Source organism: Metabacillus sediminilitoris (assembly GCF_009720625.1).
GTDB lineage: Bacteria > Bacillota > Bacilli > Bacillales > Bacillaceae > Metabacillus > Metabacillus sediminilitoris.
This window is the reverse complement of sequence record NZ_CP046266.1, coordinates 1-57671: the sequence shown is the minus strand read 5'-3', so window position 1 is coordinate 57671 and position 57671 is coordinate 1. Positions and strand designations below refer to the sequence as shown.

The window sequence follows — 57671 nt, the reverse complement described above, 5'->3', positions numbered from 1 at the left end:
CAACACGGTCGGCTAAATCAATTGTTGTCATAATCATCTTTACTTCATGAAAACCGTCCTCACGTTTATGAAGGACATCAAGAGATAAATTTATTTTGGCTGGTGCCTTTTCTAGTACACGCATGTAATCACCTACTAAACGATCTGAAATTGTATCAACATTGTACCACAAAGCAGGTAAAGTTAATAGAAAAGCAGAAGAAGCTTGATTTTGTTATAAATTAACCAATGTTATATCTATAGAAATAAAGGGCTGACAATAAGGTCAGCTCCTCAAGAAATTGAGTCACCTGAGCTTACTTGTCAACCCTGCCGCTCTTTTTATTTATTATCACTGTTTTGCCCGGCAAGCTGTGATTCTGCTATTTCAATTGCACGCTTAACCATATTCCCAGCGTCACGTGCTCGAATCGCTCCCCAGCCTTCTTCTTTTACTGTATCGTAAAAACCTAAGTCTTTAGCTAATTCATACTTAAAGCTCTCAGACATTATTCCACGACGTTTACCCATTCTTAACACACACCCTTTCAAAGGATAAGTTTGGATATAAAGAGACTTTTCGGGGTACTTTAACCAGTTTACCTGCGATAATTACACGCGGCATTTTATATTCTTTGTCTTTATCTAATATTTATGTGAATTGCTCTTTGTTAAATAATTCAGATTGTACAAATTTTTACACAAAAAAAAACAGTAAACAAATGGCTGTTTACTGTCCACTAACTGCAAATGAACCTGTAGCATCTTCAAAAAATGTTAATTGTACTGTTTCAGTAAGTACATCAGCATAGCTGTAAGACACACGTTCAAATGAATTTTCATCTTGATCAAGTTCAATCACAAAGACAGATGGATAGGTTTCTGCTAGCACACCACAGCGTTCTATCGTTTTTCTACGACCACCGTTTGCTTTAAGAGTTAGTCGTCTGCCAAGATTACCATCCAAGGACTTTTTAATATCCGTTAGAGTTTTTCCCATTGCATCCACCTCACTAGTATTATTATACATCCTAAAGCCTATGTAAGTCAAATAAAATTAACATTATATCAATGTTTTTTCCCAACTGTCAATCATTTATTTTCAACAAAATTTTCACTCTTTCTACAGTAGTTTAATCAAACTTGAACACTTTTATGTAATAAAAATGAATGTTTTTTTTATTACACAAGTAATTGTTCATTTTTTCGCTAAAAAAAGCTGTAAATATTCGATTTTTTTGGTCTATTATAAGAATTAGACAAAGGATATCTAAGTCAGATAAGGAGAAAAAACGTGATTTTTATCAAAAATTAGAGAAAAAAATCATACATATTGAAACACTTTGAACAAAGAGATCAAGAAAAAGCCACTTTCATTCAAAATGATAAGCGGCACTTTATTATTGATTATGATGTTTTCTATATGGCATTCCTGTTCGAAGGACGCCCTTTGTTTCAACACCGCCAAGGCCCTTTTCCCTTGTTAATGTATTTCGAAGGACATCCCATACATTAATTCTTTCAACAAACGGCGTAAAGCTAATTTTAGCAACAATATAAACAGGATCCAATGCATGAATATTTACTCTTGAAGGCGAACTTGCAAAGTTAGCACCCGCTCGGATTAACGATTCGAAATGGGATTGGCATGCACCAGCGAATATCACTAACTGATCTAAGTTAGGTACTTTATTCCGCGCATTCAGCACCGTTTGAACAAAATGTTTCGAATGCCTGTAAGCATTTAAATCATCGATGTTCCCCTTTTGTTTAGAATAGGCATCATGACCTGTAACGACTAAAATATCTGGTCGGTATTTATCAAGCAGCTCGATTATTTTTTGTGGCATTTCTGTCTCGCTTACATGAACCCCATTTACCGGTACTCCGATTTTTTCGTATAAAGACAAACACTTTTGTAAATAGAGCGGGTCACCATCAACATGCAAAACCCTTCCAGGTATATGAAAAAATTCCTCGTTATGACTATAACTTGAAGTTGCATAATACTCTTGTTTTTCTCGTAATAGTTGATAATCCTGTCTAAATAAATAATACGATTGATCAATGATTTCTTTTTCTTTTTGCTTCCGACTATTTTTTTCATTTTCATCAACAACGACTAGATCATCGCATATCGCATCTGCTATTAACCTAAATTCATTCCCATATAAAATGGCTATCTGCTCACCACTTGCAGTAGTCTTTAAATCAATAACTCTAAATAGCAGATCTAATTGATAGGATTTTCTTGCTACCACATCTCCAATTTTAACATGCATATATATCACTCCAATGAATGATTGCCTTAAAAGCACAAACGCCCTGATCACCCCGACATGTATAAGCCTCGGAGCAAAAACACTTTAGCTAGACAGCAAAACTAAGTAAAAAGGAACGGCTAGACCTTTCTTTTATAAAAAGCATCCTTTTCTAGCCTATGTTCATTTCTTAGAATGGTGATATCTCAACGTAAAAAACATGAGTAGTGATAACTGCGTTTAAATGACAAAAAAAGATACAGTCTATTTAGACTGTACCTCATTATTTACCCTTTTATCCTATTTTTAGGGTGAATCCTTTATGCTTTGTTTATAACCATATCTAATGCATCACTTAATTTAGCAAATTCCTCAATCGACAACGATTCTCCTCTTCGTTTACCGTCAATTTCAACTTGAGCTAAAGTCTCTTCAATAACAGGCTTTAATTCTTTACCATTTGTTAAAAAATGAACTAAATTATTTAACAGCGTTTTTCTTCTTTGTGCAAAACTAGCTCGGACAATTTGAAAAAAGAATGCCTCATTCTTCAGTTCTACACCAGGCTTATCTCTCACTAATAAGCGGATAATGGCTGAATCAACATTAGGCTGTGGAACAAAAACTGTTTTAGGAACTGTCATCACTGTTTTTGCTTCCGTATAATACTGAACAGCAATTGATAAAGAACCATATTCTTTTGTAGATGGCTTTGCAGAAATTCGATCAGCAACTTCTTTTTGCAGCATCACCACAATCCCTTTAAGAGGCAATTGATCTTCTAGCAATTTCATAATAATTGGCGTTGTTACATAATAAGGCAGGTTTGCAACAACCATAATTTCTTCGCAATCATGAAAATGTTCTTGAATCGCTTCCTTTAGGTTTGCTTCTAATACATCTTGATGAATAATTGTTACATTAGGGTATGGGGCGAGTGTTTCATTTAAGATAGGAAGCAATCGCTGATCTATTTCAAAGGCTACTACCTTTTTTGCTCTTCGTGCAAGTTGTTCAGTTAATGCACCTATCCCAGGTCCAATTTCAATAACACCCGTTTTATCTGTTACATTCGCATGATCAACAATTCTTGATAATACATTTGGTTCAATAAGAAAGTTTTGACCTAAACTTTTTTTGAAAGAAAAGCCATACTTTTCTAATATTGCTTTTGTTCTGATTGGAGTTGCAATATCCTTTAACATTACTTGTTCTCCTCCTGTAGGATCTTGTTTATCGCTTGTATGTATTCTTCTCTACTTATTTGAAACATTTGCAGCCTTTTATGTAATTGTTTTCCGTTAGTATAGCCGATCTTTAAGAGTAAACCTAATTTTTCACGTCTCGCCTTTGCTTCGTTTCCACCTATTAATCCTGCTTCTAGTAGATCATCTAGTGTAATATCACTAATAAACTCATCCATTTCTTCTTTTACTGCCTGTAAAGCATTGCGAATTGCTTCTACTGATGCATGTTCAACCCCAATCCCCTTTCCCCTTTTCGGTCTCGCTTCTTCCTTTGGTAAAAAGGCATGTTTACATCCGGGAACTTTTTCGGAGATTGTTTTTCTTATTTTTTCCCCAGGGAAATCCGGATCAGTAAAGAGGATGACACCTCTTGTTTTTTGAGCCAGTTTTACTTGTTCTATCACTTCTTCACCAATAGATGAACCGTTCGTTTCAATTGTATCTGCATCAACAGCCCTTTTAATAGCTGTCGTGTCATCTTTCCCTTCAACCACAATAATTTCTTTTATCTTCATTTTTTCCTCCAAATACTGAAACTTTTTACAAAGTTAATTCGTCTAATATAGTAAATGCGATAAGGTGTTTTATAAAACAGATGAAGCGTACTTCCTAAAGGGCATGTTTTTCATCTCTTCATACAGAGCTCAGCTTTTATTCATTATAACGTAAAAAAACAGAGGGATAAAAACCCTCTGCAAGCTATTGTAAAATTTTTATTTTTACTCTTTTCGAACCCCATCGATAGGCAGCTGATTTGGATGGTAAAAACACGTCGATTTTATTTCCCTTTATTGCAGAACCTGTGTCTGCAGCAACTGCATATCCATAGCCCTCGACATATACTTTTGTACCAAGTGGGATAACACCCGGGTCGACCGCAATCACCTTAGCATTAGGATTGGCTCGCAAGTTAACACCTGTTGCTGTCGTTCCTGAACAGCCGTTACAATGTGCCGTATAGGCTGTTGAATTTACATAAAATTCGTTTGCAACTGAGTCGTTACCACGAGAGACTGTAGCTGTACTAGTAGGCTGTGCCGCTCTTGTTCCTAAAGCTACAACACGATCTTCACTTTCTGCAACAGTTACTGTTTTAAGTAGTTTCCTAGATTTCTCTTTGCCATTTTCGATGATTACTTCAAAGTGCTTCTCTTGTTTTCCTTCTTTTCCAGAATCTATAACCTTTTGTTCACCTTTTTCTATGTTTTTATCATTTTTAGTGACAACATCAAAGGCGATTGGTTCTTCCACTACATCGGTGACTTTTTCTATTCGGGTAACCGTAATTGCTCTCTTATCATCAATTTTGTCAGTAAGAGCCGGTTCAACTTTATCTAATTCGTTTAATTTAACGTTTTGTTCTTTTAAAAAGTCAGCGACAGTAGTCGAAGTGGTCCAAACTTGTTGTTTTTCTTCGCCAACATGTAAAGTAAGCTGAATTGCTTTATCAATCGTTAATGATAAGTCTTTTTCAATCTTTGTACCTAATGCTGGTTCGATCACATCATGCTCTGTTACATCAAGGTTCTCTTGTTCTATTAAATCTTTAACTGTATCCGCTGTTGTCCAGATTGTCCTTCGCTCATCACCAATTGCAACTTTTACTGGTTTAGATGCTTCATAAACAATATCCATGTTTTCTTTGATTTTTTGAGTTGCTGCAGGAGAAATAGAATCCTCTTTTCTAAGATCTATATCTAAATCCTTAAGTAATTCACTTACTGTATCAGCACTCGTACGGATCTTATCTTCTTTACCATTGACAGTTAATGAGACAGAATCCTTCGTTAACTCATATGTACCATACGCGGTACCTGATCCTAATACTAGTAAACTAGTAGTGGATAGGACAATTTTGTTCTTTATAACTTTTTCGGAAAACAGCCTTTTCATGTTTTGAATGAAAATGAAAAACGCCTCCTTCTTCCTCGTGGATTATATAGAGTATATGCCATCTTGTCAACCTCTTCACCGTTGTCTCATTTTTCCAATGTAGTTCTAATTATGCGTAAAAACAAGGCAAAAGTGAAGAAAGAGTTATCGACAAAGTTATACTATGAGGGAGAGGAGACATGTAGAACTTATTAGTTTATATGATGATCTGGACAAGCTCTTCCATATCTCGACACCGTTTGCTATCGAGTTATGCCGAAAAGCTTCTTTGCATTGTCGGAAGTTATCTTTGCGATTTCATCCACACTTATTCCCTTTAACTCCGCAATTTGTTCTGCTACATATTTTACATAGCTTGGCTCATTACGTTTTCCTCTAAAAGGATGTGGAGTAAGATAGGGACAATCTGTTTCTATCAAAAGGCGTTCCAATGGTATTTCCGTAGCAACCTCTTTTGGCTTTTTGGCATTCTTAAATGTAACTGGACCACCAAAAGAAATATAAAAATTCATATCCATACACTGCTTGGCTACTTCAAGGCTTCCTGTAAAGCAATGCATAATGCCTCCTACTTCGCTAGCATTCTCTTCTTTAAGAATATTGACAACATCCTCTGTAGCATCCCGATTATGAATAATAATTGGAAGCTGAACTTCTTTTGCTAAACGAATTTGTCTACGGAAAACATCTTTTTGAATCTCTTTCGGAGATTTGTCCCAATAATAGTCAAGTCCCATTTCACCGATTGCAACAACCTTTGGATGCAAAGCTAATTCTTTAATCCATTCCAAATCTCCTTCTTTCATGTCAATAGCATCTACTGGATGCCATCCTACCGCAGCATAGATCATGTCATATTGATCTGTTAATTCCATCGCTTTTTTTATTGTATCTTTGTCAAAACCTACAACAACAATATGTGTAACATTTTCAGCTTGAGCACGCTGAATAACCTCTACTATATCTTCTTCGTATTGAATAGCATTTAAATGAGCGTGGGTATCAAATAACATTTTTCCAATTCCTTCCTCTGTTTTTGACAATACAAAAGGGTGTTCTACAAAATGTTACACGTGGAACACCCCAATTCAGAAAAGCGGAAGCGCCTTGTTCAGACCCGACAAGCATAAGACAAGCCATAATAGAAGCTGCACTTTGCTTCAATTATGGATTGGCTTATGACTCGAGGGGCTAGGCGCTGGAGCTAGACACTATGAAAAACGGAAGCGCCTTGTTCAGCCCCCAAAAGCATAAGACAAGCCATAATAGAAGGCGTTTCTTTCCTTCTATTTATGAGTTTTTATACCCCCGAGCGGCTAGGCGCTGAAGCTGGACATCAAAACTTAGTATGAAATTTCATTTTATTTTACTCTTGATCCATTTGGAAGACTTGCATCAACCGTTGCTACCGAAAGGACATCATCTTGTGAACCTGCTAATATCATTCCTTGCGAAAGTTCACCACGAAGTTTCACAGGTTTAAGATTTACGACACAAATGACTTTCTTGCCAATTAACTCTTCAGGCTTGTAATATTTCGCTATCCCAGAAACTACTTGTCTTTTTTCATATCCCAGATCTAACTGGATTTTAAGTAAGCGATCTGCTTTTTTTACTGGTTCAGCATGGATAACTTCTGCAACACGAAGATCCACCTTCATAAAATCATCAATGACAATTTCATCTTCAATTGATGGGGCCTGTTCTTTTGCTTCTTCTTTTACAGGTGCAGATCCTTGCATTTGCTCTTTAATATATTGAACCTCATCCTCTACTTCAAGTCGAGGGAAAATAGGTGCTTGTTTATTTACTTGTGCTCCATTGACTTGACCGAAGTTTGCAATACTGTCCCATGTTTGAAGGCTTTCATTTGTTATACCTAATTGACTAAAGATCTTCGATGGTGTTTCAGTTAAAAATGGCTTTAACAACACAGCCGTTAAACGTAATGATTCTGCTAAATGGACCATTACTGAAGCTAATTGTTCTTGATTCACTTCATCTTTTGCCAATACCCACGGCTGTGTTTCATCAATGTACTTATTTGTTCGACTAATAAATTGCCATAAAGATGTAAGGGCAATTGAGAACTCCATTTTATCCATAGCTTCTTCATATTTTTTCACAGTGTTTTGTGAAAACGCTACGAGTTGGCCATCAAATTCCGTTTGTGCACCATCATACGTTGGTATTTTCCCGCCAAAATATTTATCAATCATGGCTACAGTGCGGTTCAATAAATTCCCTAAATCATTTGCTAAATCATAATTCACTCGATCAATGAAACCTTCTGGAGTAAAGACACCATCAGAACCAAATGGTACTTCTCTTAATAAATAATAACGAAGAGCATCCAATCCATATCTATCAATTAATGTTACAGGATCAACAACATTACCTTTTGATTTTGACATTTTGCCATCTTTCATTAATAACCAGCCATGTGCAAATACTTTTTTAGGTAACGGTAAGTCTAAAGCCATTAACATAATTGGCCAGTAGATTGTGTGGAAACGAACAATTTCCTTTCCAACGATATGAACATCCGCAGGCCAGTACTTTTTATAGTTCTCATCATGTTCAGTACCATAGCCAAGCGCAGTAATATAGTTAGAAAGGGCATCAACCCATACATAGATAACATGCTTGGGATCTCCAGGGACTTTTACTCCCCAATCGAATGTTGTACGGGATACAGCTAAATCTTCAAGACCAGGCTTAATGAAGTTATTTACCATTTCATTTTTTCGTGATTCTGGCTGAATAAACTCAGGATTTTCTTCATAATAAGCTAATAGTCTATCGACATATTTCCCCATTTTAAAGAAGTATGATTCTTCTTTTACTAATTCAACAGGGTGTCCGCTATCAGGACTTTTTCCTCCAACAATTTTCCCATTTTCTTTTATTGGGTCTACAAGTTGCAGCTCTGTATAGTAGGTTTCATCAGGAACAGAATACCAACCTTCATACTCATCTAAATAAATATCACCTTGTTCAACTAACTGAGCAAATATTTTTTCAACAACTACCTTATGTCGGTCTTCTGTTGTACGTATAAAATCATCATAAGAAATATCCATCTTTCCCCAAAGTTGTTTAATTCCATCTACAATCTCATCAACATATTGCTGAGGTGTCACATTTGTTTCTTCAGCTTTTCGTTGAATTTTTTGTCCATGTTCATCTGTTCCAGTTAAATACCTGACATCATAGCCACGCATCCTTTTATAACGGGCCATAGCATCTCCAGCCACAGTCGTATAAGCATGTCCAATATGTAGTTTTCCACTTGGATAATAAATTGGAGTGGTAATATAAAATGTTTTTTGTTGATTCTCCATTATGTAACCTCCTATATATAAGAAAAACGCAAGCGCCTTGTTCAGTCCCATGGGGCTGGGCGCTAGTGCTAGATACAAAAACTTTTGCCTTGCCTTACTTTATTAAAAACGCCCTCGCCCCTAAGGACGAGAGCGATATGTAAATACTACTATGTCAATGGACGATTTTCATTCATACATACATCCATCACAAAAATATTCATACTCCCTTTATGATACCATCTTAGCCTCTAATATCAAATAAATATACATTAAGAATTGAGATTTCTATCATTCGACATTAATTTCGACAAACTAATAGGATTTTTGTCGAAATTAATTAAGCTATTGTAAAGGGCTAGACGTGAAATATGGACTTTCAAGGGGACAAGTTGAACATTAATTTTGGAATTTTTATTTCCATATTTAGGTTTAATTTCAATGTTTTAGGGGTAGTTATCCTTAAAAACCTTATTATTTAAAGGTTTAAAATAACTCCCCTATTTTTTTACATGGAAATTTAAATAAAAGGATTGACGATTATTGGAAACACTGTTATGCTAAAAAAGCAAATCAGTTTTTGTCGAATATTGACGAAGTATGAACCTAAACACATAGAGAATGTCAAATTTTGAGAGGAGATTATAAATATATGAAATCTACTGGAATTGTACGTAAAGTTGATGAGCTAGGTCGTGTTGTAATTCCGATCGAACTACGTCGCACATTAGGAATTGCAGAGAAAGATGCTTTAGAAATTTATGTTGATGACGAAAAAATCATCCTTAAAAAATATAAACCAAACATGACATGTCAAGTTACTGGTGAAGTTTCTGATGATAACTTAGCTTTAGCAAACGGCAAATTAGTATTAAGCCGTGAAGGTGCAGAACAAATTTTAGCAGAAATTCAAAACCAACTTGTTCAAAAATAATAAAAAAGGGATCTGACTCCTCCACCTGGGAACCCGAGTCAGATCCCTTTTCTTTAATTTTCATCAATATGATATGCCTGATATACGTCCCTTTTCTGAATATTTCTTTCAATGGATACTTGTTTAATAGCTTCTTTAGAAGATAAATTCTGCTTTATATAATGTTCTACATGATCCTTTATAGACATTTGATCCCACCAGACTTCTACTATTGAATGTTCTTCTTCATTCGACCCTTCAATAATGATACAAAATTCTCCGCGAACTTCATTTTCTTCCGACCACTTTATTACTTCATCGATTGTTCCGCGAATAAATTCTTCAAATTTCTTCGTTAATTCTCTTGATAAGCAGATTGAACGATTCCCAAAATACTCATGCATAAGTTGTAACGTATCCTTTAGTCGATGTGGTGACTCGTACAAGATAATCGTTTCTTTTCGATTCCGCAACATTTCTAATTGGTGTTTTTTTTCCTTTTTTTGTCGATCTAGAAATCCGAAGAAATAAAAAGGCTGGGGAGTTATTCCAGATGCAATTAGTGCCGTTAATGCAGCATTTGCACCTGGTAAAGGAATAACACTGCCCCCTAAGGCAAGTACCTGTTTCACTAATTCACTGCCTGGATCTGAAATCGTAGGCATTCCCGCATCACTTATGAGAGCAATATTTTTTTTCTGCTGCAAATAGTCAAGTACACGATGACCACTTGTTTCCTTATTATGTTCATGGTAACTAAAAATCGGAGTGTCTATTTCAAAGTGATTGCATAGCTTTTTTGACTGTCTAGTATCCTCAGCTGCAATAAGATCAACCTCTTTTAGGATCTTGATTGCACGGAATGTCATATCCTCTAAATTTCCAATTGGTGTTGGAACTAAGAATAAATCACCTAATTCTTTCTCTACATTATGAAAGCTTTTTTGTTGTTTTAACATCCCTTCACCCTTTTTCATGATCTGGATGACCATTTATGTATTGTTCTTTTGCTTTTCTTGATAGCTTTTTAAAAGATATTTCCATTTTTAACGCTTCACTTTTCGTTTCAAATTCTTCAGAATACAATAGTCTAACAGGTGTTCTTCCCCTCGTATATTTTGCCCCTTTACCATCATTATGTTTTTTTAAGCGTTGGTTGATATCAACGGTATAACCTGCATAAAAGCTCCCATCACTACATTCCAAAACATAAAAATAGTGACAAGTCTGTTTCATCATCTTATTCTCCTAGAGTGGTGATTATGTTCCCATTTAGTACTATTTAATTGCTGCACCGGTCCCTTTATCTCCATATAATATCGTCCGAATTTCATTTGTATATTCATTTTCATGATTATAAACAAAGATTGGTGGTAACACCTTTAAATCACTTCCGCCACCTTTAATTCCTTCTACTAATAATGTATTTGCTTCTTTTCCCTGTTTAGGATAAACAAGCTGAATACGCTTTGGCTCAACTCCATATTTTCTCATCAGTTCTACGATATCTACAAGCCTTCCTGGTCTATGAACGAGGGCTATTTTCCCTCCTTGCTTCACAAGTTGACTGCTAGCTTTAATGACATCCTCTAAAGTACAAAGAATTTCATGTCTTGCAATAGCAAAGTGTTCATTTAAATTTTGCTTATGTTTTTGTTGAGAAGTAAAATATGGCGGGTTACATGTTACAACATCAAATTTTCCGAATCCAAGCTCTTTGGGCATATCCTTAAGATCACCATGGATCATTTCCAATTGATGCTCTAGTTTATTATAAGCAATACTTCTAATTGCCATATCATACAATCTCTCTTGGATCTCAACCCCATGTACCTTCCCTTTTGTTCTTGTACTTAAGAGTAAAGGAATAATTCCATTGCCTGAACACAAATCAATGATATTTCCCTTTTGGATCGGCATATAGGCAAATTTAGCAAGTAAAACCGCATCTAAAGAAAACGAAAATACGGTTGGACTTTGAATGATTTTGAGATCTTCTGCTAATAAATAATCTAATCTTTCATCACCAATTAAATTAACCATTCTTAATAACTCCTTTAATTGAAAAGCCAAGGTACCTCACTTCGGGACAAGCATGAGATGAACCTGCCGAAGGTTATACAACATGACTAAAGCTTCTACCGCCCTAGCATTTACTATACCAGATGTCGCTTAGACTAGACAGAAAACGAAAGATAAAACGATAACGATTATAAAAATCTGGTTTAATTTTGCCTTAGCTTCATAAAAAAAACTGACACATAATGTTCCTCTAAGGTATTACTAGAGGGCAACCATCATGAGTCAGCCGTATTACTTCTTAGTTAAAAATGATAAGCAAAATAAACAATCTCCATCTTTTCTGATGCTGCCATAATGTAGATTACAAATATGGAAGCCTTCTTGATACAATCTTGCTAAGTTATCGTACCCTTCACCTATATCAAGTGAATGTTGTTTCGTTTGCTCGGTTTCTTTTGATTTTGGATTCATTATTTTTTCTGTATTTGTATTCGCAAACGTAGAGTCTAGTCTTCGGCGTAAGTTTTCATTTTCAATTTTCAAATGATGATTCTCTTCAATGAGTTCTCCAAGATGCTGCTTTAACTCACCTAATTGAGAGTATAAAGATCCTATTTGTTCTTCCATACTGCTGACAGATTCAAATATCTCTTTTTTATCCACTTGTTCCACCTCATCAATCTGTGGATTGCATTGGAACAACGCCTTCTTTTTGCAATTCATCCCAAGTATATTCTACCACACGATCTTGTCCAACTAGATTCACCTGAATAATTTGCTCTAATATATTAAGACCAATCACTTTTCCTAACCCATCAGGAGTACCGATCATTTCACCTACATCTGGCAATAATTCTTTTGCAGACTCGTACTCATCGTTTTCATATTTTAAACAGCACATTAAACGTCCGCATAAGCCGGAAATTTTCGTTGGGTTTAATGAAAGGTTTTGGTCCTTCGCCATTTTAATAGAAACAGGCTCAAAATCACCTAAGAATGTTGAACAACACAGCATTCGACCACATGGTCCAATTCCACCTAACATCTTAGCTTCATCACGAACACCTATTTGTCTAAGCTCTATTCGCGTTTTAAAAATAGCTGCAAGATCTTTTACTAGCTCTCGAAAGTCGACTCGTCCATCTGCTGTAAAATAAAAGATGACCTTATTTCGGTCAAATGTATATTCTACATCGACTAACTTCATATCTAAACCATGCTCAGAAACTTTCTTTTGACACACATGATAAGCTTCTGCTGCTGCATCTTGATTCTCTTGAACCATTAAACGGTCCTTTTCATCTGCAAGTCGAATGACTTTTTTTAAAGGTAATACAACATCATTCTCCTCGACTTTTTTATTGTTTAAAACGACTTTACCGTATTCAATTCCGCGAATTGTCTCTACAATAACGAAGTCGTCATCCTCTATATGAAAACCATTAGGGTCGAAATAATAAATTTTGCCCGCTTTTTTAAAACGAACACCTACAACATCGTACAAACTTATCCCTCCTGCAATGTTAAAACCAATTGTTCCATCAATAATTGTGGATTTACATTGGCCTGAAGCTTTTTTTTAGCCTCTAAAATAGAAGTCATCTTCTCAGTCACACTTCTTTGTGTCATTTGAAGGGCATGCTGCGTTAATTGTTGGATTAAGTCTTGATAAACGACTTGTTCCTCATTTCCTAATTGTATCGCTAAAACATCTTTATATATATATAATAACAGGTCTAAGCCCGTTTCTTGTTTTTCCTTATCATTAAAGTGACTCATCCACTCTGTATGAATATACAGTGGCGCTTGTCCTGTTCTGTTGATTACAGCCTCATACAATTTTATCACTTTCAATCTTGCCTGTGCAAACCAATCATCATTGGCAATTTCGATTGCAGCTTCTGTATCATTTGTTAGCTGTGAAACTAATGCAGCTATATGCTTAGAAATATTTGCTGCAATAAGTGTTTCTTGAATGGCGATAGGCTGCAATGGTTGAAACGATATTAATTGACACCGGGATAGTATCGTATTTAATATTTTATGATACTGTTCAGTTATCAAAATTGCAATTGTATTCGCATTTGGTTCTTCTAAGAATTTTAATAAACTATTTGCTGCATTTACCGTCATCTTATCAGCATGGATAATCATATAAAGCTTTTTATTTGATTCCACACCTGTTTTGGAAAACTCCTCTTGCAAAGCCTGAATTTGTCCTTTCTTGATCGACAATCCATCAGGCTCAACAATATGAACATCCGGATGATTACCTGAATCTATTCGCTTACAATTTTTACAGCTATTACAAGGTGCATATTCTATTAGATTTTCACAAAAGAAACTTTTCGCTAAAAGAAAGCCGATGTCTCGTTTGCCAGTCCCTTTCTTTCCTTCAAATAAATACGCATGTGCTAAACGATTTCTTTTAATGCTATTTTCTATAAGCTTACTGACACGCGGCTGATATGACGTTACATCTTGCCAATTTTTAACCATTTACACTCATCACTCTCTACGTATATAGGTTAATAAGTAGTCCTTTAATCTCACCTATTTTTGCTAGTACATTTATCATTGAGCTTTCTTTCCTTACAATTTCCTCTGCTAACTCGCTTAGTGACTGATCAACTTGCTCAACAATTTTTAAAGACCGACTATTTCCATAGTGATCCCAGCTTCTTGACTGCTTCATGCTCATTCCATATTCCACAGCCTCATTAATAAATTTCTTAACCAATAACTTATATTTTGAGAGATCGCTAAAATTTCTAGATTTGGCAAGGCGCCTTCCAACATCTTCAATGTTAACAAGTAATTTATTCAATTGATCCAATTGAAGTTTATTCCCCTGTTGAACCATTAAACTCTGGAATCCTTTAGAAGAAATTTGAGCAGCTTTTTGCTCTTGACCTCGTTTATCTAATGTTGAACGTAAATCTTGACTGATTTTCATAAAAACCCCCGTGAAAAAATCGCCACTAACTTCATGCCGGAGAAATTCTATCGTTTTAAAGAAAAACTTCTAAAAATGGTGAAATTGCTCTACAGGGAGGACAAAAACAGTTGCCCCGCCAACCTCAACTTCTACAGGATATGGAATAAAGGAATCGGCATTTCCTCCCATAGGTGAGACAGGTGCAATAAGTTTCTCTCTCGATTTACAATTATCCTTAATGATCTGTAGGGCCTTATCAACTCTTATGTCTTGTGTACCTATCATAAATGTCGTATTACCAGATTTAAGGAATCCACCTGTACTAGATAATTTTGTTACCCGGAAATTATGTTCTGTTAGAGCATTCAATAGTTTATTACTATCTTGGTCCTGTACGACTACAATAATTAATTTCATATTGAGTTGCCTCCCTTTATTGTAACATGTTCATCATAGTGAATCATTGCATGTTTAATGGTAAATTAGTGCCAAAATTCGTTTAAAAGTGGAGATGTTCTTTCAACACATTCTTCACATCCTGTAAAACTTTATCAATTGCTTGATTAGCATTGATAACAACAATTCTTTCCTGGAAGCTACTTATTACTTTCTCATACCCTTCTTGAACCTTGTTATGAAAGGATATGTCTTCTAAATCAAGTCGATTAATCTCTCTTCCTTTATTTTTCGCTATTCTTTTAAGTCCAGTTTTTGGATCAATTTTAAAATATAAGGTCAAGTCAGGCATAAAACCATTAATAGCAAATTCATTTATTGAAAATACCTCATCAATTCCAATTCCTCTTGCATAACCTTGGTATGCCAGGGAACTATCGATAAATCTATCACAAAATACATGTTTACCATTATTAATGGAAGGAATCACTTTCTCAACAAGATGTTGTCTTCTTGCTGCTGCATAAAGAAGTGCTTCTGTTCTAGAATCCATTTCTGTATGCTCTTTATTCAAAATTACTTCGCGAATTTTCTCTGCTATATGAATGCCACCAGGTTCCCTAGTAAAAACTGCATCAATCCCAGACTCATTTATATCCTTCACTAGCATTTCTAATACCGTTGTCTTGCCAGCTCCGTCAGGGCCTTCAAATGTTATAAATTTCCCCTTCAAAATACTCACCTTCATTTCATATAGATTGCTATTTTACCTTGTCGAATATGATCGTCACCTTGAATCTTAATACCAGACTCCATTAATTCCTTTAATTCTTCAATCATAGCAGATGTAATTGTTTCACCAATTACGATAAATGGTATTCCGGGCGGATATGGAATAATTGACTCAGCTGAATAACAATCAATTGCCTCATCAAGTGCTACTAATTTCTTTTCACACGTTTTCAAGTATGAAAAAGATTTTTCTAATGGTTGAATTTTGCTAGTATGACTAGATATTGTATGAACTCGACTGTTTTGAGCAGATCGAGGGAGGGAAGTTACCTTTTTGTTGATTGTTTCCAGTTCATTTATTATTCCCCTTTTATGATCCAATGGCAAGATAAACAACAAGTTCTCTGAGTCAGCCAGTTCAGCATAAATATGTTGAGATTCAAAAAAATCCTGAAGAGCAAACCCAGATAGTCCACTTCTTGAATGGATGGTAACCTTTAACGGATCGGTTTTCACCAACTTATCTTTTGATTCGGTAATCTCTATTTCATTAAAAGAATTTAATTGCTTCTTAAAATCTTCTACTACTTCTAAAATTTCAAACTGCTTGTCTTCCCTCTTAATATTTTCAAGATAAGCTCTTGCTAAATCTAGTGATACCATGATCGGATAAGAAGGACTGCTGCTTTGCAAAACAGATAAATAAAACTCAAGCTTTTCCTTATCAACTAATTTACTATTCATATGTAAATAGGAGCCCATTGTCATAGCTGGTAACGTTTTGTGAGCAGAATGTACAACAATATCTGCACCCGCCTGTATTGCAGAAATAGGAAATTGATTTCCCGCTATAAAATGAGCACCATGTGCTTCATCAACAAGTACAGGAATGTTGTGCTTATGTGCTAATTGAATAATATGACTCAAATCTATCGTTAACCCATAATAATTTGGGTTAGTTAAAATCAAAGCTTTAGCCTGCGGATATCTGCTTATTGCTTCCTTAATCGTTTCCATTTCAACATAGGAAGGAACATGATACTCATTATCTACTTTCGGAGATAAAAAAACAGGAGTAGCCCCAGCTAATTGTATTCCATTAATAATAGATTTATGTGAATTTCGTTGGACTAGTACCACATCATTTTCTTGACAGCATGTGAGGATCATCGCTAGATTTCCGACTGTTGAACCGTTAACTAAAAAGTATGAGTTTTGCACACCATATAAATTGGCTGTTAACTGCTGTGCCTTGGCAATCGCTTCAACAGGATGATGCAAATCATCTAATCCGGTCAGTTCCGTAACATCATAAGGTAAAATACCTTGATAGACTTGAGCAGCTTGTTGCAGAAATACAGTCCCATTTTTATGACCAGGTACATGCAAGGATAGTGGTTTCTTCTTTGTATGTTGCATGATCGCTGTAAAGAGGGGTGTTTCCATAGTAGATCATCGTCCTTTTATTTATATGAATAATTATAACAATACTTAACTTACTGAGTATATACTAGAGTCAATTTAAATTCCCCAATTCTTATCCACATGAAAAAAGACCAACTTTTCAGTTAGCCCTCTTTGAGAAAAAAGTATCTTATTATTCATCAGCACATACACAAGTGCCGATGTCTTATTACTGTATCTGCACGTTAAATCCCACTACTTTTAGACCAGGCGATATATGTGACACCAATTCTCATTATGAATATAATGGCGGATTTTTTACTCTTCTTAATTTTTCTAGATAATATTGATATTTTGGATCAGAAGTTTGTGTGTTCGTCATTTCTTTTTCACAATCTACACAAATAAAACTCGTATAAAGATGAATACCCGTCGACTTTTTCAAATCACATATGATACATATTTCCCCATTTAACTTTTGTAAACTATTAGAATTCATATTCTCCACCTCCATACTTTTTAGTTTGCCCGAATTCGTCTAATGTATACACAATTTAGAATTTATTAACTATTTTTTCATTACCTTATGATACGTTAACGGCTTTTGTGTTTGTCTAGGGAAAATACATAGCAACATATATCTCTATTAGTCTCTTTTTTACCTTGGAAAAGATTCACTCTCATATGGACTTACATTAGATTTGCTGTCTTCTGCGTTTCCTACTGCATTCTTGCTTCTCCCAAGCATCAGGCTAGTAGGTATATCTTATCTTTCGTTTCTTTTTTTAAATTGTATTATTTTTACTCAAATAAAAAAGACCAACATCTCTGTTGATCTTTTTCTTCTTACTTGGCAACGTCCTACTCTCACAAGGGGAAACCCCTAACTACCATCGGCGCTGAAGAGCTTAACTTCCGTGTTCGGCATGGGAACGGGTGTGACCTCTTCGCCATCGTCACCAAATAATATTAAGTTTGAAGGGATATTCCTTCAAAACTAGATAACGATTCACAATTCAATTCACTCAACTGAGTTTATACTCTTACATTGTCCAGCTCCAGAAGCCAAATCCTACGGTCATTTCACACTCTCCTGCGAAGTCAAAGTACGACTTCTTCTCGAGCGCTCCAATGCCCTATGGATTTAAGCGGGCTTCTTCCGCTTTTCTATTTAGGTTAAGTCCTCGATCGATTAGTATCAGTCAGCTCCACACGTCACCGCGCTTCCACCTCTGACCTATCAACCTGATCATCTTTCAGGGATCTTACTAGCTTACGCTATGGGAAATCTCATCTTGAGGGGGGCTTCATGCTTAGATGCTTTCAGCACTTATCCCTTCCGCACATAGCTACCCAGCTATGCCTTTGGCAAGACAACTGGTACACCAGCGGTGCGTCCATCCCGGTCCTCTCGTACTAAGGACAGCTCCTCTCAAATTTCCTACGCCCACGACGGATAGGGACCGAACTGTCTCACGACGTTCTGAACCCAGCTCGCGTACCGCTTTAATGGGCGAACAGCCCAACCCTTGGGACCGACTACAGCCCCAGGATGCGATGAGCCGACATCGAGGTGCCAAACCTCCCCGTCGATGTGGACTCTTGGGGGAGATAAGCCTGTTATCCCCGGGGTAGCTTTTATCCGTTGAGCGATGGCCCTTCCATGCGGAACCACCGGATCACTAAGCCCGACTTTCGTCCCTGCTCGACTTGTAGGTCTCGCAGTCAAGCTCCCTTGTGCCTTTACACTCTACGAATGATTTCCAACCATTCTGAGGGAACCTTTGGGCGCCTCCGTTACATTTTAGGAGGCGACCGCCCCAGTCAAACTGCCCACCTGACACTGTCTCCCAGCCCGATAAGGGCTGCGGGTTAGAATTTCAATACAGCCAGGGTAGTATCCCACCGACGCCTCCACCGAAGCTAGCGCTCCGGCTTCTCAGGCTCCTACCTATCCTGTACAAGCTGTACCAAAATTCAATATCAGGCTACAGTAAAGCTCCACGGGGTCTTTCCGTCCTGTCGCGGGTAACCTGCATCTTCACAGGTACTATAATTTCACCGAGTCTCTCGTTGAGACAGTGCCCAGATCGTTACGCCTTTCGTGCGGGTCGGAACTTACCCGACAAGGAATTTCGCTACCTTAGGACCGTTATAGTTACGGCCGCCGTTTACTGGGGCTTCGGTTCAAAGCTTCGCTTGCGCTAACCTCTCCCCTTAACCTTCCAGCACCGGGCAGGCGTCAGCCCCTATACTTCGCCTTGCGGCTTCGCAGAGACCTGTGTTTTTGCTAAACAGTCGCCTGGGCCTATTCACTGCGGCTTTTCGCAGGGCAAGCCCTGAAAAAGCACCCCTTCTCCCGAAGTTACGGGGTCATTTTGCCGAGTTCCTTAACGAGAGTTCTCTCGCTCACCTTAGGATTCTCTCCTCGCCTACCTGTGTCGGTTTGCGGTACGGGCACCTCTCACCTCGCTAGAGGCTTTTCTTGGCAGTGTGGAATCAGGAACTTCGGTACTATATTTCCCTCGCCATCACAGCTCAGCCTTTACGACAACGGGATTTGCCTCGTTGTCAGCCTAACTGCTTGGACGCGCTAATCCAACAGCGCGCTTACCCTATCCTTCTGCGTCCCCCCATTGCTCAAATGGTGAGGAGGTGGTACAGGAATTTCAACCTGTTGTCCATCGCCTACGCCTTTCGGCCTCGGCTTAGGTCCCGACTAACCCTGAGCGGACGAGCCTTCCTCAGGAAACCTTAGGCATTCGGTGGAGGGGATTCTCACCCCTCTTTCGCTACTCATACCGGCATTCTCACTTCTAAGCGCTCCACTAGTCCTTCCGGTCTAGCTTCACAGCCCTTAGAACGCTCTCCTACCATTGTTCGTAAGAACAATCCACAGCTTCGGTGATACGTTTAGCCCCGGTACATTTTCGGCGCAGAGTCACTCGACCAGTGAGCTATTACGCACTCTTTAAATGGTGGCTGCTTCTAAGCCAACATCCTGGTTGTCTAAGCAACTCCACATCCTTTTCCACTTAACGTATACTTTGGGACCTTAGCTGGTGGTCTGGGCTGTTTCCCTCTTGACTACGGATCTTATCACTCGCAGTCTGACTCCTGAACATAAGTCTTTGGCATTCGGAGTTTGACTGAATTCGGTAACCCGATGGGGGCCCCTAGTCCAATCAGTGCTCTACCTCCAAGACTCTCAATTTCAAGGCTAGCCCTAAAGCTATTTCGGAGAGAACCAGCTATCTCCAAGTTCGATTGGAATTTCTCCGCTACCCACACCTCATCCCCGCACTTTTCAACGTGCGTGGGTTCGGGCCTCCATTCAGTGTTACCTGAACTTCACCCTGGACATGGGTAGATCACCTGGTTTCGGGTCTACGACCACGTACTCTTTCGCCCTATTCAGACTCGCTTTCGCTGCGGCTCCGTCTCATCAACTTAACCTTGCACGGGATCGTAACTCGCCGGTTCATTCTACAAAAGGCACGCCATTACCCATTAACGGGCTTTGACTACTTGTAGGCACACGGTTTCAGGATCTCTTTCACTCCCCTTCCGGGGTGCTTTTCACCTTTCCCTCACGGTACTGGTTCACTATCGGTCACTAGGGAGTATTTAGCCTTGGGAGATGGTCCTCCCTGCTTCCGACGGGATTTCACGTGTCCCGCCGTACTCAGGATCCACTCTGGAGGGAACGAAGTTTCAACTACAGGGTTGTTACCTTCTTTGACGGGCCTTTCCAGACCTCTTCATTTACTCCGTTCCTTTGTAACTCCGTATAGAGTGTCCTACAACCCCAAGAGGCAAGCCTCTTGGTTTGGGCTAATTCCGTTTCGCTCGCCGCTACTTGGGAAATCGCGTTTGCTTTCTCTTCCTCCGGGTACTTAGATGTTTCAGTTCCCCGGGTCTGCCTTTATCACCCTATGTATTCAGGTGAAAATACTACTCCATTACGAGCAGTGGGTTCCCCCATTCGGAAATCTCCGGATCAAAGCTTACTTACAGCTCCCCGAAGCATATCGGTGTTAGTACCGTCCTTCATCGGCTCCTAGTGCCAAGGCATCCACCGTGCGCCCTTAACAACTTAACCTTTGACATTAAAAATGTCATTTTAATCATTATTAAGAGAATCACTAAACTAAGCGTTTAAACTCAGTGAATTACTTGAATTGTTATCGTTATCTAGTTTTCAAGGAACATTGGTGGAGCCTAGCGGGATCGAACCGCTGACCTCCTGCGTGCAAAGCAGGCGCTCTCCCAGCTGAGCTAAGGCCCCGTTTTCTTTGAGATGGTGGGCCTAAATGGACTCGAACCATCGACCTCACGCTTATCAGGCGTGCGCTCTAACCAGCTGAGCTATAGGCCCATCTCTATGAATATATCATTGGAGAACAAAGTTCTCTCAAAACTAAACAAAAACCAAGTGTGCCTCATTTTCCTTAGAAAGGAGGTGATCCAGCCGCACCTTCCGATACGGCTACCTTGTTACGACTTCACCCCAATCATCTGTCCCACCTTAGGCGGCTGGCTCCTTACGGTTACCCCACCGACTTCGGGTGTTACAAACTCTCGTGGTGTGACGGGCGGTGTGTACAAGGCCCGGGAACGTATTCACCGCGGCATGCTGATCCGCGATTACTAGCGATTCCGGCTTCATGCAGGCGAGTTGCAGCCTGCAATCCGAACTGAGAATGGTTTTATGGGATTGGCTTGACTTCGCAGTCTTGCAGCCCTTTGTACCATCCATTGTAGCACGTGTGTAGCCCAGGTCATAAGGGGCATGATGATTTGACGTCATCCCCACCTTCCTCCGGTTTGTCACCGGCAGTCACCTTAGAGTGCCCAACTGAATGCTGGCAACTAAGATCAAGGGTTGCGCTCGTTGCGGGACTTAACCCAACATCTCACGACACGAGCTGACGACAACCATGCACCACCTGTCACCACTGTCCCCGAAGGGAAAGGTATATCTCTATACCGGTCAGTGGGATGTCAAGACCTGGTAAGGTTCTTCGCGTTGCTTCGAATTAAACCACATGCTCCACCGCTTGTGCGGGCCCCCGTCAATTCCTTTGAGTTTCAGTCTTGCGACCGTACTCCCCAGGCGGAGTGCTTAATGCGTTTGCTGCAGCACTAAAGGGCGGAAACCCTCTAACACTTAGCACTCATCGTTTACGGCGTGGACTACCAGGGTATCTAATCCTGTTCGCTCCCCACGCTTTCGCGCCTCAGTGTCAGTTACAGACCAGAAAGTCGCCTTCGCCACTGGTGTTCCTCCAAATCTCTACGCATTTCACCGCTACACTTGGAATTCCACTTTCCTCTTCTGCACTCAAGTTCCCCAGTTTCCAATGACCCTCCACGGTTGAGCCGTGGGCTTTCACATCAGACTTAAGAAACCACCTGCGCGCGCTTTACGCCCAATAATTCCGGACAACGCTTGCCACCTACGTATTACCGCGGCTGCTGGCACGTAGTTAGCCGTGGCTTTCTGGTTAGGTACCGTCAAGGTACCAGCAGTTACTCTGGTACATGTTCTTCCCTAACAACAGAACTTTACGACCCGAAGGCCTTCATCGTTCACGCGGCGTTGCTCCGTCAGACTTTCGTCCATTGCGGAAGATTCCCTACTGCTGCCTCCCGTAGGAGTCTGGGCCGTGTCTCAGTCCCAGTGTGGCCGATCACCCTCTCAGGTCGGCTACGCATCGTCGCCTTGGTGAGCCGTTACCTCACCAACTAGCTAATGCGCCGCGGGTCCATCTGTAAGTGATAGCCGAAGCCATCTTTCAATGTCGAACCATGCGGTTCGACATGTTATCCGGTATTAGCTCCGGTTTCCCGGAGTTATCCCAATCTTACAGGCAGGTTACCCACGTGTTACTCACCCGTCCGCCGCTAATCTTTGGGAGCAAGCTCCCTCAGATTCGCTCGACTTGCATGTATTAGGCACGCCGCCAGCGTTCGTCCTGAGCCAGGATCAAACTCTCCAATAAAGAGTTGATGTAGCTCATAATTTTGTACTTTATAGTACGTTGTTTTGTTAATCGAAATTAACGTTGGCACGCTTGGTTTTGTTTAGTTTTCAAAGAACTTTTTACATCGTCACCGAAGCGACTTAAATATAATATCATGTATCTTCATATTAAGTCAACGTTTTTTTTGTAAAAACTTTTTATTCAGTAGTCTCTCTTTCAGCGACGTTTATTAATATATCATCTCTATATATTAATGTCAACAAAAAAAACAAAACAAATGGTTAACCATTTGTTTTATCCAATAATCATTGTTTTAATAATGATCATAGCAGCCAAGCCAGGTAATCCTAAAATACCAGAAATGCTTGATGTTATAAAATTAATAGGTATGTGTATATCAAGGCTCGTACCAAAAGCATTTACTAAAAATAACATTAATGCTCCTATGATGATCCTTATAGATAACTTCCCTACCCATCTAAGTGGGCGAATTGGTGCGCCTGCAAATAAAAGAATTAAGATTAATCCTCCAAGGATTGAAAAAACGAGAATTGGATCCACTTTCATCACTCTCTTTCATATCTCTAATAGTAAATAAATATGAAAGGAGTGAAAAAATAGAACAAGCTTATTAGTAAATATGTAAGTAATGCTTTTCCTTACAAGCGCCATTTCCGACTAAATTCCTCGTACTTTTTGAAAGAAGTTTATATTCTCCCGATTTTAATATTGCGGTTTTTTGCTTCTTTTAACAAAAAGAAATATTTTGCTTCCGCAATCTTTAATTCATAAAGTACTTGTGAAGAGGGTTCAACACTTTTATCAACGAGTTGTTTTTGCCGATTCCACTCTTTTTTCATATTGAGTAAATTCTGTACTAATTGTTGGTCATATTGATTCCTTAACCAACCCTTTCGGCGAAAAAGCAATGTTAACCCTCCCTTGCCATACATTTATAGGTAATAATAGGTCCTTACTTATTGTTAAGTGATTCTAGCATTCTAAATCTTCCTGAATGGAGATATCACGCTATAGTTCTCTTCTTCCTTCTAAGGCTTTAGATAAAGTCACTTCATCTGCATATTCTAAGTCTCCGCCTACAGGTAAACCATGTGCAATTCTTGTTAATTTAATTCCTGATGGTTTTAATAATCTAGAAATGTACATAGCTGTCGCTTCTCCCTCAATATTAGGATTAGTAGCCAGAATGACTTCTTGAATCACATCATCTTGAAGTCTTTTTAATAACTCAGGTATTTTAATATCTTCAGGTCCAATTCCATCCATTGGTGAGATAGCACCATGCAATACATGATATAAGCCATTGTATTCTTTCATTTTCTCCATAGCAATAACATCCTTGGGATCTTGAACAACACAAACTAAACTTTTATCACGTCGTACATCCTCACAAATATAGCAAGGATCTTGATCTGTTATATGTCCACAAACAGAACAATAAGATAGGTTTCGTTTCGCATTAACTAGAGCCTTTGCAAAGTCTAATACCACATCTTCTTTCATGTTTAGGACAAAAAAAGCCAGACGAACGGCCGTTTTCGGTCCAATTCCTGGCAATTTCATAAAGCTATCAATTAGCTTTGATATCGGTTCAGGATAATGCATGATTAATCCTCCTAGAACATTCCCGGTAAATTCATTCCTTTTGTAAATTGACCCATTGTATCATTTGTTAAGTCATCCATTTTTTTCAATGCATCATTTGTTGCCGCTAATACTAAATCTTGTAACATCTCGATATCTTCCGGATCTACTACTTCTTCTTTAATATTAACTTCCACTAATTCTTTTTGGCCATTAACAATAACAGTAACCATTCCGCCGCCGGCTGTTCCCTCAACTGTTTTTACAGCAAGTTCCTCTTGAGCCTTTGCCATATCTTTCTGCATTTTTTGCATTTGTTTCATCATTTTTTGCATGTTGCCCATTCCGCCGCCACGCATCATATTTCATTCCTCCAAACATTAGTCTTTTATTTCAATTAAGTCATTACCTACTAATTTTATTGCCTCTGCAATAATCGGATCTTCTTCTACATCTTGCTGTGTATCATCTTGATCTTTTTGATTTCGTAGGAAGTCCTCTCTTATTTTAACCCAATCATGTTCAGGAACGCCAACCATTTCCAAACTTTTACCCGTTATTTCTTGTAAAATTTGTTCTAAATTTGTTCGAACATTGTTATTGTTTTCCGCAACCATTTTACAATGAATTTCAAACTTAAATTTAAGTACAAAGGCAGTTTCAGAAGCTGCAACTGGTTCACTATCATTTAATAAAGCAGCATGTGATACTTTATTTTGTCTTTTAAGTAAATCTAAGAGCTCTCCCCAGCGACCTTTAATGACTTCTAAATCTTTTCTTCTAGCAACTTTAAGAATTTCCTGTATTCTTCCTTCAGGTGTTTTATAACCACTTTTCATCGATCTTTGTTTTGGCTCATTTGATGCTGAAGCCTGTTGCTGTGGAGCCGAAATACCTTGCTGCTTTAATTTGTTTAATTCAGATTGTAAATTTGTTATCTTTTCTAGCAATGAATTGTATTCCTCTTGTTGGAAATGTGATGATGCAGGTGAATGCTGACATAGCTTCACAAATGCAATTTCCAAAAAGATCCTCGGATGATTAGTCCATTTCATTTCTTGTTGGCTCTTACTTAATGTTTCAATGATCTCATATATATCACTTGCTGGTATTTTTTCAGCAAGAAATGTAAATTTTTCATCTACAGTAACTCGTTCTAAAACATCCTCTAATGTTGGTGCAGTTTGATATAACAGCATATCTCGATAATAGTAGGTAAGATCTTCAATAAATCTTGCGGGATCCTTCCCTTGATACATTACCTGATCTAAAGCTTGCAGGGCTCCTGTTGCATCCTTTTCCTGAATTGCTTCAGCAATCTTTCCAAGGAACCCTTGTGATACGGCCCCAGTGATAAGTAATGCCTCTTCTACTCTTACTCTCTCATCACTATAGGATATCGCTTGATCTAGGAGGCTAAGGGCATCACGCATTCCTCCATCTGCTGCTCTAGCGATAACATCTAAAGCAGTTTCTTCAACATCAACATGCTGATTATGTATAATTTCCTTCATTCTTCCCACTATAGCTGAAGCTGTTATTCGACGAAAATCAAACCTTTGACAGCGAGAGATAATCGTTAAGGGAATTTTATGCGGCTCTGTCGTTGCTAAAATAAAAATGACATGCTTCGGTGGTTCTTCAAGTGTTTTTAAAAGTGCATTAAACGCTCCAATTGATAACATATGAACTTCATCGACAATATATACTTTATACTGTACAGATGAAGGGGCATATTTCACTTTGTCGCGTATATCTCTAATTTCATCAACACCATTATTAGAAGCAGCATCAATTTCAATAACATCTGATATTGAGCCATTTGTAATCCCTTTACATGCTGCACATTCGTTGCATGGTTCAGCTACTGGAGCCTTTTCACAGTTTACTGCTTTAGCAAATATTTTTGCAGCACTTGTTTTTCCTGTCCCTCGTGGTCCTGAAAAAAGGTATGCATGGGAGAACTTATTTTGTAGCAGGGCATTTTGTAGCGTTTTAGTGATATGTTCTTGTCCAACCACATCATAAAATACTTGTGGTCGATAAACACGATATAATGCTTGATAACCCACGAAAACGCCCCCTTTTTTCTTCATCTACTTTATTATACCAACCAAAAATCGTTTTAAAAAGTGTGTGTTTAACTTCCAATTGATTTTTATCTCTTTCTTATCAGGCTGTACACCTCATCTCAGGAATTTGAGATTTGTGACTTTCCATTCAGACAAAAGCCAATGTGGTGGCGTCTAAACGTGATAAGCACAGCTATGTATTTACATCCAACACAAAAACTCACCCTTAAAAAGAGTGAGTCATTATTTTAAAATTAACTGCCGTGCACCTTCCTTCGATTAGCTACCATAGGCGTTACTCAAGCAGTTAGCTCGGCCCAGGCAACCCTGCGGCACATGGGAGCTTCCACTTAATGCTGCTTCCTTCCGGACCTGACATGGTTCATGGATTCCCATTGCGCAGGACCCAGGCTTCAACGCCACTTACTTGAGGCAGCCCTACAGTAAACTAACCTCTAGAAGGGATTCGGCCTCGCTAGAGCGGATTGCGAGTACAGGGCACCGCTACCTCCCCGCTTAGCACGGCAAAATTGATACCATATTTAGTTGCGTCGTTAAGTACGACACATGTATTAGTATATAACCTTCTCACATAAAATGCAATGTTTACTCATCGTAAGTTTTTTCCATTAATCCTTGTTTTTCTTTTTCCGTTCTCTTAATGATCTAAAGAAAGTACTAAGCATCGTACTACATACTTCTTCTTCAACACCACTCGTCACTTCAACTTGGTGATTAAATCGTTCCTCTTGCAATAAATTCATCAAAGTGCCTGCACAGCCGCCTTTTGGATCGAACGCTCCATATACAACCCGTTTTATTCTAGATAAGACAATGGCACCTGCACACATCGGACACGGCTCCAATGTTACATACAATGTTGCCTCCTCTAATCTCCATGTTCCTAGAGCTTTACATGCCTCATCAATAGCTAAAATTTCTGCATGTGCAATTGACCGCTGATCTTTTTCTCGTAAATTAAACGCAGAAGAAACGATCTTTCCATCCATGACAATTACAGCACCAATTGGCACTTCACCTATTTCCTGGGCCTTTTTAGCTTCTTCAATGGCCAAGTTCATAAAATACTCATCATTATCCATTACTATATGCCCCTTATATAATCTACTAATAGTTACAACCAAATTGGAAAAGCAGAAGTACTTTGCTAAGACCTCATTATAAGATTAATCAACTTCCGCATAATAATAAATCAAATCCTTCGAATATTAATTTCAAAATAAGTATAATTCATTTTATAAATTGAATGACTTCTTATTATTACATAAATCTATCTTAACGGTAGAACAAAACCATATGTAATGACAAATATGATCATTTTTTAATTCATTTAAAGGAGATACGTTATGGAAAAGCAACCAAAACAAGCACTTCTTATTATTGATATGATTAATGATTTTCAGTTCGATTATGGCCCTGAGTTAGCAAAGCAAACAGAAGATATCTCACATAAAATTTTTTCTTTAAAAAAGAAAATGAAAACATTAGGCAATCCGATTATATATGTTAATGACCATTATGAACTATGGCAGGCAGATTTTAAAAAGATTGCTGAAACATGCAAAAATCCTTTGAATGAAAACATTATCCATACTATTTTTCCAGAAGACGATGAGTACTTCTTAATTAAACCAAAACACTCCGCTTTTTATGGCACTGCCTTAAACACTCTTCTTTATAACTTAGAAATAAAAGAGTTAATCATCACTGGAGTTGCTGGTAATATTTGTGTATTATTCACCGCGAATGATGCTTATATGAGAGGCTATGATATCATTATTCCTTCTGATTGCATTGCTTCTAATACAGAAGAAGATAATGCGTTTGCCTTAAAAATGATGAAAAAAACACTTAAAGCCACAATTACGACTAGTGAAAATATAATTATTTAACATGTACAGTGTCCCCTTATCATATGATGTACAAAATACATATAATAAGGAGGACAATCATGCAAATACATATTGTCCAACAGGGACAAACATTGAATGGAATAGCACAAGCTTACAGTACAACTCCTCAAGAAATTATTAGGACAAATGAAATTCCAAATCCAAATAATTTAGTAATTGGTCAAGCAATTGTCATTCCAATCAAGGGAAGTTTTTATTGGGTTAAACCGGGTGATAGCTTATACACAATCGGGCAAAGATTCGGCTTTTCCCCAAGTGAATTAGCGAGAATTAATAATATCCCTTTAAATCAGCCACTTTCAATTGGGTATAGACTGTACTTACCTGATAAACCAAAAAGATCAGCTGAAACAAACGCATATATTGAACCAAGAGGTACTAGTGTGTCTCCAAATTTAGAACAATCCGCACGAGAGGCAGCACCTTACTTAACATACCTCGGCCCATTTAGCTTTCAAATACAAAGAGACGGTACTTTAAAAGAACCATTACTAAATAACTTTCGACAAATCGCTGATCAAAACAATGTCACATTAATGATGGCAATTACCAATCTTGAAAATGATCAATTTAGCGATGAGCTTGGAAGAATTGTATTAACAAACATGGATATTCAAAATAAGCTTTTAGATAATATTGTGGCAACAGCAAAGAAATATGGATTCCGTGACATCCATTTTGATATGGAATTTTTAAGACCGCAGGATCGCGAGGCATATAACCAATTTTTAAGGAAAGCGAAACAGAGATTTAGCCGAGAAGGCTGGTTACTGTCTACAGCATTAGCTCCTAAAACAAGAGCAGATCAACCGGGGCGTTGGTATGAGGCACATGATTATAGAGCGCACGGTGAAATTGTCGATTTTGTTGTCATCATGACATATGAGTGGGGATATAGCGGAGGACCACCTATGGCTGTTTCACCTATCGGGCCTGTAAGAGATGTACTTGAATACGCCGTTTCTGAAATGCCTAGCCGTAAAATTATGATGGGTCAGAACCTATATGGGTATGACTGGACATTACCATTCGTTCCAGGCGGACAATTTGCAAAGGCTGTAAGCCCACAACAAGCTATCCAATTAGCTAGCAGATATAATGTACCAATACAGTATGATTATAATGCACAAGCTCCTCACTTTAATTATACGGATGAAAATGGTAAGCAGCATAAGGTTTGGTTTGAGGACGCAAGATCTATTCAAGCGAAGTTTGATTTAATAAAGGAGCTCAACTTACGAGGTATTAGTTATTGGAAGCTTGGTTTAGCTTTCCCGCAAAACTGGTTGTTAATTTCAGATAATTTTGAGGTAGAAAAGAAAGAATGAACACGGACGGATCTGAATTTTTTCAGATCCGTTTTATTGTGTTATTTATGTATCCATTCTTATATAAATACTGGAAATACAAAGATTCATGCAATTCACCCCTCAAAAATCTATAAGCTGTGGTAAAATGAATTTTGTCGATTTTTAAAAAGATAAAAATTTAAGTCTTTTATAAGTAGTTTTCGTTTACCTTAAAGCGCCTAACCCAGATGCACTAAATCAAGTGCAGCAAGTGCGACATGACGTCGCATTTTGAACTGCCCCTGATGTTATCGGTCTGTTCGAGGGCGCTTGCGCTTTTCTTGAGTGTATTGTTTTAAAGGAGGACCCATCATTATGAACACACCCTTCATCACTGTAGAGGGCCCGATTGGCGTTGGAAAAACTTCATTGTCAAAGGCAATTGCTGATTATTACCAATTTCATTTATTAAAAGAAATTGTTGATGAAAATCCCTTTCTAGGAAAGTTCTACTCAAACATTGAAGAATGGAGCTTCCAAACTGAAATGTTTTTCCTGTGCAATCGGTTTAAACAATTAGAGGATATTAATAAACAATACCTGCAGATGAATAAATCAGTCATAGCAGATTATCATATTTATAAAAATCTCATCTTTGCAAAGCGCACGTTAAAAAAGGAACAGTATGATAAGTATTTAAAAATTTATGATATCTTAACTGAAGATATGCCTAAACCAAATCTCATTATTTACTTAAACGCTAGTCTTGAAACACTTCTTAAGCGTATTGCTAAAAGAGGTCGAGAGATTGAGCGTAATATTGATCCAAAATATCTTCTTCAGTTATCTGAAGACTACGAAGTCGCTATGACACAATGGGAAAAAGAAAATCCTTCAATTCCTGTTTTAAGGTTCAATGGAGATACTATGGATTTTATACAAAATCCAAGTGATTTAACGTATATTTTAAATACATTGGATCAGTTTTTGCATAAAGGAGCAAGTACAAATGAATTTACGAGATAAATATAATATTCCTAAAAACGCCGTGATTACCATTGCTGGTACAGTTGGTGTAGGAAAGTCAACAATGACAAATGCCATAGCTAAAGCATTAGATTTCAAGACATCTTTTGAAAAAGTGGACTCAAATCCTTATTTAGATAAATTTTATGCTGATTTTGAGCGTTGGAGTTTTCATTTACAAATTTATTTTCTAGCAGAGCGTTTTAAAGAGCAGAAAAAAATATTTGAATATGGCGGAGGCTTTATTCAAGATCGCTCAATTTATGAAGACACAGGAATATTCGCTAAAATGCACTATGAAAAAGGAACAATGTCTGAAGTAGATTATGAAACTTACACGAACCTATTTGATGCAATGGTGATGACTCCTTATTTTCCACATCCTGATCTCCTTATTTACCTTGAGGGAAGCTTAGACGATATTTTATCAAGAATTAAAATGCGCGGGCGTCCAATGGAACAACAAACCCCAATTGAATATTGGGAAGAAATGCATCAGCGTTATGAGCATTGGATCAATAATTTTAATGCTTGTCCAGTTTTACGAATCAATATAAATGACTATGATATTATGACGAATGAACAAACAGTAGAACCAATTATCGAACGGATCGGTCATTTTATTGAGCAAACAAGATTACTAAAAAAATAAGAGGCTTGTCTCATCGCTTTGTCTACTTACCCTTGTTGTAGGCTCAAACGATGAGGCCGCCTCTTTTTTATGTATAATAAAATAAATGTGGACAAAAAAAATCACTACATGAAATGTAGCGATTTTATCAATCTCCCATATTTTATGCGCTAAATATGAGATTTAAATTTAAAATTATGGAGGAGGAAGGGGGATTCGAACCCCCGCGGGCTTTGACACCCCTGTCGGTTTTCAAGACCGATCCCTTCAGCCGGACTTGGGTATTCCTCCGTATTGACAAGAATTAATTTAACACATTATCAATATGCTTGTCAACTAAATATAAACTTTTTTCATAAAAAAATGATATGCTTTTTTATAGGCTATCCTGCTTACTAAAGAACGATACATAATACGAGAGAAGTCTGTGCCATAAAGTCTTCTCTCGTACACAAATATTCTAATTCCTATAAACAAATTCGTTCCTTATTCCCCATGTATGGTCTTAATACTTCAGGAATAATGACAGAACCATCCTCTTGCTGATAATTTTCTAAAATAGCCGCAACCGTTCTTCCGATTGCCAAACCAGAACCATTCAGAGTATGAACATGTTCAACCTTTGCCTTTGGATCGCGTCTGAAGCGAATGTTTGCACGTCGTGCTTGGAATGCCTCAAAGTTACTGCAAGAAGAAATCTCACGATACGTCCCATAGCTTGGGAGCCAAACTTCAAGATCATATTTCTTAGCAGCTGTGAAGCCTAAATCAGCTGTACACATGCTTAATACACGGTATGGCAACCCTAATAGCTGAAGCACCTTTTCAGCGTGCCCTGTCAGCTTTTCAAGCTCCTCATATGAATCCTCTGGCTTAACAAATTTAACAAGTTCAACTTTATTAAATTGATGTTGACGAATTAGGCCCCGCGTATCTCTTCCAGCAGATCCTGCCTCTGAACGGAAGTTTGCACTATATGCAACATAACTAATAGGTAACTGTTCAACAGTTAAAATTTCTTCACGATGTAAGTTTGTTACTGGAACTTCGGCAGTTGGAATTAAAAAGTAATTCTCCCCAGCAATTTTGAATGCATCTTCCTCAAATTTCGGTAATTGACCAGTACCAGTCATACTTTCGCGATTTACAATGAATGGCGGTAAAATTTCTGTATAACCATGTTCATCAACATGAAGATCAAGCATAAAGCTATAAAGCGCTCTTTCAAGTCTAGCACCTAGACCGCGGTAAAATACGAAGCGGCTTCCGGTTACTTTACCGGCTCTTTCAAAATCTAAAATTTGTAATGAATCAGCTACTTCCCAGTGTGGCTTCGGTTCAAATTCAAATTCAGGAAGCTCACCCCATTTTCGAATCTCAATGTTATCATCTTCTGTGTCACCGATAGGAACACTTTCATGCGGGATATTTGGAATTGATAAAAGTAACGTATCTAATTCAGCTTCAACCTCACGCAATTGATCATCATAACCTTTAATGTTATCGCCAACTTCTTTCATCTCTTTGATTAAATGATCTGCATCTTGTTTTTCTCTTTTTAATTGCGCGATTTGAGAAGATACTTCATTTCGTTTGCTTTTTAATTCTTCTGTAAGAGAGATTAACTCTCTTCTCTTCATATCTAGCTCTTCAAATTTACCGAAGTCAGTTAGATCCTCGCCTCGATTAGATAATTTTTCTTTCACTTCTTCAAAATTAGTCCGTAAATACTTAATATCAAGCATGTCTCATTCTCCTTTTTTTAGGAAATAACCCTATATTTTTAAACAACAAAAAACTCCCATCCCCAAAAGGGACGAGAGTTACCCGCGTTGCCACCCTAGTTAAAGACACATGAAGTATCTTTCACTTAATGAATAACGGTCATAACCGGAATTGCCTACTTTAACAGAATATTAGTTCAGCGATTCATTCAAGGATGGATTCGCAAGTATCTAACACCGATTTCCACCAACCATCGGCTCTCTACAGATAGAATATCCTGCTACTAGTTCCTATCAACATGTTTACATATTTGATTGAGTAATGATAATTTACTACAAGTATACAGCATCTTCAAGTTTTTTATACTACTACTTCGACTCTTTTACCATATTAATGAATAATTGAGTCATGCGATGATCATCCGTTAATTCAGGATGGAATGAACATCCAAGAAACTGTCCTTGACGTGCTGCAACGATACGGCCATTATGCTTTGATAAGATTTCAACATCTTCTCCAACTTCAACAATGTGTGGAGCACGAATAAAAACGCCTACAAAGTCTTCACCGACACCCGTAATCATTAGCTCAGCCTCAAAGCTATCCTTTTGTCGTCCAAATGAATTACGTTCTACCGTTACATCTAGCACTCCTAAATGTGGTTCACTATATCCGACAAGATTTTTTGCAAGAATAATTAAACCAGCACATGTGCCAAACATAGGCTTTCCATCTTGAGCAAACTTCTTTAAAGGCTCCATAAAATCATATTTATCAATAAGGCGACGCATTGTTGTACTTTCTCCGCCTGGAATAATTAGTCCATCAACCTCTTCTAGCTGGCTGACGTTCTTAACGACTACGCCTTCAGCACCACATGCTTCGATTGAATGAATATGTTCTCTTACAGCGCCTTGTAATCCTAAAACACCGATTTTTAGCATTTTAATAACTCCTTTTAATTACCAACCGCGCTCTTGCATTCTTTGCTCAGGTAAAAGACTAGAAATTTCGATTCCTTGCATTGCTGAACCTAGGCCTTTTGAAAGCTTAGCAATTAGTTCATAGTCTTGATAGTGTGTCGTTGCTTCAACGATTGAACGAGCAAATTTAGCTGGATTTTCAGATTTAAAAATACCTGAACCAACAAATACACCATCTGCACCTAGCTGCATCATTAACGCAGCATCTGCTGGAGTCGCTACACCACCTGCTGCAAAGTTAACTACTGGTAATTTTCCTTCTTTTTTAATTTGAAGAAGAAGTTCAAATGGAGCACCAAGATTTTTTGCTTCTGTCATTAATTCATCTACACTCATAGCAACTACCTTGCGAATTTGTGCATTTACTTTACGCATATGACGCACAGCTTCAACAATGTTTCCTGTACCAGGCTCACCTTTTGTACGAAGCATTGAAGCACCTTCAGCAATACGGCGAGTTGCTTCACCTAAATCACGGCATCCACATACGAAAGGAACTGTGAACTCACTTTTTAGTAAATGGAATTCTTCATCTGCAGGAGTCAGTACTTCACTTTCATCAATGTAGTCTACTCCCATTGCTTCAAGCACACGAGCTTCCACGATGTGTCCAATACGTGCCTTTGCCATTACCGGGATAGAAACTGCATTCATTACTTCTTCAACGATTGTAGGATCTGCCATTCTAGCAACTCCGCCAGCAGCACGGATATCTGCAGGAACACGCTCAAGCGCCATTACTGCTACTGCACCAGCTTCCTCAGCAATTTTAGCTTGCTCTGCATTAACAACGTCCATAATGACGCCGCCTTTTTGCATTTCTGCCATCCCACGTTTTACGCGATCAGTACCTGTTGTATTACTCATTCTGTTTGTCCCCCTTATGTAATTTCCTAAGCATAGGATTTGTAATAGAGTTGATTAAAATTCACCTAAGCTATATTTTATCCTAACTTATAAAAAAATCATATAGAAATTAATGCAATTAGTTAAACAATTCCTAAATCATCCACTATTCTATCATTTTTGCTATTATATATGTATTTTTGTTACGAATCTCTATCATTTTTTCAAAAAAAAAGACTCCCGATTAGGGGCTGTTGACAAAGGGGAAAGGAGCGTTTGCTCCTTTCCCTTTTGTTATATTTTCTTAGCTAATCGGTCGTTTTACCTTCTTTCTTTCATCCTTTCTAGGTTAATCTAACACCTTTATCATTCGTTTTAAGTTTAAAGCCAACGCAGAAAAGAGACATTGTTCCAAGATTTTTTCAATGCCCCTTTTATAGGTTTTATATAAGTTATGCTTCATCTTCATCGTACCAAAGGATCCTTCACACCACACCCTTCTTAGTTTTTGAACCCATTTATATTCATTTGTTTTCGCTCTTTCTGCATTTGCTTCCAGTAGCTCATGGGCAATTGGACGGCCAATCGTCCGTTTACTGGCTGTGGGTCCAAAACAAGAATCTCTTAATGGACAGACTTTACAGTCTCTGGCCTTCGCTGAATACGTTTTTATGTATTGTCCTTTCTTCGATTGGGCTAGGTGAGTAAAGCTCAACACCTTTTGATTGAGACAAATGTAAGCATCCCTTTCGCCAATATAGGTAAATTCTCTATAAGACGTGGAGTCAGAAGCCGAATTGGATTCGGTGGGACTGATGTATCCGATAATTCCAAGAGAATTCAGTCCATGATAAATCGGGGTGGTGTCATACCCTCGGTCGGCTCCTGCCTTTTTAATATCCAAACCGAACTTTTCCTGGGTCACGTTGAGCCTTTCAACAAAGAGTTCACAATCATTGAGGTTTCCAGCCGTTGGATGAATATCGACAATAATGCCATTTGCCGCATCAATGCTTGTATGCGCTAAATAATGGGGGCCGCCTGGTTTCCCTGGACGGTTCAGCAAACCGGAATCTGGATCAGTTGTCACCACTGAAGTGGTAATGGTTATTGGGCCTTTAGGTTTTCGACCGCGTTTTTGTGTGCCTGCTTCTTTTCGTTTCTCTTCCAGTTCCATCTCGATCTTTTTTGCTTCTTCTTCAAGCGTATTCAGGTACTGGGAAGGGGTTTGGGTCACTTCCACTTTTTGAACTTTGTCTTTCGCTGCACTCGCTTTGATATGAGTCGAATCAGTGACGATGACTTCTCCGGTTACGATCCCTTTATCAACACAGAGCTGAATAATGTGGTCAAAGATTTCCTGAAATACTTTCCCATCTTTAAATCGTCTGCGCCGGTTTTGGCTAAATACGGAATGATCGGGGACGGGATCAGTCAAATCCAGTCCTAAGAACCAGCGGTACGCAAGGTTTAGGATCACTTCCTTTTCCAGCTGTCGTTCGGAATCAATATTGAATAAATAGCCAATCAAGATCATTTTAAATAACAGCACCGGATCTAGAGATTTTCGTCCAACCTTTGAATAATACTTTTCCATCTTCTTATAGATAAAGGAGAAGTCAATCTTCTCCTGAATGATTCTCAAAACATGATCAGAAGGAACAAACGAGTTTAAATCAATAAACTCCAATTTCCCTTGCGTTTCTTCTTTACGGCCCATCATAAGAAATCCCCCCATAAAAAAACCTGTATAGGATAAAATTCTACACAGGTTTTAGAAATTCCTATTTAATTGTCAACAGCCCCCGATTAGGAGTCTTTTTTTTAAAACCAGCCTTTAACTGTATCTGTTACACTTCCCCATAGTCCGCTAAAGAATCCACCGATTCCTCTCATAGATAAAACAAACCAATTTGCTTTTTCTACTGCTTCCTTTGTAACAAGGTCTACTTGTGGTGACTTATTTTTTTCGATAAAGCCCAATGCCTCGCCTTTACCTTCATAGCTAACAACCATTGAACCAACTTTTTGACCTTTTTCAATTGGTGCTGTCAGTTCACCTTCTTTTGTAAGCAGACTCTCATCAATTTTAAAAGAAGGCTTATACGCATTTTCTTCGCCATTTTTCACTACTAGAGTAAGTGGATCTTTTGTGTGAATTGAAACATTATCTTCTTTCCCTTTTACAACCGGGATTGTAGATTGTTTTTCAATTTGATAATTAGCTGGGTATACTTCCTTCACTTTAAATGTATTAAAAGCATAGTCTAGCATTATTTTCGTTTCCACGAACCTTGATTCATGTAGTGATTTACCTTGAGCATTCATGACAACAGAGATGACGCGCATCCCATTTTTCATTGCTGTTCCAGTAAAATTTGATCCTGCATTACTAGTTGACCCTGTCTTTAAACCATCTACACCTTCATATTCATAAACTAACCCTGGGAGCATCCAATTCCAGTTTGGCATATTTGTTGCATCATCTGTTCCCTCTCTAAATACAGCTTTAGGAGTACTAGCCGTTTCAAGAGCTTCCGGGAAATCTTGAATTAATTTTTGCGATAATAAGGCCATATCACGAGCTGATAACTTATTTTCTGAGTCAGCATTTGTTCCATCTGGATGCATACCTTGAAGATCTTTATTTTCCAATCCTGTCGCATTAACAAATTCATAATTTGTTAACCCAAGTTCCTTCGCTTTTTCATTCATCATTTTTACAAAAGCTGATTCTGAACCTGCAATAATTTCAGCTAGAGCTATTGCTGCTCCATTAGCAGAATAAATAGCCATTGCTTCATATAACTCTTTTACATTATACGACCCATCCTGTCTTAAAGGAACGTTTGAAAGATCACGATTTTGGGAAATTTTATATACATATTCACTAGGTGTATATATTTGATCCCAAGTTATTTTTTTATTTGCAATCGCTTCATGTACTAGGTATTCAGTCATTACCTTTGCCATACTAGCAACAGGCAGCATCTCATCTATATTTTTCCCATAAAGAATTGTACCTGTAGATTCTTCAATGATGATTGCAGACTTCGCATTAACGGAAATAGGTGCTTCTGCAGCACTGGCAGTTGCAAATGGACTAATTGTGGAAACAACAAATGTGAATGCAAATAATAATGCAATCAATTTTCTCATACTTATGTTGTTCAAAAGTTCTCCCTCCAAAATTTTATTTTATCTATATTAAAAACATCTGTTTATATCCATAAACAACAAGAATGATTTTAACATAGAACACCCAAAAAAAATAGACAGAGTCGGGGACTCTGTCAATTGTTATAGTTCTGACATATTTAACGTGAATTCGAAATATATTTGGTTTTACGAATTATAGTGAATAGTTTGGTGCTTCTTTAGTAATTTGTACATCATGTGGATGACTTTCTTTTAATCCTGCACCTGTCATACGTACAAATTGTGAATTTTCTCGAAGTTCCTCAAGATTTTTTGAACCGCAATATCCCATACCAGATCTAATACCGCCAACAAGTTGATAAATTGTTTCTGATAATGGTCCTTTGTAAGGTGTTCTGCCTTCAATTCCTTCTGGAACAAACTTTTTATTGTCTTCTTGGAAATAACGATCTTTACTTCCTTTTTCCATCGCAGCAACAGAACCCATACCACGGTATACTTTAAAACGTCTGCCTTGGAATATTTCAGTCTCTCCAGGACTTTCTGACGTTCCAGCAAGAAGACTGCCCAGCATAACAGCATGTCCGCCAGCAGCAATAGCTTTTACCATGTCTCCAGAATATTTAATTCCACCATCAGCAATAATTGCTACACCATGTTTTCTTGCTTCTGTCGCACAATCATATATAGCCGTAATTTGCGGAACACCAACACCGGCAACAACTCGTGTCGTACAAATAGAACCAGGTCCAATTCCTACTTTTACTACATTAGCTCCCGCTTCAATTAATGCCTTTGTCGCTTCAGCAGTTGCTACATTTCCGGCAATAATGTTCAATGAAGGATATTCTTCACGAATTGCTTTAACTGTTTCTAAAACACCTTTAGAGTGTCCATGTGCAGTGTCAACTACAATAGCATCAACATTTTTTTCTACTAATTTCTTAACTCGCAGCATTGAGTCCCCGGTTACACCAACAGCACCTGCCACAATTAAACGACCTTGGTCATCTTTAGCTGAATTTGGAAATTCAATGACTTTTTCAATATCTTTAATTGTTATTAATCCTTTTAATACTCCATGATCATCAACTAAAGGTAATTTTTCAATTTTGTGTTTTTGTAAAATACCTTCAGCCTCTTTCAAAGTTGTTCCGACAGCCGCAGTAACAAGATTTTCTTTTGTCATGACATCGCTAATTTTAATCGAGTAATCTTGAATAAAACGCATATCACGGTTTGTGATAATACCAACGAGCTTTTGTTCCTCAGGGTTGTTTACAACTGGAACTCCAGAAATTCGATATTTGCCCATTAAATGCTCTGCATCGAAAACTTGGTGTTCTGGAGTTAAATAAAATGGATCTGTAATAACTCCTCTTTCAGAACGCTTTACTTTGTCAATTTGCTCAGCTTGTTGTTCAATTGACATATTTTTATGAATGACACCTAATCCACCTTGTCTTGCTATTGCAATAGCAAGCTCAGCCTCAGTTACAGTATCCATACCAGCACTCATAATTGGAATATTAAGCTTTAAGCTAGGTGTTAACTGAACACTCATGTCAACATCCCTCGGTAATACCTCAGATTTAGCTGGTATTAATAATACGTCATCAAAAGTTAAGCCTTCTTTAGAAAATTTTTGTTCCCACATAGTAAATCCCCCTTTTTTCGGCAAAATATTATTAGTAGATTATCAACACTCATAACGACTGTCAAGAAAGGAGCAAACAGTTTAAATATTTAGAATTAATTGAATGGAGTGTACAATTATTGACTGCATTGATTTGGGAACGTTTACTTTCTTATCATTCCTCAGAAACTGTCCAAAAAAAATTAGAAATTTGTTATAGGAATTTTTCCTTGGAAAATGCAAGTGGTCTTTCATATGATAACTGTTACAGATTTGTTTATTACCTTAAACATGGAGAGAATTTTTTCATACAAGCTAATCAATCACCACATGCTATTCAGCCGATGTTATTGTTTTATGGAATTTCACAGTTATTAAAAGCATGTTTGATTATCATAGATCCAGAATATCCTGCCACTTCTTCAGTTCTTGCTCATGGTGTCTCAAGTAGAAAACGGAAAAAACAACATTATCATTTTTTAAAGGACGAAATAAAAATCCAACGGAATGGGTTGTTTTCCCATGTAGTAAACAAACTTTTCCAGCTTAATCTACTTGATACTGATAAATATTCAATGGAATTTTTATTAGGGCAAATTGCTGAAATGGATGATGTTTTTTTCTTCCACCATTCAAAAAGCAATTTTGTTCAAATTGAAAAGATACAAGATAAACTCATCATTCCAGAAAAAACAGCACAACTTTTTCACTTGTCGGCAAATCGATTCGCAGAATACCTACAAGAACGGTATCCATATTACACTGTAACAACGGCTTCAAAGGATGAAGCCATACTAAAAAATACTAATCCTTTAACAATATATAACTGTACGCCGTTTTCTTTTCATATTGATAATGGAGAATTTTACCTGCCAACATCGAGAGACAGGCTATCAAAGTTGCCTGAAATTCTTATTCATTACTTAATATTATATAATCTTAGTATGATCTCACGTTATGAAACAGAGTGGTGGTATGATCTCCTTTTAGGTTCTTCAAATGATGACTATCCATTTATTTTAAGATACATGGAAATTGCAAAACGTAAGATCCCTTATTTTGTGTTAAATTTTATTGAGCATAGCCTTTAATAAAAATGAGTTGAGGGTTGTATGAAATAGTATGGTATCCCTATTTATTAGTACAATTGAAAGCTAGCAGTATCCCCATCTCTATTCCTTTAAATGAATTAACGTAGGGTTATAATAATAAATAACAAGTTTTCCCTCCCTAAATTTTTTAAATAACGATTAAAAAGGGCCAGCAGCTCTTCTGAGTTTATTTTCAATACTGAGCAATGGTCCTATTCGTATATTGTCTAGAACAAAAACGTACAGTCCCCTATCCTGTCACAGGGGCATGATCGTTTTGAATTCTATATTCATCATTTATAGTTGACTTGAAGATGAAGAATTTTTGCCTTATCGATTTTTTATTAATTTTTCTAGATAAATACAAAAAAAGACCAGTATCTCTACTGATCTTCTCTCTTCTTACTTGGCAACGTCCTACTCTCACAAGGGGAAACCCCTAACTACCATCGGCGCTGAAGAGCTTAACTTCCGTGTTCGGCATGGGAACGGGTGTGACCTCTTCGCCATCGTCACCAAATAATATTAAGTTTGAAGGGATATTCCTTCAAAACTAGATAACGATTCACAATTCAATTCACTCAACTGAGTTTATACTCTTACATTGTCCAGCTCCAGAAGCCAAATCCTACGGTCATTTCACACTCTCCTGCGAAGTCAAAGTACGACTTCTTCTCGAGCGCTCCAATGCCCTATGGATTTAAGCGGGCTTCTTCCGCTTTTCTATTTAGGTTAAGTCCTCGATCGATTAGTATCAGTCAGCTCCACACGTCACCGCGCTTCCACCTCTGACCTATCAACCTGATCATCTTTCAGGGATCTTACTAGCTTACGCTATGGGAAATCTCATCTTGAGGGGGGCTTCATGCTTAGATGCTTTCAGCACTTATCCCTTCCGCACATAGCTACCCAGCTATGCCTTTGGCAAGACAACTGGTACACCAGCGGTGCGTCCATCCCGGTCCTCTCGTACTAAGGACAGCTCCTCTCAAATTTCCTACGCCCACGACGGATAGGGACCGAACTGTCTCACGACGTTCTGAACCCAGCTCGCGTACCGCTTTAATGGGCGAACAGCCCAACCCTTGGGACCGACTACAGCCCCAGGATGCGATGAGCCGACATCGAGGTGCCAAACCTCCCCGTCGATGTGGACTCTTGGGGGAGATAAGCCTGTTATCCCCGGGGTAGCTTTTATCCGTTGAGCGATGGCCCTTCCATGCGGAACCACCGGATCACTAAGCCCGACTTTCGTCCCTGCTCGACTTGTAGGTCTCGCAGTCAAGCTCCCTTGTGCCTTTACACTCTACGAATGATTTCCAACCATTCTGAGGGAACCTTTGGGCGCCTCCGTTACATTTTAGGAGGCGACCGCCCCAGTCAAACTGCCCACCTGACACTGTCTCCCAGCCCGATAAGGGCTGCGGGTTAGAATTTCAATACAGCCAGGGTAGTATCCCACCGACGCCTCCACCGAAGCTAGCGCTCCGGCTTCTCAGGCTCCTACCTATCCTGTACAAGCTGTACCAAAATTCAATATCAGGCTACAGTAAAGCTCCACGGGGTCTTTCCGTCCTGTCGCGGGTAACCTGCATCTTCACAGGTACTATAATTTCACCGAGTCTCTCGTTGAGACAGTGCCCAGATCGTTACGCCTTTCGTGCGGGTCGGAACTTACCCGACAAGGAATTTCGCTACCTTAGGACCGTTATAGTTACGGCCGCCGTTTACTGGGGCTTCGGTTCAAAGCTTCGCTTGCGCTAACCTCTCCCCTTAACCTTCCAGCACCGGGCAGGCGTCAGCCCCTATACTTCGCCTTGCGGCTTCGCAGAGACCTGTGTTTTTGCTAAACAGTCGCCTGGGCCTATTCACTGCGGCTTTTCGCAGGGCAAGCCCTGAAAAAGCACCCCTTCTCCCGAAGTTACGGGGTCATTTTGCCGAGTTCCTTAACGAGAGTTCTCTCGCTCACCTTAGGATTCTCTCCTCGCCTACCTGTGTCGGTTTGCGGTACGGGCACCTCTCACCTCGCTAGAGGCTTTTCTTGGCAGTGTGGAATCAGGAACTTCGGTACTATATTTCCCTCGCCATCACAGCTCAGCCTTTACGACAACGGGATTTGCCTCGTTATCAGCCTAACTGCTTGGACGCGCTAATCCAACAGCGCGCTTACCCTATCCTTCTGCGTCCCCCCATTGCTCAAATGGTGAGGAGGTGGTACAGGAATTTCAACCTGTTGTCCATCGCCTACGCCTTTCGGCCTCGGCTTAGGTCCCGACTAACCCTGAGCGGACGAGCCTTCCTCAGGAAACCTTAGGCATTCGGTGGAGGGGATTCTCACCCCTCTTTCGCTACTCATACCGGCATTCTCACTTCTAAGCGCTCCACTAGTCCTTCCGGTCTAGCTTCACAGCCCTTAGAACGCTCTCCTACCATTGTTCGTAAGAACAATCCACAGCTTCGGTGATACGTTTAGCCCCGGTACATTTTCGGCGCAGAGTCACTCGACCAGTGAGCTATTACGCACTCTTTAAATGGTGGCTGCTTCTAAGCCAACATCCTGGTTGTCTAAGCAACTCCACATCCTTTTCCACTTAACGTATACTTTGGGACCTTAGCTGGTGGTCTGGGCTGTTTCCCTCTTGACTACGGATCTTATCACTCGCAGTCTGACTCCTGAACATAAGTCTTTGGCATTCGGAGTTTGACTGAATTCGGTAACCCGATGGGGGCCCCTAGTCCAATCAGTGCTCTACCTCCAAGACTCTCAATTTCAAGGCTAGCCCTAAAGCTATTTCGGAGAGAACCAGCTATCTCCAAGTTCGATTGGAATTTCTCCGCTACCCACACCTCATCCCCGCACTTTTCAACGTGCGTGGGTTCGGGCCTCCATTCAGTGTTACCTGAACTTCACCCTGGACATGGGTAGATCACCTGGTTTCGGGTCTACGACCACGTACTCTTTCGCCCTATTCAGACTCGCTTTCGCTGCGGCTCCGTCTCATCAACTTAACCTTGCACGGGATCGTAACTCGCCGGTTCATTCTACAAAAGGCACGCCATTACCCATTAACGGGCTTTGACTACTTGTAGGCACACGGTTTCAGGATCTCTTTCACTCCCCTTCCGGGGTGCTTTTCACCTTTCCCTCACGGTACTGGTTCACTATCGGTCACTAGGGAGTATTTAGCCTTGGGAGATGGTCCTCCCTGCTTCCGACGGGATTTCACGTGTCCCGCCGTACTCAGGATCCACTCTGGAGGGAACGAAGTTTCAACTACAGGGTTGTTACCTTCTTTGACGGGCCTTTCCAGACCTCTTCATTTACTCCGTTCCTTTGTAACTCCGTATAGAGTGTCCTACAACCCCAAGAGGCAAGCCTCTTGGTTTGGGCTAATTCCGTTTCGCTCGCCGCTACTTGGGAAATCGCGTTTGCTTTCTCTTCCTCCGGGTACTTAGATGTTTCAGTTCCCCGGGTCTGCCTTTATCACCCTATGTATTCAGGTGAAAATACTACTCCATTACGAGCAGTGGGTTCCCCCATTCGGAAATCTCCGGATCAAAGCTTACTTACAGCTCCCCGAAGCATATCGGTGTTAGTACCGTCCTTCATCGGCTCCTAGTGCCAAGGCATCCACCGTGCGCCCTTAACAACTTAACCTTTGACATTAAAAATGTCATTTTAATCATTATTAAGAGAATCACTAAACTAAGCGTTTAAACTCAGTGAATTACTTGAATTGTTATCGTTATCTAGTTTTCAAGGAACATTGGTGGAGCCTAGCGGGATCGAACCGCTGACCTCCTGCGTGCAAAGCAGGCGCTCTCCCAGCTGAGCTAAGGCCCCGTTTTCTTTGAGATGGTGGGCCTAAATGGACTCGAACCATCGACCTCACGCTTATCAGGCGTGCGCTCTAACCAGCTGAGCTATAGGCCCATCTCTATGAATATATCATTGGAGAACAAAGTTCTCTCAAAACTAAACAAAAACCAAGTGTGCCTCATTTTCCTTAGAAAGGAGGTGATCCAGCCGCACCTTCCGATACGGCTACCTTGTTACGACTTCACCCCAATCATCTGTCCCACCTTAGGCGGCTGGCTCCTTACGGTTACCCCACCGACTTCGGGTGTTACAAACTCTCGTGGTGTGACGGGCGGTGTGTACAAGGCCCGGGAACGTATTCACCGCGGCATGCTGATCCGCGATTACTAGCGATTCCGGCTTCATGCAGGCGAGTTGCAGCCTGCAATCCGAACTGAGAATGGTTTTATGGGATTGGCTTGACTTCGCAGTCTTGCAGCCCTTTGTACCATCCATTGTAGCACGTGTGTAGCCCAGGTCATAAGGGGCATGATGATTTGACGTCATCCCCACCTTCCTCCGGTTTGTCACCGGCAGTCACCTTAGAGTGCCCAACTGAATGCTGGCAACTAAGATCAAGGGTTGCGCTCGTTGCGGGACTTAACCCAACATCTCACGACACGAGCTGACGACAACCATGCACCACCTGTCACCACTGTCCCCGAAGGGAAAGGTATATCTCTATACCGGTCAGTGGGATGTCAAGACCTGGTAAGGTTCTTCGCGTTGCTTCGAATTAAACCACATGCTCCACCGCTTGTGCGGGCCCCCGTCAATTCCTTTGAGTTTCAGTCTTGCGACCGTACTCCCCAGGCGGAGTGCTTAATGCGTTTGCTGCAGCACTAAAGGGCGGAAACCCTCTAACACTTAGCACTCATCGTTTACGGCGTGGACTACCAGGGTATCTAATCCTGTTCGCTCCCCACGCTTTCGCGCCTCAGTGTCAGTTACAGACCAGAAAGTCGCCTTCGCCACTGGTGTTCCTCCAAATCTCTACGCATTTCACCGCTACACTTGGAATTCCACTTTCCTCTTCTGCACTCAAGTTCCCCAGTTTCCAATGACCCTCCACGGTTGAGCCGTGGGCTTTCACATCAGACTTAAGAAACCACCTGCGCGCGCTTTACGCCCAATAATTCCGGACAACGCTTGCCACCTACGTATTACCGCGGCTGCTGGCACGTAGTTAGCCGTGGCTTTCTGGTTAGGTACCGTCAAGGTACCAGCAGTTACTCTGGTACATGTTCTTCCCTAACAACAGAACTTTACGACCCGAAGGCCTTCATCGTTCACGCGGCGTTGCTCCGTCAGACTTTCGTCCATTGCGGAAGATTCCCTACTGCTGCCTCCCGTAGGAGTCTGGGCCGTGTCTCAGTCCCAGTGTGGCCGATCACCCTCTCAGGTCGGCTACGCATCGTCGCCTTGGTGAGCCGTTACCTCACCAACTAGCTAATGCGCCGCGGGTCCATCTGTAAGTGATAGCCGAAGCCATCTTTCAATGTCGAACCATGCGGTTCGACATGTTATCCGGTATTAGCTCCGGTTTCCCGGAGTTATCCCAATCTTACAGGCAGGTTACCCACGTGTTACTCACCCGTCCGCCGCTAATCTTTGGGAGCAAGCTCCCTCAGATTCGCTCGACTTGCATGTATTAGGCACGCCGCCAGCGTTCGTCCTGAGCCAGGATCAAACTCTCCAATAAAGAGTTGATGTAGCTCATAAAATTGTACTTCGTAGTACGTTGTTTTGTTAATCGAAATTAACGTTGGCACGCTTGGTTTTGTTTAGTTTTCAAAGAACTTTTTAGTCATTCGCTCAAAGGCGACTTCATTAATATAACATTTAACTATACTCGAAGTCAATAGTTAAATGAATATTTTTTTCAGAACAACTATGCTCTGTTTGGCTGACTTTAAGAAGTATATCAGCATAACTTTACTAAGTCAACACATTCAGAGCATTTTTTTATAAAACGTCTTCAATAAATAGCTCTCTCTTATCCTTTAATGAAAGGATATCATTTAAATGTATTGATTTTACTATAGGTCTGGTTGGATTTTGTTCATCCACAAAAACAATTTCGGCTTCAATACCGTTAGAAAGCTTTACCTTTGTTCCGACCGAGAATTTAATAATGATCTTTTTTAATTCATTTACGACGTTCATATCAAATTTACCAAATTCATCTTGCAGAATTTGCTCTAATACTTTAAATGGGGACTGTTTATTACGATAAGGTCGAACAGATACCATTGCTTGATATGTATCTGCTAGAGCTACTATTTTACTGTAGGGATGAAGCTTATCACCTTTTACACTTAAAGGATATCCGCTGCCATCTATCCTTTCGTGATGTTGTAATACCCCCATCTTTACTCCTTCTTTAATCGACATTATTTTTTTAAGTAAATTATAGCTATGAACAGGGTGTTGTTTAACATCTCTATACTCGTTTTCAGTTAATGTTATATGTTTAGTAAGAATATTAGGTGTTATCTTTGACATTCCACAATCACATAATAATCCAGTTAATGCAATTTGATTCATGTCCCCCTGTTTATACTTTAATTTTTTTCCTAAAAGAGCACTAAGCAACGCAACAGAGATAGAATGATGATAAATATAGTCTTCCTGTTTACTATGATGATAAAGTTTAATAATCTCTTCCTCGTTACCTTCTATCTTTTCTACTAAGGGAATAATCAATTGACGTACTTTAGCTATATCTAGCAATGCACCTGATTGCCAGCTAAGATAAAGCTGTTTAAAGGCTTTGACAGCCTCAAAATAAAGTTGATAGAAAGATTTTTCAACTATTGAATCAATCATTTGATCCAAAACTTTTTCATTTTCATCCAAAAAATAATCAGGTTGAAATTTTTCCCCATTATCAAGAAAACTCTCTACTTCTATTTCTTTAATCAAAAAAGCTTGTAGAGCAGCTTTGATGTGTTGATCTACAACTGTTGTTTTGTATGCCAGCGGTCTATTTGTATCTGAAATGATATTTTGAGATAAAATGCATCCATCTTGTAATTGTTCAACATGTATTCTCACAAGCATCCCCCCTTGTTCATTATAACTAAAAATAGGTAAAAATGTTTATTAATAGATCATTTTTCCTATTTTATACGTAATTTTATTATGGGTTTGCATACTAAATAAAAAACCGACTCTTTTACGAGTCGGTTTTTTATCGTTTTATTCTTCTGGTGTTTCTGGTGTTTCTGGTGTTTCCGGTGTTTCACCTTCTTCTGCTTGCTCTATTTCGTCTTCCTCTTTTTCAACTAAAGCAACAGTAGAAACAACGACATTTTCATCTAATTTAATGAGTTTAACACCTTGAGTATTTCTTCCCATTGTTGAAATGGTCGAGACATCCATCCGAATAATAACACCGCTAGCTGTTATTAGCATTAAGTCTTCTTCTCCTGTTGCGGCTTTAACAGAAACGACTTGACCATTTTTATCAGTGATATTACATGTCTTTAATCCCTTACCTCCACGGCTTTGGGTTCTATATTCTTCAGAAGGAGTTCGTTTACCATATCCATTGCTTGTAACAATTAATACATCTACGTCTTCCTCAAGAATTTCCATTCCAACTACTTCATCATCTGAATCTAGTGTAATACCTTTCACACCGCTTGCTGTACGTCCCATTGATCGAACGTCTGTTTCAGGGAAACGTATAAGCATACCATTCTTTGTCCCTATAATGATATCTTTAGATCCATCTGTTAATTTTACTGAAATCAGTTCATCTGCTTCACGCAGACCTACTGCGATTAATCCATTATTTCTTATATGGGCAAATTGTGATAATGGTGAACGTTTTGAGATTCCCTCTTTTGTTGTAAAGAATAAGAACCAGTCATCAGCAAATTCAGAAACAGGGATAATCGCGTTAACCCATTCATCTTTTTCTACGCTTAATAAGTTTATGATCGGGAGACCTTTAGCTGTTCGGCTGTATTCAGGAATTTCATAGCCTTTCGCTCGGTAAACTTTCCCTTTGTTTGTAAAGAATAAAATCGTATCATGTGTTGACGTAGTAAGGAGCTGCGCAACAAAGTCATCCTCATTCGTTCCCATTCCTTGAATACCTCGTCCACCACGTTTTTGTGTACGATAGGTTGATAATGGGAGACGTTTAATATAGCCGTTATGAGTTAGCGTAATAACAATATTCTCAATTGGAATTAAATCCTCATCTTCGATATTTTCTATCCCGCCGGCAACTATTTCTGTACGACGCTCATCGTTGAATCGCTCTTTAATTTCTGTAAGCTCATCGCGAATGATAGAAAGTACTTTTTCTTCGTCTGCCAAAATCGCCTTTAATTCAGCAATTAATTTTACAAGTGATTGGTATTCCTCTTCAATTTTTTCTCTTTCTAAACCGGTTAAACGTTGAAGTCTCATATCCAATATTGCTTGTGCTTGTTTTTCACTAAGCGAAAATTGCTCCATTAATCCATTGCGGGCAATATCCGTCGTTTGAGAACTTCGAATTAACGCAATCACTGCATCTAAATGGTCTAGTGCAATCCTTAATCCCTCAAGAATATGTGCACGCGCCTCCGCTTTACGTAATTCAAAAGCTGTTCTTCGCTTAATGACTACCTTTTGATGCTCCAGATAATAAAATAGCATTTGTTTTAAGTTAAGGACCTTTGGATGGCCATCGACTAAAGAGAGCATATTAATACCAAAACTAGTTTGTAATGCTGTTTGTTTATAAAGATTATTGAGCAGAACGTTTGCATTTGCATCCTTTCTAACCTCAATCACAATTCGCATTCCATTACGGTCTGATTCATCACGTAAATCGGTAATCCCGTCAATTTTCTTATCTCGCACGAGTTCTGCAATTTTTTCAACAAGCTTTGCTTTGTTTACTTGATAAGGGATTTCTTTTACGATAATTACTTGTTTTCCTGAAGCCTTTTCCTCAATCTCCACCTTAGCTCGAATGGTGATTGAACCTCTGCCTGTTTCATAAGCCTTACGTATTCCACTTCTGCCAATTATTTGTCCAGAAGTTGGGAAATCAGGTCCAGGGATAATTTCCATCAATTCAGGTATTGTGATGTCTGGGTCCTTGCTAATTGCCAGCACACCGTCAATTACTTCTCCAAGTTGATGCGGAGGGATATTTGTAGCCATACCAACTGCAATTCCCGTCGCACCGTTAACTAATAGGTTTGGAAATCTAGCTGGAAGAACAACTGGTTCCCTTTCCGAGCCGTCATAGTTATCCTGGTAATCAATTGTGTCCTTGTTAATATCACGAATTAATTCCATGGAAATTTTCGACATACGCGCTTCAGTATAACGCATCGCTGCTGCAGAATCTCCATCAACAGAACCGAAATTCCCGTGTCCATCTACCAACATATAACGGAAATTAAAGTCTTGTGCCATACGAACCATTGTTTCATAAACAGCCGAATCTCCATGCGGGTGATATTTACCAATTACTTCACCGACGATACGCGCTGATTTTTTAAATGGTTTATCTGATGTCATCCCTAAATCATTCATTGCATAAAGAATTCGGCGATGAACAGGTTTTAATCCATCGCGAACATCTGGCAATGCACGGGAAACAATAACACTCATTGCATAACCTAAAAATGATTCTCTCATTTCACTGCTAATATTTCTCTCAATAACGTGTGAGTTTTGATTTTCCGACATACTAAGATAACCTCCCTTAGTCTTTTTTACGTTTTAAAATTGGGAGAGCCTAATAAAAATTTATTGTAAAGAAATCTTTCATACTCAATTGAAGAATATTGTTCTAATAGTCTACTCTCCATTATATCAATATTGGAGAAGGATTACACATCAAATTCATAGATAATTAACTAGTTAACAGAATTTTCCGGTCGTTCCCTTTCACGACATCCCTCATCTTTTGAATATAATTCTTGGATCAAAAAATGAAAAGCACCTCACCAAAATGAGGTGCTTTTCACCTAAATATCTAAATTTTTAACATATTGTGCATTTTCCTCAATAAAGTTTCGACGAGGCTCTACTTTATCTCCCATTAACGTGTCAAATGTTTCATCTGCGTCAATCGCATCCTCCAGTGTAACTTGGAGTAATGTACGCGACTCCGGATTCATTGTTGTTTCCCAAAGCTGCCCTGGATTCATCTCTCCTAAACCTTTGTATCGCTGGATACCAGGTTTAGGCTGTTGAGGCATCTCCGCTAAGTACTTATTTAGCTGGGCATCATTATAGGCATATTCAATCCGTTTGCCCTGCTGAATTTTGTAAAGTGGCGGCTGGGCAATATAGATGTATCCCTGTTCTAATATTTGGCGCATATAGCGATAAAAGAAGGTTAGTAGCAGTGTACGAATATGCGCACCATCGACATCAGCATCTGTCATAATAACGACTTTATGATAACGAGCTTTTAAGATATCAAAGTCTTCTCCAATCCCAGTACCTAATGCCGTGATAATGGCTCTAATTTCATTATTAGATAAAATTTTATCCAGTCTTGCTTTTTCAACGTTGAGTATCTTTCCTCTTAATGGCAGGATTGCTTGGAAATGTCTGTCTCTCCCTTGTTTAGCAGAACCACCAGCAGAGTCCCCCTCAACGATATAGATTTCACTAATAGAAGGATCCTTTGAAGAACAATCTGCTAACTTCCCAGGAAGGCTGGAAATTTCAAGCGCACTTTTCCTTCTCGTTAATTCGCGGGCCTTTTTAGCAGCAAGACGAGCTCTAGCTGCCATAAGTCCTTTATCTACAATTTTTTTAGCAACATTAGGATTTTCTAATAAAAACTTATCAAATGCCTCCGAAAAGATAGAGTCTGTCACTGTTCGGACTTCTGAGTTACCGAGTTTTGTCTTTGTTTGCCCTTCAAACTGTGGATCAGGATGTTTTATTGAAATGATGGCAGTAATCCCTTCCCGCACATCTTCACCTGAAAGATTATCATCATTTTCTTTAAAGATTTTGCTTCTTCTCGCATAGTCATTAATTACTCGAGTTAGAGCTGTTTTAAATCCCGCTTCATGTGTTCCGCCTTCATAGGTATGAATATTATTAGCGAAAGAATAAAGGTTACTCGTGTAACTATCGTTATATTGAATGGCAACTTCCGCAGTAATTCCGTCTTTCGCACCTTCAATATAAACAGGTTCATCATGGATCACTTCACGAGTACGGTTTAAATGTTCTACATATGATTTAATACCGCCTTCATAGTGATATTCGTTGTTTCGTTTGTTTTCACGTTTGTCTTCAAGCGTTATTTTTAGGCCTCGATTAAGGAATGCTAACTCTCTGATACGATTTGCTAGTATTTCATAATCGTATATTGTTGTTTCAGTGAAAATCTCTGAATCTGGTTTAAAATGTGTAGTTGTTCCAGTTAATTCTGATTCGCCAATTACTTGTAAATCACCAGCAGGAACACCCTTTTCAAACTTTTGAAAGTGTATTTTACCTTCACGGTAGACAGTTACAGTTAATTCTGTTGAAAGGGCGTTAACAACAGACGCACCTACTCCATGAAGCCCGCCTGATACCTTGTAGCCTCCGCCGCCAAACTTTCCGCCGGCATGTAATACGGTCATAATAACTTCAACTGCTGGACGACCCATTTTTTCATGCATTCCTACAGGAATTCCACGTCCATTATCTTTTACAGTTATACTGTTATCTTCCTCAATTATAACGTTGATTTCATCACAATAACCAGCTAATGCTTCGTCTATACTATTATCAACAATCTCCCATACTAGATGGTGAAGCCCTTTTGAACTAGTTGAACCGATATACATCCCAGGTCGTTTACGTACCGCTTCTAAACCTTCTAATACTTGGATCTGATCTGCATCATATGATTGCTGTTGAACTTGATTATCTTCGATCGTCACACTAATTCACCTACACTTTTCCTAAAGCTTACTTTTACGAAGAAACGCACAAGCCCTTGGTGAGAAATGAACTCTATATAAAAGAGATTTCCCAAGGGGACCCGGGCGTAAAATATTGATTGTGTTGCACTATTCTATAATCAATAAAAATACTTGTTATTTATCTATATCAAAAGCAAAATGTGCTCGTTTTTTTAATGTACTTGATGACAAAGGGGAAAAATAAATTTTATCCATCGTAACAACAACTGATTTTGCATCACTTTTAGTAAGCCGAACAATTTTATCTGCTTGTTTTGTCAAAAATTCCGAAACAATAGAAGAACTCTTTGAGGAATGACGATCAAGAATCATGACAACCTCTTTAGAGGGGACAACAAAATTGTCTCCTAGATGAATATACATTTTAATCACCTCATTTATCGTCTAAAAGTTCTCCTGAAGCAACATGAAATGTAGCTGCCTCTTTTAACGTTTGATGGTCGATACCTTCAACACTCGTTGTCGTGACAAAGGTTTGCACCTTCCCTTGTATTGTATTTAACAAGTGTGATTGCCTGTAATCATCTAATTCTGATAAGACATCATCAAGTAAAAGAATAGGATATTCCCCGATTTCACTATAGATTAAATCTATTTCCGCTAATTTTAGTGATAGAGCCGTTGTTCTTTGTTGACCTTGTGATCCATATGTTTGGACATCATGATCATTTACAAAAAAAGTGAGGTCATCTCGATGGGGTCCTGCAAGTGTTGCACCACGTTCAATTTCTTTTTCTTTTATTTTAGCAAATTTTTGTTCATATACTTCTACCATTTTCGTCAAATCATGATCTTCTGATACGTCTACAGATGGTTTATATTTAATGACCAATGTTTCTAAACCTCTACTTATCCCTGAATGAATAGGACCTGCCCATTTTTGGAGCTTAGAAATAAATTGTAGTCGTTTATGGATAATCTTTGCAGCAGCTTCACATAATTGAGCAGTCAGCACATCAAGCATCGTATGGTCTGTTTGCTTTCTCATTTGTAATAATTTCAAATAATGATTTCTTTGCTGCATAATTTTTTGATAACGGCTTAAATCATGAAGATAAATTGCTGAAACCTGGCCAATTTCCATATCTATAAATCTTCTTCTCACTTGGGGACTTCCTTTAACTAAATTCAAATCCTCAGGTGCAAACATTATCACATTCATTGCTCCAACATACTGGCTTAATTTTTCTTGTTCAATATGATTTAGTTTTGCTTTTTTTCCTTTTTTGGATATGACTAATTGGAGTGCGGTTGATCGATTGTATTTTTCTACTCTACCTTCTATTTTAGCATATTCTTCATTCCAACGAATCAGTTCTTTATCATTTGACGTTCGATGTGATTTCGCCATGGCAAGAACATAGATTGATTCCATTACATTTGTTTTCCCCTGTGCATTCTCACCAAGGATGACATTAACTTTATTTTCAAACTGGATCGTTAAATCATGATAGTTTCGATAATTTTTTAATTTCAGCTCATTTATATACAAATTTTGTACACCAACTTTAATTTTTCACGATATATGTACCAAAATCAGGGATATAAACCAAATCACCATCTCTAAGTTTTTTCCCTCGACGATTTTCCGGTTCATTATTCACAAAAATTTCATACTCGGCTAAAAACCATTTTGCCATTCCGCCAGATTGTATCACTTCAGCAAGTTTTAAAAATTGTCCTAATGTAATATACTCTGAATCAATCTTAACTTGTTTTACCATAGTGAACCACCTTCCTTCAGTAGTCTCTAACTTTATATTTTACTAAATATCATTCTCAAAATACAAGTATCCTAGTACTTTCAACCTCTTGTCCACTCCAGACAAACAAATAAACCTGTATATAGTTGATTCTAGTCCTAAAGAACCATACCTCTTTTAAACACTTTCTATTCCTAGATAAAACCCAGCAAAAAATAAAAGAGGCTGACAACGTGCCAGTCCTCTTAAATCTATATATTTAGTTATTAGTATGTTCTTACAGGCAATATCAATTGGAGCATAGAGTCATCATGTGTTGTGCGGATAAGAAACGGTCTCATAGCCCCTGTAAAATCGACATTTATCTCAGTACCTTCAAGTGCTTTTAATGCATCCATTACGTATTTTGCGCTAAAGGAAATTTTTAATTCTTCCCCTTGAATTTCTGACGTTTGGATTTCTTCACTTACTTTTCCTATCTCTGGTGAATTTGATGAAATCTCAATCATTCCTTGAGATAGTGTCGTTAATTTAACGACATTATTTCTAGCTTCTTTCGCAAGTAAAGATGCACGATCAATTGCTTGTAGAAATTCTTTTGAATTGATTGTCAAATTAGTTTTACTTTCTGAAGGAATTAAGCGGGAAGTATCTGGATAATTCCCATCAAGTAATCTTGAGAAAAATAGAAGGTTTTCTGCTTTAAATAATACTTGATTTTCAGTAATAACAATCTCTACTAAGTCGCTTGTATCATCTAAAATTTTGCTTAGTTCACTTAAACTTTTTCCCGGTATGACAACATTATAAGAACTTTGAATTTCTGTATTAATTTTCGCTTTCCTTAATGCTAAACGGTGACTGTCTGTAGCTATACAAACAAGATCATCATTATCTAACTTCCAGTTGACCCCTGTTAAAATCGGTCTTGTTTCAGAGGTTGATACAGCAAAAACGGTTTGACGAATCATTGCTTTTAACAAATCCGTAGGAATTTTGAATACATTATTTTCTTCAATTTGTGGTAAATGCGGATATTCCTCTGCATCTAAACCGATTAAGTTAAATTCCGCTTTTCCAGAACGAATAACAGTTGATTGGTGATTTCCTACTTCGATTTCGACAATATCCATCGGAAGTTTTTTAACAATTTCACTGAAAAATCGAGCTTGTAAGACAATACTTCCAGTTTGCTGAATTTCGACAATCTCATTTCCATTTTCTTCAGAAGGAATAAACGATTCGATCGATATATCAGAGTCACTTCCAGTTAACGTAACACCTTCTGTATTAGCAACAATTTTTATACCAGTCAAAATAGGAATCGTTGTTCTTGACGATACAGCTTTCATAACGTCTTGAACGCTTTGGACTAACTTGTCACGCTGTATAATAAATTTCATGAATAATTCCTCCTTTTTCATGCTTTTTTTTAAGGAATAGTTATATATATTATTTATAAAAATAAAGTAATAGTAATAGTAGGGACTGTGGAAATGTGGATAACCTGTATAAACGAAAGGAAACACAGCCTATCCACATGTGGACAGACTGTGTATAAATCTTTAGTAGTTATTCACATTTTTAAGTCCCGTATAAAATGTATTTTCTAAGAACCTTTAAGGATGCCGGTAATTTCTTTTAGCTGTCTTTGAAGTTGTTCATCAGTTTGAAGCAGTTTAGAAATTTTTTCATGGGCATGGATAACTGTTGTATGATCACGACCGCCGAATTCCTCGCCAATTTTCGGGAGGGAAGAGTCTGTTAATTCTCTTGATAAATACATGGCAATTTGCCTAGGGAAAGCCACAGATTTTGTGCGCTTTTTAGCTTTGAAATCCTCTAGTTTCACTTGATATTCTTGGCCAACTATACGTTGAATATCACTAATAGAAATGATTTTCGGCTTTGAATTAGGAATGATATCTTTTAATGCTTCCGCTGCTAAATCAGCATTAATATCTTTGTTAATAAGAGATGAATAAGCAACAACTCGAATAAGTGCTCCTTCTAATTCACGAATATTTGAATCAATTTGATTTGCAATATACAGCATGACCTCATTTGGGATATCAAGGCCTTCTGCTTTTGCTTTTTTTCGTAAAATAGCAATTCTAGTTTCTAAATCTGGGGGAGTTATATCAGTGATTAAGCCCCATTCAAATCGTGAACGCAGTCTGTCCTCAAGAGTTGGTATTTCCTTTGGAGGACGGTCACTTGAAATAACGATTTGCTTACTTTCCTCATGCAATGTGTTAAAAGTATGGAAAAATTCCTCTTGCGTTTGTTCTTTTCCAGCAAGGAATTGAATATCATCGATTAAAAGAACGTCTACACTACGATATTTATTTCTAAAATCAACCGCTTTGTTGTCTCGGATGGAATTAATAAATTCATTTGTAAATTTTTCTGAGGATAAATAAACAACCTTTGCTGAAGGTTTATGATCAATTACATAATGTCCGATTGCATGCATTAAGTGAGTTTTACCTAATCCTACTCCTCCATAAATAAATAAAGGATTATATGCTTTTGCTGGTGCTTCAGCTACAGCTAGTGATGCAGCATGGGCAAATCGGTTACCTGAGCCGATAACAAATGTATCAAACGTATATTTTGGATTAAGCATATTTTGATGAAGTTCTATTTGTTCCTCGCCATTTTTATTAGCAGACTTAACAGGCGAATGTGATACAAATTCATCATCTGTTTGATTTTGAGGAATAATAAATTTTATTGCAAATTCTTCTCCAGTTAACTGGTAGATTGTATCGGCAATTAAATGCAGGTAGCGAGATTCTAACCAATCTCTTGCAAACTCATTTGGAGCGGTTATGGTTAGAGTGTCACCTTGAATAGTATGTGCTTTAGTTGATTTTAGCCATGTCTCATAACTAGGCTTACTTATTTTCTTTTCGATCTCTTCTAAAGCTTTACTCCAAAGTTCGGAAATATTCTCCATGTAGTATTTTTCCCCTCCTTTACCTATTTACTTTTGCCCTTTGTACAAGTTTTGTACAAGATAAGAATATTCATGTATAAACATGCAAAGCATAAAATTG

General features: G+C 38.6%; 46 protein-coding genes, 5 tRNA genes, 6 rRNA genes, 1 other RNA gene and 1 other annotated feature (1 of these 59 running past the window's edge). Of the genes, 6 read left to right on the top strand and 52 right to left on the bottom strand.

From position 1 onward, the window contains the following. From ispE to metG, 9 genes are all read right to left on the bottom strand, one after another. Positions 1-124 carry the start of a 4-(cytidine 5'-diphospho)-2-C-methyl-D-erythritol kinase gene (ispE, locus tag GMB29_RS00290; RefSeq protein WP_136358252.1) on the bottom strand. Its footprint begins 746 nt before the window's first position, so the window shows 124 of its 870 coding nt (coding positions 1-124); the start codon lies at positions 122-124; its stop codon lies beyond the left edge, outside the window. A 197-nt stretch (positions 125-321) separates the two neighbouring features. Further along, the gene (locus GMB29_RS00285) at positions 322-510 is read right to left on the bottom strand and encodes a small, acid-soluble spore protein, alpha/beta type (RefSeq protein ID WP_136358180.1); all 189 of its coding nucleotides are present in this window, start codon (positions 508-510) and stop codon (positions 322-324) included. A gap of 199 nt (positions 511-709) precedes the next feature. Then, positions 710-979 (bottom strand): biofilm formation stimulator Veg, encoded by a 270-nt coding sequence (gene veg, locus GMB29_RS00280; RefSeq protein WP_136358178.1) that lies wholly within the window; start codon positions 977-979, stop codon positions 710-712. Positions 980-1379: 400 nt separating this feature from the next. Next, on the bottom strand, positions 1380-2261 hold the full coding sequence (yabG, locus tag GMB29_RS00275; RefSeq protein WP_136358175.1) for a sporulation peptidase YabG: 882 nt from the start codon (positions 2259-2261) through the stop codon (positions 1380-1382). A gap of 299 nt (positions 2262-2560) precedes the next feature. Continuing rightward, complete coding sequence (gene rsmA, locus GMB29_RS00270; protein ID WP_136358173.1) at positions 2561-3445, bottom strand: 16S rRNA (adenine(1518)-N(6)/adenine(1519)-N(6))-dimethyltransferase RsmA; 885 nt, start codon at positions 3443-3445, stop codon at positions 2561-2563. Next, positions 3445-4002: a ribonuclease M5 gene (rnmV, locus tag GMB29_RS00265; RefSeq protein ID WP_136358171.1), complete on the bottom strand. Its 558-nt coding sequence runs from the start codon at positions 4000-4002 to the stop codon at positions 3445-3447. Before rnmV ends, rsmA begins: the two co-directional genes overlap by 1 nt. 184 nt (positions 4003-4186) lie before the next feature. Continuing rightward, positions 4187-5380 (bottom strand): G5 and 3D domain-containing protein, encoded by a 1194-nt coding sequence (locus GMB29_RS00260; RefSeq protein ID WP_136358169.1) that lies wholly within the window; start codon positions 5378-5380, stop codon positions 4187-4189. Positions 5381-5622: 242 nt separating this feature from the next. Further along, positions 5623-6393 carry a TatD family hydrolase gene (locus GMB29_RS00255; RefSeq protein WP_136358250.1) on the bottom strand — a complete coding sequence of 257 codons (771 nt, stop codon included), beginning with the start codon at positions 6391-6393 and terminating at the stop codon, positions 5623-5625. 348 nt (positions 6394-6741) lie between these two features. After that, entirely contained in the window at positions 6742-8724 is a 1983-nt protein-coding gene (gene metG, locus GMB29_RS00250; RefSeq protein WP_136358167.1) for a methionine--tRNA ligase, read from the bottom strand. A 631-nt stretch (positions 8725-9355) separates the two neighbouring features. Between metG and abrB the strand changes: the two genes are divergently transcribed. Then, a complete protein-coding gene (abrB, locus tag GMB29_RS00245; RefSeq protein ID WP_066333556.1) occupies positions 9356-9637 on the top strand; it encodes a transition state genes transcriptional regulator AbrB in 282 nt (93 codons plus the stop codon). A 53-nt stretch (positions 9638-9690) separates the two neighbouring features. Here abrB and rsmI read toward each other — a convergent pair whose 3' ends face one another. The 23 genes from rsmI to tadA form a co-directional block, all read right to left on the bottom strand. Beyond that, a complete protein-coding gene (gene rsmI, locus GMB29_RS00240; RefSeq protein ID WP_136358165.1) occupies positions 9691-10575 on the bottom strand; it encodes a 16S rRNA (cytidine(1402)-2'-O)-methyltransferase in 885 nt (294 codons plus the stop codon). 4 nt (positions 10576-10579) lie between these two features. Beyond that, positions 10580-10852 (bottom strand): GIY-YIG nuclease family protein, encoded by a 273-nt coding sequence (locus tag GMB29_RS00235; RefSeq protein ID WP_136358163.1) that lies wholly within the window; start codon positions 10850-10852, stop codon positions 10580-10582. Positions 10853-10894: 42 nt separating this feature from the next. After that, the gene (locus GMB29_RS00230; RefSeq protein WP_136358162.1) at positions 10895-11659 is read right to left on the bottom strand and encodes a tRNA1(Val) (adenine(37)-N6)-methyltransferase; all 765 of its coding nucleotides are present in this window, start codon (positions 11657-11659) and stop codon (positions 10895-10897) included. 270 nt (positions 11660-11929) lie between these two features. Then, complete coding sequence (yabA, locus tag GMB29_RS00225) at positions 11930-12301, bottom strand: DNA replication initiation control protein YabA (RefSeq protein ID WP_136358160.1); 372 nt, start codon at positions 12299-12301, stop codon at positions 11930-11932. 13 nt (positions 12302-12314) lie between these two features. Continuing rightward, entirely contained in the window at positions 12315-13142 is an 828-nt protein-coding gene (locus GMB29_RS00220) for a PSP1 domain-containing protein (protein WP_136358158.1), read from the bottom strand. A gap of 2 nt (positions 13143-13144) precedes the next feature. Next, positions 13145-14137, bottom strand: coding sequence for a DNA polymerase III subunit delta' (gene holB, locus GMB29_RS00215; RefSeq protein WP_136358156.1), 993 nt, complete (start codon positions 14135-14137; stop codon positions 13145-13147). 16 nt (positions 14138-14153) lie between these two features. Then, complete coding sequence (locus GMB29_RS00210; RefSeq protein WP_136358154.1) at positions 14154-14594, bottom strand: YaaR family protein; 441 nt, start codon at positions 14592-14594, stop codon at positions 14154-14156. Positions 14595-14663: 69 nt separating this feature from the next. Further along, positions 14664-14993, bottom strand: a complete 330-nt coding sequence (locus GMB29_RS00205; RefSeq protein WP_136358152.1) for a cyclic di-AMP receptor DarA — start codon at positions 14991-14993, stop codon at positions 14664-14666. 82 nt (positions 14994-15075) lie between these two features. Then, positions 15076-15705 carry a dTMP kinase gene (gene tmk / locus GMB29_RS00200; protein ID WP_211091276.1) on the bottom strand — a complete coding sequence of 210 codons (630 nt, stop codon included), beginning with the start codon at positions 15703-15705 and terminating at the stop codon, positions 15076-15078. An 11-nt stretch (positions 15706-15716) separates the two neighbouring features. After that, on the bottom strand, positions 15717-17150 hold the full coding sequence (locus GMB29_RS00195; protein ID WP_136358150.1) for an aminotransferase class I/II-fold pyridoxal phosphate-dependent enzyme: 1434 nt from the start codon (positions 17148-17150) through the stop codon (positions 15717-15719). Positions 17151-17403: 253 nt separating this feature from the next. Beyond that, entirely contained in the window at positions 17404-17607 is a 204-nt protein-coding gene (locus tag GMB29_RS00190; protein ID WP_227551442.1) for a sigma factor G inhibitor Gin, read from the bottom strand. A gap of 349 nt (positions 17608-17956) precedes the next feature. Further along, positions 17957-18072 (bottom strand): 5S ribosomal RNA (gene rrf, locus GMB29_RS00185). 208 nt (positions 18073-18280) lie between these two features. Next, a 23S ribosomal RNA gene (locus GMB29_RS00180) occupies positions 18281-21210 on the bottom strand. A 110-nt stretch (positions 21211-21320) separates the two neighbouring features. Further along, positions 21321-21396 (bottom strand) — tRNA-Ala (locus GMB29_RS00175). Positions 21397-21409: 13 nt separating this feature from the next. Further along, positions 21410-21486: transfer RNA gene (locus GMB29_RS00170), tRNA-Ile, on the bottom strand. 77 nt (positions 21487-21563) lie between these two features. Beyond that, positions 21564-23113: ribosomal RNA gene (locus tag GMB29_RS00165) — 16S ribosomal RNA — on the bottom strand. The 16S, 23S and 5S rRNA genes sit together here with 2 tRNA genes alongside, the layout of an rRNA operon. 276 nt (positions 23114-23389) lie before the next feature. Beyond that, a complete protein-coding gene (locus GMB29_RS00160) occupies positions 23390-23662 on the bottom strand; it encodes a pro-sigmaK processing inhibitor BofA family protein (RefSeq protein ID WP_319941448.1) in 273 nt (90 codons plus the stop codon). 140 nt (positions 23663-23802) lie between these two features. Continuing rightward, positions 23803-24024 (bottom strand): YaaL family protein, encoded by a 222-nt coding sequence (locus tag GMB29_RS00155; protein ID WP_136359126.1) that lies wholly within the window; start codon positions 24022-24024, stop codon positions 23803-23805. A gap of 100 nt (positions 24025-24124) precedes the next feature. Continuing rightward, a complete protein-coding gene (recR, locus tag GMB29_RS00150; RefSeq protein ID WP_136359128.1) occupies positions 24125-24721 on the bottom strand; it encodes a recombination protein RecR in 597 nt (198 codons plus the stop codon). 11 nt (positions 24722-24732) lie between these two features. Beyond that, complete coding sequence (locus GMB29_RS00145) at positions 24733-25059, bottom strand: YbaB/EbfC family nucleoid-associated protein (RefSeq protein WP_136359153.1); 327 nt, start codon at positions 25057-25059, stop codon at positions 24733-24735. 21 nt (positions 25060-25080) lie between these two features. Further along, positions 25081-26772, bottom strand: a complete 1692-nt coding sequence (gene dnaX / locus GMB29_RS00140) for a DNA polymerase III subunit gamma/tau (RefSeq protein ID WP_136359130.1) — start codon at positions 26770-26772, stop codon at positions 25081-25083. A 261-nt stretch (positions 26773-27033) separates the two neighbouring features. Then, positions 27034-27297, bottom strand: an RNA gene (gene ffs, locus GMB29_RS00135) — signal recognition particle sRNA large type. Positions 27298-27401: 104 nt separating this feature from the next. Then, positions 27402-27875, bottom strand: a complete 474-nt coding sequence (gene tadA / locus GMB29_RS00130; protein ID WP_136359132.1) for a tRNA adenosine(34) deaminase TadA — start codon at positions 27873-27875, stop codon at positions 27402-27404. Positions 27876-28139: 264 nt separating this feature from the next. On the opposite strand from tadA, the gene GMB29_RS00125 reads away from it, so the two are divergent. The 4 genes from GMB29_RS00125 to GMB29_RS00110 all read left to right on the top strand — a co-directional run bounded on the left by GMB29_RS00125 (position 28140) and on the right by GMB29_RS00110 (position 31673). Next, positions 28140-28685, top strand: coding sequence for a cysteine hydrolase family protein (locus tag GMB29_RS00125; RefSeq protein WP_136359134.1), 546 nt, complete (start codon positions 28140-28142; stop codon positions 28683-28685). Positions 28686-28744: 59 nt separating this feature from the next. Continuing rightward, positions 28745-30034 carry a glycoside hydrolase family 18 protein gene (locus tag GMB29_RS00120; protein WP_136359136.1) on the top strand — a complete coding sequence of 430 codons (1290 nt, stop codon included), beginning with the start codon at positions 28745-28747 and terminating at the stop codon, positions 30032-30034. A 333-nt stretch (positions 30035-30367) separates the two neighbouring features. Beyond that, complete coding sequence (locus GMB29_RS00115) at positions 30368-31021, top strand: deoxynucleoside kinase (RefSeq protein WP_136359155.1); 654 nt, start codon at positions 30368-30370, stop codon at positions 31019-31021. Then, positions 31005-31673 (top strand): deoxynucleoside kinase, encoded by a 669-nt coding sequence (locus GMB29_RS00110; protein ID WP_136359138.1) that lies wholly within the window; start codon positions 31005-31007, stop codon positions 31671-31673. The genes GMB29_RS00115 and GMB29_RS00110 overlap by 17 nt, the downstream gene beginning before the upstream one ends. Positions 31674-31850: 177 nt before the next feature. On the opposite strand, the gene GMB29_RS00105 is transcribed toward GMB29_RS00110, so the two are convergent. From GMB29_RS00105 to guaB, 7 genes are all read right to left on the bottom strand, one after another. Further along, positions 31851-31943: transfer RNA gene (locus GMB29_RS00105), tRNA-Ser, on the bottom strand. Between the two features lie 176 nt (positions 31944-32119). Further along, entirely contained in the window at positions 32120-33397 is a 1278-nt protein-coding gene (serS, locus tag GMB29_RS00100; protein WP_136359140.1) for a serine--tRNA ligase, read from the bottom strand. A gap of 64 nt (positions 33398-33461) precedes the next feature. Next, positions 33462-33683, bottom strand: a binding site (T-box leader). Between the two features lie 62 nt (positions 33684-33745). Continuing rightward, positions 33746-34321, bottom strand: a complete 576-nt coding sequence (pdxT, locus tag GMB29_RS00095; protein WP_136359142.1) for a pyridoxal 5'-phosphate synthase glutaminase subunit PdxT — start codon at positions 34319-34321, stop codon at positions 33746-33748. Positions 34322-34339: 18 nt separating this feature from the next. Next, the gene (pdxS, locus tag GMB29_RS00090; protein ID WP_136359143.1) at positions 34340-35227 is read right to left on the bottom strand and encodes a pyridoxal 5'-phosphate synthase lyase subunit PdxS; all 888 of its coding nucleotides are present in this window, start codon (positions 35225-35227) and stop codon (positions 34340-34342) included. A 328-nt stretch (positions 35228-35555) separates the two neighbouring features. Next, positions 35556-36926, bottom strand: coding sequence for an IS1182 family transposase (locus tag GMB29_RS00085; RefSeq protein WP_168733990.1), 1371 nt, complete (start codon positions 36924-36926; stop codon positions 35556-35558). A gap of 104 nt (positions 36927-37030) precedes the next feature. Then, a complete protein-coding gene (locus GMB29_RS00080; protein WP_406600303.1) occupies positions 37031-38380 on the bottom strand; it encodes a D-alanyl-D-alanine carboxypeptidase family protein in 1350 nt (449 codons plus the stop codon). Positions 38381-38558: 178 nt separating this feature from the next. Continuing rightward, the gene (gene guaB, locus GMB29_RS00075) at positions 38559-40022 is read right to left on the bottom strand and encodes an IMP dehydrogenase (RefSeq protein ID WP_136359147.1); all 1464 of its coding nucleotides are present in this window, start codon (positions 40020-40022) and stop codon (positions 38559-38561) included. A gap of 119 nt (positions 40023-40141) precedes the next feature. Here guaB and GMB29_RS00070 point away from each other — a divergent pair, with 119 nt between their 5' ends. Next, a complete protein-coding gene (locus GMB29_RS00070; RefSeq protein ID WP_168733991.1) occupies positions 40142-41092 on the top strand; it encodes a YaaC family protein in 951 nt (316 codons plus the stop codon). A gap of 404 nt (positions 41093-41496) precedes the next feature. Here the strand turns inward: GMB29_RS00070 and rrf (GMB29_RS00065) are convergent. From rrf (GMB29_RS00065) to dnaA, 13 genes are all read right to left on the bottom strand, one after another. Next, positions 41497-41612, bottom strand: a 5S ribosomal RNA gene (gene rrf, locus GMB29_RS00065). A 208-nt stretch (positions 41613-41820) separates the two neighbouring features. After that, positions 41821-44750 (bottom strand): 23S ribosomal RNA (locus GMB29_RS00060). A 110-nt stretch (positions 44751-44860) separates the two neighbouring features. Then, a tRNA-Ala gene (locus GMB29_RS00055) sits at positions 44861-44936 on the bottom strand. A 13-nt stretch (positions 44937-44949) separates the two neighbouring features. After that, a tRNA-Ile gene (locus tag GMB29_RS00050) sits at positions 44950-45026 on the bottom strand. A 77-nt stretch (positions 45027-45103) separates the two neighbouring features. Then, positions 45104-46653: ribosomal RNA gene (locus GMB29_RS00045) — 16S ribosomal RNA — on the bottom strand. 263 nt (positions 46654-46916) lie between these two features. Further along, the gene (locus tag GMB29_RS00040) at positions 46917-48014 is read right to left on the bottom strand and encodes an HD-GYP domain-containing protein (protein WP_227551440.1); all 1098 of its coding nucleotides are present in this window, start codon (positions 48012-48014) and stop codon (positions 46917-46919) included. A 138-nt stretch (positions 48015-48152) separates the two neighbouring features. Further along, positions 48153-50654, bottom strand: coding sequence for a DNA gyrase subunit A (gyrA, locus tag GMB29_RS00035; RefSeq protein ID WP_136356346.1), 2502 nt, complete (start codon positions 50652-50654; stop codon positions 48153-48155). Positions 50655-50935: 281 nt separating this feature from the next. Then, positions 50936-52858, bottom strand: coding sequence for a DNA topoisomerase (ATP-hydrolyzing) subunit B (gene gyrB / locus GMB29_RS00030; protein WP_136356377.1), 1923 nt, complete (start codon positions 52856-52858; stop codon positions 50936-50938). A gap of 162 nt (positions 52859-53020) precedes the next feature. Then, complete coding sequence (gene remB / locus GMB29_RS00025) at positions 53021-53269, bottom strand: extracellular matrix regulator RemB (protein ID WP_136356344.1); 249 nt, start codon at positions 53267-53269, stop codon at positions 53021-53023. Positions 53270-53279: 10 nt separating this feature from the next. Continuing rightward, positions 53280-54398: a DNA replication/repair protein RecF gene (recF, locus tag GMB29_RS00020; protein WP_136356342.1), complete on the bottom strand. Its 1119-nt coding sequence runs from the start codon at positions 54396-54398 to the stop codon at positions 53280-53282. 16 nt (positions 54399-54414) lie between these two features. Continuing rightward, the gene (gene yaaA / locus GMB29_RS00015; protein WP_136356340.1) at positions 54415-54630 is read right to left on the bottom strand and encodes a S4 domain-containing protein YaaA; all 216 of its coding nucleotides are present in this window, start codon (positions 54628-54630) and stop codon (positions 54415-54417) included. 245 nt (positions 54631-54875) lie between these two features. Beyond that, entirely contained in the window at positions 54876-56012 is a 1137-nt protein-coding gene (dnaN, locus tag GMB29_RS00010) for a DNA polymerase III subunit beta (protein ID WP_136356338.1), read from the bottom strand. A 206-nt stretch (positions 56013-56218) separates the two neighbouring features. Beyond that, complete coding sequence (dnaA, locus tag GMB29_RS00005) at positions 56219-57571, bottom strand: chromosomal replication initiator protein DnaA (protein WP_136356336.1); 1353 nt, start codon at positions 57569-57571, stop codon at positions 56219-56221. Positions 57572-57671 lie beyond the last annotated feature (100 nt).

Excerpts from the sequence above, each read along its gene's own strand:
- GMB29_RS00285 (WP_136358180.1), bottom strand. The coding sequence starts at position 510 with ATGGGTAAACGTCGTGGAATAATGTCTGAGAGCTTTAAGTATGAATTA.
- veg (WP_136358178.1), bottom strand. The coding sequence starts at position 979 with ATGGGAAAAACTCTAACGGATATTAAAAAGTCCTTGGATGGTAATCTT.
- yabG (WP_136358175.1), bottom strand. The coding sequence starts at position 2,261 with ATGCATGTTAAAATTGGAGATGTGGTAGCAAGAAAATCCTATCAATTA.
- rsmA (WP_136358173.1), bottom strand. The coding sequence starts at position 3,445 with ATGTTAAAGGATATTGCAACTCCAATCAGAACAAAAGCAATATTAGAA.
- rnmV (WP_136358171.1), bottom strand. The coding sequence starts at position 4,002 with ATGAAGATAAAAGAAATTATTGTGGTTGAAGGGAAAGATGACACGACA.
- GMB29_RS00260 (WP_136358169.1), bottom strand. The coding sequence starts at position 5,380 with ATGAAAAGGCTGTTTTCCGAAAAAGTTATAAAGAACAAAATTGTCCTA.
- GMB29_RS00255 (WP_136358250.1), bottom strand. The coding sequence starts at position 6,393 with ATGTTATTTGATACCCACGCTCATTTAAATGCTATTCAATACGAAGAA.
- metG (WP_136358167.1), bottom strand. The coding sequence starts at position 8,724 with ATGGAGAATCAACAAAAAACATTTTATATTACCACTCCAATTTATTAT.
- abrB (WP_066333556.1), top strand. The coding sequence starts at position 9,356 with ATGAAATCTACTGGAATTGTACGTAAAGTTGATGAGCTAGGTCGTGTT.
- rsmI (WP_136358165.1), bottom strand. The coding sequence starts at position 10,575 with ATGTTAAAACAACAAAAAAGCTTTCATAATGTAGAGAAAGAATTAGGT.
- GMB29_RS00235 (WP_136358163.1), bottom strand. The coding sequence starts at position 10,852 with ATGAAACAGACTTGTCACTATTTTTATGTTTTGGAATGTAGTGATGGG.
- GMB29_RS00230 (WP_136358162.1), bottom strand. The coding sequence starts at position 11,659 with ATGGTTAATTTAATTGGTGATGAAAGATTAGATTATTTATTAGCAGAA.
- holB (WP_136358156.1), bottom strand. The coding sequence starts at position 14,137 with ATGGTTAAAAATTGGCAAGATGTAACGTCATATCAGCCGCGTGTCAGT.
- GMB29_RS00210 (WP_136358154.1), bottom strand. The coding sequence starts at position 14,594 with ATGAAAATCAGTCAAGATTTACGTTCAACATTAGATAAACGAGGTCAA.
- GMB29_RS00205 (WP_136358152.1), bottom strand. The coding sequence starts at position 14,993 with ATGAAATTAATTATTGTAGTCGTACAGGACCAAGATAGTAATAAACTA.
- GMB29_RS00195 (WP_136358150.1), bottom strand. The coding sequence starts at position 17,150 with ATGGAAACACCCCTCTTTACAGCGATCATGCAACATACAAAGAAGAAA.
- GMB29_RS00190 (WP_227551442.1), bottom strand. The coding sequence starts at position 17,607 with ATGAATTCTAATAGTTTACAAAAGTTAAATGGGGAAATATGTATCATA.
- GMB29_RS00160 (WP_319941448.1), bottom strand. The coding sequence starts at position 23,662 with ATGAAAGTGGATCCAATTCTCGTTTTTTCAATCCTTGGAGGATTAATC.
- recR (WP_136359128.1), bottom strand. The coding sequence starts at position 24,721 with ATGCATTATCCTGAACCGATATCAAAGCTAATTGATAGCTTTATGAAA.
- GMB29_RS00145 (WP_136359153.1), bottom strand. The coding sequence starts at position 25,059 with ATGCGTGGCGGCGGAATGGGCAACATGCAAAAAATGATGAAACAAATG.
- tadA (WP_136359132.1), bottom strand. The coding sequence starts at position 27,875 with ATGGATAATGATGAGTATTTTATGAACTTGGCCATTGAAGAAGCTAAA.
- GMB29_RS00125 (WP_136359134.1), top strand. The coding sequence starts at position 28,140 with ATGGAAAAGCAACCAAAACAAGCACTTCTTATTATTGATATGATTAAT.
- GMB29_RS00120 (WP_136359136.1), top strand. The coding sequence starts at position 28,745 with ATGCAAATACATATTGTCCAACAGGGACAAACATTGAATGGAATAGCA.
- GMB29_RS00110 (WP_136359138.1), top strand. The coding sequence starts at position 31,005 with ATGAATTTACGAGATAAATATAATATTCCTAAAAACGCCGTGATTACC.
- serS (WP_136359140.1), bottom strand. The coding sequence starts at position 33,397 with ATGCTTGATATTAAGTATTTACGGACTAATTTTGAAGAAGTGAAAGAA.
- pdxT (WP_136359142.1), bottom strand. The coding sequence starts at position 34,321 with ATGCTAAAAATCGGTGTTTTAGGATTACAAGGCGCTGTAAGAGAACAT.
- pdxS (WP_136359143.1), bottom strand. The coding sequence starts at position 35,227 with ATGAGTAATACAACAGGTACTGATCGCGTAAAACGTGGGATGGCAGAA.
- GMB29_RS00085 (WP_168733990.1), bottom strand. The coding sequence starts at position 36,926 with ATGGGCCGTAAAGAAGAAACGCAAGGGAAATTGGAGTTTATTGATTTA.
- guaB (WP_136359147.1), bottom strand. The coding sequence starts at position 40,022 with ATGTGGGAACAAAAATTTTCTAAAGAAGGCTTAACTTTTGATGACGTA.
- GMB29_RS00040 (WP_227551440.1), bottom strand. The coding sequence starts at position 48,014 with ATGCTTGTGAGAATACATGTTGAACAATTACAAGATGGATGCATTTTA.
- gyrA (WP_136356346.1), bottom strand. The coding sequence starts at position 50,654 with ATGTCGGAAAATCAAAACTCACACGTTATTGAGAGAAATATTAGCAGT.
- remB (WP_136356344.1), bottom strand. The coding sequence starts at position 53,269 with ATGTATATTCATCTAGGAGACAATTTTGTTGTCCCCTCTAAAGAGGTT.
- yaaA (WP_136356340.1), bottom strand. The coding sequence starts at position 54,630 with ATGGTAAAACAAGTTAAGATTGATTCAGAGTATATTACATTAGGACAA.
- dnaN (WP_136356338.1), bottom strand. The coding sequence starts at position 56,012 with ATGAAATTTATTATACAGCGTGACAAGTTAGTCCAAAGCGTTCAAGAC.
- dnaA (WP_136356336.1), bottom strand. The coding sequence starts at position 57,571 with ATGGAGAATATTTCCGAACTTTGGAGTAAAGCTTTAGAAGAGATCGAA.